At 68.8% G+C, this 47,337-nt stretch carries 49 protein-coding genes; 33 read left to right on the top strand and 16 right to left on the bottom strand.

The features are described 5' to 3' along the window. The first annotated feature begins 224 nt into the window (after positions 1 to 224). From AB0M65_RS18325 to AB0M65_RS18345, 5 genes are all read left to right on the top strand, one after another. Positions 225 to 1,061, top strand: a complete 837-nt coding sequence (locus tag AB0M65_RS18325; protein WP_364028652.1) for a DUF5336 domain-containing protein — start codon at positions 225 to 227, stop codon at positions 1,059 to 1,061. A 156-nt stretch (positions 1,062 to 1,217) separates the two neighbouring features. After that, the gene (locus AB0M65_RS18330) at positions 1,218 to 2,678 is read left to right on the top strand and encodes a DUF6350 family protein (RefSeq protein WP_364028654.1); all 1,461 of its coding nucleotides are present in this window, start codon (positions 1,218 to 1,220) and stop codon (positions 2,676 to 2,678) included. A gap of 75 nt (positions 2,679 to 2,753) precedes the next feature. Continuing rightward, positions 2,754 to 3,371, top strand: coding sequence for a phosphoribosylglycinamide formyltransferase (purN, locus tag AB0M65_RS18335; protein WP_364028656.1), 618 nt, complete (start codon positions 2,754 to 2,756; stop codon positions 3,369 to 3,371). Beyond that, complete coding sequence (purH, locus tag AB0M65_RS18340) at positions 3,368 to 4,930, top strand: bifunctional phosphoribosylaminoimidazolecarboxamide formyltransferase/IMP cyclohydrolase (RefSeq protein WP_364028658.1); 1,563 nt, start codon at positions 3,368 to 3,370, stop codon at positions 4,928 to 4,930. The genes purN and purH overlap by 4 nt, the downstream gene beginning before the upstream one ends. Before the next feature lie 382 nt (positions 4,931 to 5,312). Then, positions 5,313 to 6,182, top strand: coding sequence for a hypothetical protein (locus AB0M65_RS18345; protein ID WP_364028660.1), 870 nt, complete (start codon positions 5,313 to 5,315; stop codon positions 6,180 to 6,182). A 3-nt stretch (positions 6,183 to 6,185) separates the two neighbouring features. Here the strand turns inward: AB0M65_RS18345 and AB0M65_RS18350 are convergent, their stop codons facing one another. Next, positions 6,186 to 6,899 (bottom strand): SRPBCC domain-containing protein, encoded by a 714-nt coding sequence (locus AB0M65_RS18350; protein WP_364028662.1) that lies wholly within the window; start codon positions 6,897 to 6,899, stop codon positions 6,186 to 6,188. A 254-nt stretch (positions 6,900 to 7,153) separates the two neighbouring features. Beyond that, complete coding sequence (locus AB0M65_RS18355; protein ID WP_364028664.1) at positions 7,154 to 7,744, bottom strand: HD domain-containing protein; 591 nt, start codon at positions 7,742 to 7,744, stop codon at positions 7,154 to 7,156. A gap of 105 nt (positions 7,745 to 7,849) precedes the next feature. On the opposite strand from AB0M65_RS18355, the gene AB0M65_RS18360 reads away from it, so the two are divergent. The 10 genes from AB0M65_RS18360 (at position 7,850) to AB0M65_RS18405 (ending at position 17,863) form a co-directional block, all read left to right on the top strand. After that, positions 7,850 to 8,146, top strand: coding sequence for a hypothetical protein (locus AB0M65_RS18360; RefSeq protein ID WP_364028666.1), 297 nt, complete (start codon positions 7,850 to 7,852; stop codon positions 8,144 to 8,146). A gap of 192 nt (positions 8,147 to 8,338) precedes the next feature. Continuing rightward, positions 8,339 to 8,923, top strand: coding sequence for a TetR family transcriptional regulator (locus AB0M65_RS18365; RefSeq protein ID WP_364028668.1), 585 nt, complete (start codon positions 8,339 to 8,341; stop codon positions 8,921 to 8,923). A gap of 123 nt (positions 8,924 to 9,046) precedes the next feature. After that, positions 9,047 to 9,751: a hypothetical protein gene (locus AB0M65_RS18370; RefSeq protein ID WP_364028670.1), complete on the top strand. Its 705-nt coding sequence runs from the start codon at positions 9,047 to 9,049 to the stop codon at positions 9,749 to 9,751. A gap of 14 nt (positions 9,752 to 9,765) precedes the next feature. Then, on the top strand, positions 9,766 to 11,367 hold the full coding sequence (locus AB0M65_RS18375) for a DNA polymerase Y family protein (protein WP_364028741.1): 1,602 nt from the start codon (positions 9,766 to 9,768) through the stop codon (positions 11,365 to 11,367). Positions 11,368 to 11,369: 2 nt separating this feature from the next. Next, a complete protein-coding gene (locus tag AB0M65_RS18380) occupies positions 11,370 to 11,522 on the top strand; it encodes a hypothetical protein (protein ID WP_364028672.1) in 153 nt (50 codons plus the stop codon). Positions 11,523 to 11,525: 3 nt separating this feature from the next. Next, complete coding sequence (locus tag AB0M65_RS18385) at positions 11,526 to 14,879, top strand: error-prone DNA polymerase (RefSeq protein WP_364028674.1); 3,354 nt, start codon at positions 11,526 to 11,528, stop codon at positions 14,877 to 14,879. A gap of 106 nt (positions 14,880 to 14,985) precedes the next feature. Next, positions 14,986 to 15,495 (top strand): hemerythrin domain-containing protein, encoded by a 510-nt coding sequence (locus AB0M65_RS18390; protein WP_364028676.1) that lies wholly within the window; start codon positions 14,986 to 14,988, stop codon positions 15,493 to 15,495. 68 nt (positions 15,496 to 15,563) lie between these two features. Further along, entirely contained in the window at positions 15,564 to 16,046 is a 483-nt protein-coding gene (locus AB0M65_RS18395; protein WP_364028678.1) for a VOC family protein, read from the top strand. Between the two features lie 181 nt (positions 16,047 to 16,227). Further along, on the top strand, positions 16,228 to 17,253 hold the full coding sequence (locus AB0M65_RS18400; protein WP_364028743.1) for a reverse transcriptase family protein: 1,026 nt from the start codon (positions 16,228 to 16,230) through the stop codon (positions 17,251 to 17,253). 22 nt (positions 17,254 to 17,275) lie between these two features. Beyond that, positions 17,276 to 17,863: a pentapeptide repeat-containing protein gene (locus tag AB0M65_RS18405; protein WP_364028680.1), complete on the top strand. Its 588-nt coding sequence runs from the start codon at positions 17,276 to 17,278 to the stop codon at positions 17,861 to 17,863. Positions 17,864 to 17,935: 72 nt separating this feature from the next. Here AB0M65_RS18405 and AB0M65_RS18410 read toward each other — a convergent pair whose 3' ends face one another. After that, positions 17,936 to 20,812: a glycohydrolase toxin TNT-related protein gene (locus tag AB0M65_RS18410; RefSeq protein ID WP_364028745.1), complete on the bottom strand. Its 2,877-nt coding sequence runs from the start codon at positions 20,810 to 20,812 to the stop codon at positions 17,936 to 17,938. 117 nt (positions 20,813 to 20,929) lie between these two features. Between AB0M65_RS18410 and AB0M65_RS18415 the strand changes: the two genes are divergently transcribed. Continuing rightward, on the top strand, positions 20,930 to 21,229 hold the full coding sequence (locus tag AB0M65_RS18415) for a DUF3017 domain-containing protein (RefSeq protein ID WP_364028682.1): 300 nt from the start codon (positions 20,930 to 20,932) through the stop codon (positions 21,227 to 21,229). Positions 21,230 to 21,290: 61 nt separating this feature from the next. Here AB0M65_RS18415 and AB0M65_RS18420 read toward each other — a convergent pair whose 3' ends face one another. Both AB0M65_RS18420 and AB0M65_RS18425 read right to left on the bottom strand, forming a co-directional pair. After that, the gene (locus AB0M65_RS18420; RefSeq protein WP_364028684.1) at positions 21,291 to 22,463 is read right to left on the bottom strand and encodes an MFS transporter; all 1,173 of its coding nucleotides are present in this window, start codon (positions 22,461 to 22,463) and stop codon (positions 21,291 to 21,293) included. Between the two features lie 193 nt (positions 22,464 to 22,656). Further along, complete coding sequence (locus AB0M65_RS18425) at positions 22,657 to 22,971, bottom strand: helix-turn-helix domain-containing protein (RefSeq protein WP_364028686.1); 315 nt, start codon at positions 22,969 to 22,971, stop codon at positions 22,657 to 22,659. 280 nt (positions 22,972 to 23,251) lie between these two features. Here AB0M65_RS18425 and AB0M65_RS18430 point away from each other — a divergent pair, with 280 nt between their 5' ends. The 3 genes from AB0M65_RS18430 (at position 23,252) to AB0M65_RS18440 (ending at position 25,777) form a co-directional block, all read left to right on the top strand. Next, a complete protein-coding gene (locus AB0M65_RS18430; RefSeq protein ID WP_364028688.1) occupies positions 23,252 to 24,421 on the top strand; it encodes an MFS transporter in 1,170 nt (389 codons plus the stop codon). Positions 24,422 to 24,522: 101 nt separating this feature from the next. Further along, positions 24,523 to 25,167, top strand: a complete 645-nt coding sequence (locus tag AB0M65_RS18435; protein ID WP_364028690.1) for a spermidine synthase — start codon at positions 24,523 to 24,525, stop codon at positions 25,165 to 25,167. Positions 25,168 to 25,213: 46 nt separating this feature from the next. Further along, complete coding sequence (locus AB0M65_RS18440) at positions 25,214 to 25,777, top strand: GNAT family N-acetyltransferase (protein ID WP_364028692.1); 564 nt, start codon at positions 25,214 to 25,216, stop codon at positions 25,775 to 25,777. On the opposite strand, the gene AB0M65_RS18445 is transcribed toward AB0M65_RS18440, so the two are convergent. Then, positions 25,778 to 26,353 carry an HhH-GPD-type base excision DNA repair protein gene (locus AB0M65_RS18445; protein WP_364028694.1) on the bottom strand — a complete coding sequence of 192 codons (576 nt, stop codon included), beginning with the start codon at positions 26,351 to 26,353 and terminating at the stop codon, positions 25,778 to 25,780. It abuts the gene before it with no gap. 38 nt (positions 26,354 to 26,391) lie between these two features. After that, a complete protein-coding gene (locus AB0M65_RS18450) occupies positions 26,392 to 27,270 on the bottom strand; it encodes a LysR family transcriptional regulator ArgP (RefSeq protein ID WP_364028696.1) in 879 nt (292 codons plus the stop codon). Between the two features lie 66 nt (positions 27,271 to 27,336). On the opposite strand from AB0M65_RS18450, the gene AB0M65_RS18455 reads away from it, so the two are divergent. Further along, on the top strand, positions 27,337 to 27,951 hold the full coding sequence (locus AB0M65_RS18455) for a LysE family transporter (protein WP_364028698.1): 615 nt from the start codon (positions 27,337 to 27,339) through the stop codon (positions 27,949 to 27,951). Here the strand turns inward: AB0M65_RS18455 and AB0M65_RS18460 are convergent, their stop codons facing one another. Together AB0M65_RS18460 and AB0M65_RS18465 are read right to left on the bottom strand one after the other, a co-directional pair. Then, the gene (locus tag AB0M65_RS18460) at positions 27,952 to 28,785 is read right to left on the bottom strand and encodes an aldo/keto reductase (protein WP_364028700.1); all 834 of its coding nucleotides are present in this window, start codon (positions 28,783 to 28,785) and stop codon (positions 27,952 to 27,954) included. It abuts the gene before it with no gap. Between the two features lie 4 nt (positions 28,786 to 28,789). Beyond that, a complete protein-coding gene (locus AB0M65_RS18465) occupies positions 28,790 to 29,650 on the bottom strand; it encodes an NAD-dependent epimerase/dehydratase family protein (RefSeq protein WP_364028702.1) in 861 nt (286 codons plus the stop codon). On the opposite strand from AB0M65_RS18465, the gene AB0M65_RS18470 reads away from it, so the two are divergent. Together AB0M65_RS18470 and AB0M65_RS18475 are read left to right on the top strand one after the other, a co-directional pair. Beyond that, entirely contained in the window at positions 29,649 to 30,200 is a 552-nt protein-coding gene (locus AB0M65_RS18470; RefSeq protein ID WP_364028704.1) for an Lrp/AsnC family transcriptional regulator, read from the top strand. The genes AB0M65_RS18465 and AB0M65_RS18470 overlap by 2 nt on opposite strands. A 107-nt stretch (positions 30,201 to 30,307) precedes the next feature. Then, complete coding sequence (locus tag AB0M65_RS18475; protein ID WP_364028706.1) at positions 30,308 to 31,213, top strand: alpha/beta fold hydrolase; 906 nt, start codon at positions 30,308 to 30,310, stop codon at positions 31,211 to 31,213. 3 nt (positions 31,214 to 31,216) lie between these two features. Here the strand turns inward: AB0M65_RS18475 and AB0M65_RS18480 are convergent, their stop codons facing one another. The 3 genes from AB0M65_RS18480 to AB0M65_RS18490 all read right to left on the bottom strand — a co-directional run bounded on the left by AB0M65_RS18480 (position 31,217) and on the right by AB0M65_RS18490 (position 33,476). Further along, positions 31,217 to 32,218, bottom strand: coding sequence for a DUF2203 family protein (locus AB0M65_RS18480; protein WP_364028708.1), 1,002 nt, complete (start codon positions 32,216 to 32,218; stop codon positions 31,217 to 31,219). A gap of 21 nt (positions 32,219 to 32,239) precedes the next feature. Further along, complete coding sequence (locus tag AB0M65_RS18485) at positions 32,240 to 32,830, bottom strand: hypothetical protein (RefSeq protein WP_364028710.1); 591 nt, start codon at positions 32,828 to 32,830, stop codon at positions 32,240 to 32,242. Positions 32,831 to 32,966: 136 nt separating this feature from the next. Beyond that, positions 32,967 to 33,476 carry a hypothetical protein gene (locus tag AB0M65_RS18490; protein ID WP_364028712.1) on the bottom strand — a complete coding sequence of 170 codons (510 nt, stop codon included), beginning with the start codon at positions 33,474 to 33,476 and terminating at the stop codon, positions 32,967 to 32,969. A gap of 237 nt (positions 33,477 to 33,713) precedes the next feature. On the opposite strand from AB0M65_RS18490, the gene AB0M65_RS18495 reads away from it, so the two are divergent. The 5 genes from AB0M65_RS18495 (at position 33,714) to AB0M65_RS18515 (ending at position 37,745) form a co-directional block, all read left to right on the top strand. Further along, entirely contained in the window at positions 33,714 to 34,937 is a 1,224-nt protein-coding gene (locus AB0M65_RS18495) for an NADP-dependent isocitrate dehydrogenase (RefSeq protein WP_364028714.1), read from the top strand. A gap of 241 nt (positions 34,938 to 35,178) precedes the next feature. Further along, entirely contained in the window at positions 35,179 to 35,484 is a 306-nt protein-coding gene (locus AB0M65_RS18500) for an SH3 domain-containing protein (RefSeq protein ID WP_364028716.1), read from the top strand. A 399-nt stretch (positions 35,485 to 35,883) separates the two neighbouring features. Continuing rightward, positions 35,884 to 36,009 carry a hypothetical protein gene (locus AB0M65_RS18505; protein ID WP_364028718.1) on the top strand — a complete coding sequence of 42 codons (126 nt, stop codon included), beginning with the start codon at positions 35,884 to 35,886 and terminating at the stop codon, positions 36,007 to 36,009. A gap of 26 nt (positions 36,010 to 36,035) precedes the next feature. Beyond that, entirely contained in the window at positions 36,036 to 36,842 is an 807-nt protein-coding gene (locus tag AB0M65_RS18510) for an exodeoxyribonuclease III (protein WP_364028720.1), read from the top strand. 12 nt (positions 36,843 to 36,854) lie between these two features. Then, on the top strand, positions 36,855 to 37,745 hold the full coding sequence (locus AB0M65_RS18515; RefSeq protein ID WP_364028722.1) for a hypothetical protein: 891 nt from the start codon (positions 36,855 to 36,857) through the stop codon (positions 37,743 to 37,745). Here the strand turns inward: AB0M65_RS18515 and AB0M65_RS18520 are convergent. Continuing rightward, on the bottom strand, positions 37,739 to 38,239 hold the full coding sequence (locus AB0M65_RS18520; RefSeq protein ID WP_364028724.1) for a cupin domain-containing protein: 501 nt from the start codon (positions 38,237 to 38,239) through the stop codon (positions 37,739 to 37,741). The two genes, AB0M65_RS18515 and AB0M65_RS18520, sit on opposite strands and share 7 nt — an antisense overlap. 64 nt (positions 38,240 to 38,303) lie before the next feature. On the opposite strand from AB0M65_RS18520, the gene AB0M65_RS18525 reads away from it, so the two are divergent. Then, on the top strand, positions 38,304 to 38,807 hold the full coding sequence (locus AB0M65_RS18525; protein ID WP_364028726.1) for a MarR family transcriptional regulator: 504 nt from the start codon (positions 38,304 to 38,306) through the stop codon (positions 38,805 to 38,807). Between the two features lie 80 nt (positions 38,808 to 38,887). Here the strand turns inward: AB0M65_RS18525 and AB0M65_RS18530 are convergent, their stop codons facing one another. Continuing rightward, complete coding sequence (locus tag AB0M65_RS18530; protein WP_364028728.1) at positions 38,888 to 39,766, bottom strand: glycoside hydrolase family 19 protein; 879 nt, start codon at positions 39,764 to 39,766, stop codon at positions 38,888 to 38,890. A 397-nt stretch (positions 39,767 to 40,163) separates the two neighbouring features. Between AB0M65_RS18530 and AB0M65_RS18535 the strand changes: the two genes are divergently transcribed. Next, entirely contained in the window at positions 40,164 to 40,541 is a 378-nt protein-coding gene (locus tag AB0M65_RS18535) for a hypothetical protein (RefSeq protein ID WP_364028747.1), read from the top strand. A 631-nt stretch (positions 40,542 to 41,172) separates the two neighbouring features. Here AB0M65_RS18535 and AB0M65_RS18540 read toward each other — a convergent pair. Then, entirely contained in the window at positions 41,173 to 41,919 is a 747-nt protein-coding gene (locus tag AB0M65_RS18540) for a serine protease (protein ID WP_364028729.1), read from the bottom strand. Between the two features lie 163 nt (positions 41,920 to 42,082). Between AB0M65_RS18540 and trpS the strand changes: the two genes are divergently transcribed. Together trpS and AB0M65_RS18550 are read left to right on the top strand one after the other, a co-directional pair. After that, positions 42,083 to 43,102, top strand: coding sequence for a tryptophan--tRNA ligase (gene trpS / locus AB0M65_RS18545; RefSeq protein ID WP_364028731.1), 1,020 nt, complete (start codon positions 42,083 to 42,085; stop codon positions 43,100 to 43,102). A 52-nt stretch (positions 43,103 to 43,154) separates the two neighbouring features. Next, positions 43,155 to 44,177, top strand: coding sequence for a YhjD/YihY/BrkB family envelope integrity protein (locus AB0M65_RS18550; protein WP_364028733.1), 1,023 nt, complete (start codon positions 43,155 to 43,157; stop codon positions 44,175 to 44,177). Between the two features lie 12 nt (positions 44,178 to 44,189). On the opposite strand, the gene AB0M65_RS18555 is transcribed toward AB0M65_RS18550, so the two are convergent. Further along, positions 44,190 to 45,428, bottom strand: coding sequence for a D-alanyl-D-alanine carboxypeptidase family protein (locus tag AB0M65_RS18555; protein ID WP_364028735.1), 1,239 nt, complete (start codon positions 45,426 to 45,428; stop codon positions 44,190 to 44,192). A gap of 43 nt (positions 45,429 to 45,471) precedes the next feature. Here AB0M65_RS18555 and AB0M65_RS18560 point away from each other — a divergent pair, with 43 nt between their 5' ends. Next, a complete protein-coding gene (locus AB0M65_RS18560) occupies positions 45,472 to 45,726 on the top strand; it encodes a hypothetical protein (RefSeq protein ID WP_364028737.1) in 255 nt (84 codons plus the stop codon). A 77-nt stretch (positions 45,727 to 45,803) separates the two neighbouring features. After that, positions 45,804 to 47,219 carry a S8 family serine peptidase gene (locus AB0M65_RS18565; RefSeq protein ID WP_364028739.1) on the top strand — a complete coding sequence of 472 codons (1,416 nt, stop codon included), beginning with the start codon at positions 45,804 to 45,806 and terminating at the stop codon, positions 47,217 to 47,219. Positions 47,220 to 47,337 lie beyond the last annotated feature (118 nt).

A 47,337-nucleotide genomic window follows, 5' to 3' on the forward strand; every position in this document is an offset into this window, starting at 1 on the left:
CGCTAAACGCACTCCGGGGGCGCGTCGCGTTTAGCGGGCTAAACGCGCTCCGGCGATCGCGGAGGGGTTTCGCTCGGAACCCGAGCGGGTGTACAGACGTCTCAGAGCCCGAGGCGTGGGGTGACCGCGTGTGCGCTAGCGTTCGAGCATCACAGCCGCCTCGTTTTGTCCCGGGAGTCCCGCGTGCCCCCGGGGTGCCGGTCCAACGACAGGAGAGCATTCGGATGTCCTATCCCAGCGGTGGGCCCGGCTACCCCCAGCAGGGTGGCGGCCAGCAACACCCCAACCCAGGATCGGGAGCCTTCCCGCAGCAGCAGGCGCCGTCGTCGTCGGCGAGCCCGCTGAACCTGGCGCTGCTGCTCGCGCTCGCCGTCGCCGTCCTCGGTCTGGTGCAGTTCTTCGTCGGTTTCTCCGACGAGGCCGACGCCGCCAAGGAGGTCACGATCTTCCTGCTGGTCGGCGGTCTCCTGGCCGGTCTGCACGCGTTGCCGCGTGGTCCGAAGGTGCTGCCGTTCGCCGCGCTGTTCAGCGTGCTCGGCGCGTTCGGCGCGCTCGACCTGATCATCGGTTACCCGACCGTCGACGCGAGTGAAGGCCGGACGGCGGTCTCGGTCCCCGGCATCATCACCGTGGTGCTGATCCTCGGCATCCTGCAGATGCTGGTCGCGGTCGCGGCGCTGCTGTTCGACTACGACGTCCTCAAGCTGCCCGCCGCGAAGCCGCAGCAACAGCAGCAGGCGCCGCAGGCCCCCTACAGCCAGCAGTTCGCGCAGCAGGGCCCGCAGGGTCCGTTCGGCCAGCAGGGTCCGCAGGGCCAGCAGGGCCCGGCCGCCACCCAGGTCCAGTCATTCCCCGGCGCGGGCCAGCAGGGGCAGCCGCAGGGTGAGCCGTCCGGCCCGTTCGCGCAGCCGACCCAGTTCCAGCCGCCGGTCACGCAGCCGCCGGGCCAGCAGGCCACGACGTACGCGCCGCAGCAGGGCCAGTTCTTCCAGCAGCCGCCGTCCTCGGAATCGGGCCAGAACCCGGGTACGCCGCCGGGTGGGTTCGGCCAGCAGAGCTGACCTCTCGAACGCAAGAAGCACCCGCTGTGACTCTCCGTGTCACAGCGGGTGTTTTTCGTTTCCGGATTACCCGACCGGGTGGGTTGAGCCACGTGCGCCACCCGAAAGCGGCGTGCCTCACCCGGACGGCCCAGTCCGGATGTCATGGTGCGGATCATGAAGCTGCTCACCCGCGACGAACGCCCGCCGGGCGAAGAGCCGGTGAGCGACGTCGTCCTCGAGCCGGAGGTGTCCAAGGCGAAGCGGGTCCGGGTGTTGCTCTCCGCCGCGTGCACACCCCTGCTCTTCTCGTACACCGCTGTCGCGACCGTCCTCGCGGTGGTCTCCTTCGCCGCCGACCGGACCCGGTTCTCCGCCACCGGCGCCCTGCTCGCCGCGGGGCCCGGCTGGCTCGCCGCGTGGCAGGTCCAACTCGAACTCGGCGGGCATCCACTCGGTGTGCTGCCGTTATTGCCGACGATCGTCGTCGCGCTGCTGGCGGCGAGGGCGGCCGCGCGCGCCGTGCGCCGCATCGGCGGCCGGACCCCGGCGGACACCGTGCCGGTGGTGGCGGCGATCGCCGGCGCGCACGCGTTCTTCGGTGTGGGCATCGCCTTGGCGGCGGGCGGCTCGCCGGTCGGCGTGAACCCGCTGGCCGCCTTCTGCGTGCCGGGTCTGATCGCCGGGCTCGCCGCCGTCGCCGGAACCGCCAAACGGTGCGGGCTGCCCTCGACGCTGCGCGACCGGTTCGACCCGGTCGCGATCCACGGCCTGCGGGCGGGTGCGCTCGGCCTCGCCGCGCTGATCGCCTGCGGCGCCGTCGTGTTCACCACGGCCACCGCGTTGTCCTGGCCCACTGTGGACAGTTTGTTCGAACCCGGCCTCGGCGCGGGTTTCGGCCTGTTCGTGCTTTCCGTGGCGTACCTGCCGAACGCCGTCGTCGCCACGCTGTCCTTCACCACCGGTCCGGGTTTCTCGGTCGGGACGCTCACCGTCGGCATGTTCGGCTACAGCGAAGGCAAGCTGCCGGGAGTGCCGGTGCTGGCGGGGATCCCGTCGCAGCAAGCGGTCTGGTGGCCGGCGCTGCTGCTCCTTCCCACCCTCGTCGGCGCGCTGGTCGGCTGGAAGATCCGCCGGATCGACGAGGATCCGATGCCGCGGATGCGCGCGGTCGCCGTCGCGGGTGCCCTCGTCGCGTTCGGCTGCGTCCTCCTCGGAACTCTTTCCGGCGGCAGGCTCGGCGACGGCCCGTTCGACCCGGTCACCGTGCCGGTCGGCGTCGCGTCGGTGATCACCTTCTGCTGGATCGTCATCCCCGGCGGGTTCGTCGCGTTCTTCGCCGGTGCGCACAAGCCGCCGGAAGCGCCGGGCGAAGCCGAGGAAGCCGACGACATCGAAGCCGTCGCGGACGAGGCCGAGCCGGACGAAGAAGTCGAAGCCGAAATCGACGGTGCGCTCGACGAGCTAGACGATGATGCCGAGGCGGAACTCGCCCGCGAGCTGGGCGAGGACCCCGATCAGACCCTGCCCGAAACCGGGCCGGAAACCGAGCCCGAGCAGGACGGCGCCGTGGACGAGGCTGTGACCGAGTCCACCGACGGGTCTGGCGACGAAAGCGGGCCCGGCGGCGACCGTTAGGGTTGTCGCGACCAGGTGAAGCGCCGTACGCCGAGTGCGTACCGCCGTGGCAAGGAGCGCGTTCTGGCTAGTCGGTTGGACCTGCCCACTCCGGTGAAGCTCGTCGTCCTGGCGTCCGGTTCCGGCACGCTGTTGCAGGCCGTGCTCGACGCCGTCGAAAAGCCGAACTATCCGGCGAAGGTGGTCGCCGTCGGAGCCGACCGCACCGGGATCGAAGCGCTCACGCGGGCCGAACGCGCCGGCGTGCCGTCGTTCACCGTGCGGATGGCCGACCACGCGGACCGAGTGGCCTGGGACAAGGCCATCACCGAAGCCGTCGCCGCCTACCAGCCGGACCTGGTGGTTTCGGCGGGATTCATGAAGATCCTCGGCGCCGAATTCCTCACGCGGTTCCCCGGCCGCGTGATCAACACACATCCGGCGTTGCTGCCGTCGTTCCCCGGCGCGCACGCCGTGGCCGACGCGCTGGCGATGGCCGTCAAAGTCACCGGGTCGACGGTCCATTTCGTCGACGCCGGGGTCGACACCGGGCCGATCATCGCGCAGGAATCGGTGATCGTGGAGTCCGATGACGACGAGAACGTCCTGCACGAGCGGATCAAGGCCGTGGAACGCAGGCTCCTGGTGGAAACGATCGAGAAACTCGGCCGGAGCGGGTGCGCGGTCGAGGGACGAAAGGTGAGGTTTTCGTGAGTACTGCACTCCGGCAGCGTCCCGTCCGGCGCGCGCTGATCGGCGTCTCGGACAAGGCCGGCCTGCTCGAACTCGCCACCGGGCTGCACGCGGCGGGTGTCGAGATCGTGTCGACCGGCGGCACGGCGAAGGTCATCGCGAACGCCGGGGTGCCGGTGACGCCGGTCGAGGAGGTCACCGGGTTCCCCGAGTCCCTCGACGGCCGGGTCAAGACGCTGCACCCGCGGGTGCACGCGGGCCTGCTCGCCGATCGCGACCGCCCGGAGCACGTCGAGCAGCTCAAGCAGCTGGACATCGCGCCATTCGACCTGCTCGTGGTCAACCTGTACCCGTTCACGCAGACCGTCGCTTCGGGCGCGAGCCCGGAGGACTGCGTCGAGAACATCGACATCGGCGGCCCGGCGATGGTGCGTGCCGCGGCGAAGAACCACAACAGCGTCGCCGTCGTGGTCGATCCGTCCCGCTACGAGTGGGTACTGGAGCGCGTCGCCGGCGGCGGTTTCGAGCTGGCCGACCGCAAGAGGCTCGCCGCGCAGGCTTACGCGCACACGGCGGCGTACGACACCGCCGTCGCCGCGTGGTTCGCCAATGTCTACGCGCCCGCGGACGATTCCGGCTTCCCTGACTTCACCGGTGCTTCGTGGGAGCGCGGCGACGTGCTGCGCTACGGCGAGAACCCGCACCAGAAGGCCGCGCTGTACAAGCACTGGCGGCCGGGTCTCGCGCACGCGGAGCAGCTGCACGGCAAGGCCATGTCGTACAACAACTACGTCGACACCGACGCCGCGCGCCGCGCCGCCTACGACTTCGACGCCCCGGCCGTCGCGATCATCAAGCACGCCAACCCGTGCGGGATCGCCGTCGGCGAGGACATCGCCGAAGCGCACCGGAAGGCGCACGCGTGCGACCCGGTTTCGGCTTACGGCGGGGTGATCGCGACCAACCGGCCGGTGAGCCGCGAGGCCGCCGAGCAGATCGCCGAGGTGTTCACCGAGGTCGTCCTGGCGCCGGACTTCGATGCCGAGGCGCTGGAGATCCTGCAGCGTAAAAAGAACGTGCGGCTGCTGAAGCTGCCCGCGATCACGTCACCGGATCCGATCGAGTTCCGGCCGATTTCCGGCGGCATGCTGGTGCAGACCGTCGACACGATCGCCGCCGAGGGCGACGACCCGGCGAACTGGACACTGGCGACCGGCGCGGCCGCCGACGAGCGGACGCTGGCCGACCTCGAATTCGCGTGGCGTTCGCTGCGCGCGGTGAAGTCGAACGCGATCCTGCTGGCGAACGACGGCGCGACCGTCGGCGTCGGCATGGGCCAGGTCAACCGGGTCGACTCCTCGCGGCTCGCCGTGGCGCGGGCGGGGGACCGGGCGAAGGGCGCCGTCGCCGCTTCGGACGCCTTCTTCCCGTTCCCGGACGGCCTCGAAGTGCTTCTGGAGGCCGGTGTCCGCGCCGTCGTCCAGCCGGGCGGCTCGATCCGCGACGCCGAGGTCATCGCCGCCGCCGAGGCCGCCGGGGTCACCCTGTACCTCACCGGCACGCGCCACTTCGCCCACTAGGGCCGACGTGCGTTTAGCCCCCTAATCGCGATCCGGCGCCCGCGTTTAGTCCTCTGGTTGCGGTAGTTCGCACTACGCACTTCCGCAACCAGAGGACTGGACGCGATGGGCGCGGGCACCCCGGGCCGACGTGCGTTTAGCGGGCTAATCGCGATCCGGGTGCGATCAGCGCCGACGTGCGTTTAGCCCCCTAATCGCGATCCGGGGCACCCCGGGCCGACGTGCGTTTAGCGGGCTAATCGCGATCCGCCGGGGGTGCCCACGGACAGGACTGTGGGCGTTCCCGGTGCCCGGCCCCGGCCTCCGTGTCATGCTGGCCGCGTCTCGCCTTTAGCGGGCTAATCGCGACGCTGAGCGTACGCAAGTATCGGTAGGAGGATCGGTGCACCAGCCGCCGCAGGGGTACGGCCAGGGACCGGGTTCCGGCCCGCCACCCGGGCCGGGAGGCCAGCCGGGCTACGGACAGCAGCCGGGCTACGGCCAGCCACAGGGCGGCCCTGGATACGGCCCGCCTCAGGGTGGCCCCGGGCACGGCCCGCCTCAGGGCGGCGGCCCCGGGTACGGTCCGCCGCCCGGGTACGGGCAGGAGCCACCGCCCGGGTACGGGCAGCAGCCGATGCCCGGTTACGGCCAGCCGCCCAAGAAGAAAAAGACCGGGCTGATCATCGGTCTGATCGTGGGCGGCGTGGTCCTGCTCGGACTGGGCATCCCCGGCGGCATCTTCGCGTCGGAGTATTTCTCGTCCGTCGGCAAGGCACCGGTCTCTCAGCAGCCGCCCAACGAGTGCAGGGTCTCCGCGGAGACCCTGAACAAGACGGTCACCAACAGCTTCCAGGGTGCCCGCGAGAACGAGATCAAGGCAGGCGACATCGTCACCAAGCAGTACGGCTGCTCCTGGTCGGCGCCGGACGGCGACAACGTCCACGATCGCACCCTGCAGATCATGGTCTACCGCCACGAGGGGCCGGACGCCGAGCAGCGGGCCGCGAACTCGTCCACCGGGTCGGCCGCGCCCTCCGAGCGTCAGCAGCAGGTGCAGGGGATCGGCGACAAGGCGGTCCTCGTCTCTCTCGACACCGAGAGCGCCTTCAGTGGTGCCGAACTGCGCTTCACCCAGGGCGTGTACGTGGCCATCGTGACTTACAAGGGATGGGACAAGGGGTTCTTCGCGAACTCGCCGATCCCGCCAGGCGAATCCGCCGAAGCGGCGAAGTCGGTCGGCGCCGAGCTTGCGAAGAACCTGCCCAAGTAGCCGTCAGGCGTACAGGGCGTCCAGCCAGGACGTCCACGCCTTCTCGGCCTTGTCCGCGTCGGCGTCTTCGGCGAACAGGTGGTGCCCGATGCCGACTGGCCAGCCCCAGACGTTCCGGCCGTAGAAGCGGTACAGCGCGTCTCCGGTCCGTAGGCCGATGAAGGTCGACGTCAGATAGTCGACGACGCCTTCGACGACGCCGACGCCTGGCACTTCGAAGCGCACCTGGTCGCCCACGGCCGTCGCGCCGATCGCCGTCCGCACGGACTCGAACGCTTCCGGCGCCGTCGACGCTTCGGGCGCGTCGGCCTTGAAGTACTTCGCCTGACGCAGGTTGAAGTGCGTCAGGTATTCGCCGAGCGAGTGGTAATAGAACGCCGTGTGCCGCTTGCACGCGTCGTATTCGACGTCCCAGTCGTCGAGGACGGTGGTGTGCTCGTAGCGCAGGTAGGTGCCGCCGTCTTTCGGTTCGAGGACGTACTCGAGGGTGTTGAACCAGCCCTTCTCGTCTTCCGCGTAGGTGATGAAGTGGCGTGACGGCTTCCAGACGGTCACCATGCCGCCGTTCGGGGTGAGGCCGGATTCGGCGCCGCCGTCGCGCGGCTGGTATTCGATCGGCCAGAGCCAGCCGCCGGTGCCCGCGGTGATCGCGGCCCAGGTGTCGGCGGGTGTGGTGGGCAGGAAGCCCTCGAAGCGGACCTCGGATTCCTTCGCCATGACTGTCCCTCTCTCGTATGCCTTCATAGAGGCGACGTCCGGCCCGCGACGGATTCGACAAACGCGTTCGCGAAGTTTCCTCGTGTTTCTCAGGCCCCAGGTCACGGCCCTGCTCGGATCGCGTTTAGCCCGCTAAACGCAGGTCGGGGCGCTGGCCGTCGACGTCGCCGGAGCGGCTGAACGCCGAAGCGCGGAGTTCCACCTCCTCTGCGACTGGCTGCACAGCGCCCGTACCCGGCCCCGTTGCTGACCCGTCAGCCCTCGACGGGATGGAGGGACTGGAAGGCCAGCCGCCCGTCGGCGTCGGCCGCGATCCGGTCGAGTACGTCGTCCAGTGCCATGAAGACCTCCCACGACGGCTGTCCACTCGCGACGGTCAAGCGGTCGACCAGCAGCTGTTCCAAGTCCGTGACCCGCTTCGCCTTCCACGCCTTGTCCGCGACGCTGACGAGCAGATCCTCGACGCCGACGTCCGCGCCCCAGGACGCGTGCGTCCGCGCGAATCGTGCTCGCTCCTCCTCGATCCCTTGGGCCAGAAGGAGTTCGTATCCGGCTTGCTCGTGAGCGGAGCCGGGTCCGGACAGCTCTTCACGGTGGATCGTCTTGCCGATGTCGTGGACGGCGGCGCCGAACAGGGTCGCCTCACGGTCGAAAACGACCTCTGGATGTTGTTTCTCCAGCCAGTCGGTCAGCGTCCGGGCCACGTCGTGGACTGCCCGCAGATGCGCGGCGAGCCGTGGGGGCGCGGCCAGTTTTTCCAGCAGCCCCACCACTTCGCCCGGCAGTGCGTGGAGTGGTGGCTCCCCGGGTTCGGTCAAAGCGCGGCGCAAGGCTTCCGAAGGCATGGCATCCAGAATGACAGATATCGGCGGTCGTGCCCCTACCGAAGTCGTACCCCGTCACCGCCTTCGGTCGAAGTCGATTCGAGTCGCCGGGCCGATGTGCCGTCGGTGTCGCGCGGCCAGACTCGTCCGGTATCGGAACAGCCGGACACGGGATGGGGAATCGGGATGGGCAAGGGCGGCTATCAGGCACTTGAGACGGCCGGGCTGGTGATCACGGGTTTTTGCGCCCAGGCGGTGATCCGCGGCCTCTTCAACCGGGACACCGAACTGCTGTGGGGTGCCGTCGCCTGGGCCCCGGGCGGATTCACCGGGCAGCTGGTCCTGCTCGGATGCATCGCGCTCGTGGGACTTGTGCTCACCGGCTGGGCACACGCCCGCCGGAAGCCCGCGGAAGATCAGTGACCGGCCTGAGCCGGTAGGGCTTGTAGGCGGCCGGGTCTCGCGGGACCACGAGCTCCTTCGGTCGGAGTCCGGTCAGTGACGGCCGCCGGGCTCTCAGTGGGCACCAGTTGATGTACTCTGCGTACAGTGGTTTGAACGTAGTACTGCACTTGCAGTGGTGTCAACTGTTTTGGTGAACTCCGGGAGCTCGAGATGCGACAGAACACCGCGCGCCGCAACGCTTTGCTTGACGCCGCCATCGAGGTGCTCGCCAAGGAGGGGTCGCGGGGACTCACCTTGCGCGCGGTCGACAAAGAGGCCGGTGTCCCCATCGGCACCGCCACCAACTACTTCGCCAACCGTGCCGAGTTGCTTCGTCAGATCATGGAACGCACCCACGAGCGCTTGACGCCGGATCCGGCCGCGCTGGCCGAGACCATGAAGGCCGCGCCCACCCCCGGGCTGACCGCCATCCTGCTGCGTCAGCTGCTGGAGAGGATGCGCGCCGACCGCAGTAGTCACCTCGCCATGCTGGAGCTGCGCCTGGAGTCCACTCGCCGCCCGGAGTTGCAGGAAGATCTCACTCGCACCTTCGCCGCGATGCTCGACGCCAACATCGCCTGGCATCTGGACGCGGGCCTCCCCGGTGACCGTGACACCGTGCTGCTCCTCTACACCGCCATGCTCGGGGTGATCGTGGACGATCTGACGGTTCCCGGGCTGCTGGAACCGCACGGCATCGAGAAGATCATCGACGAACTGGTGCGACGAAGCCTGCCGCGGCCGCCCGGCGCTTGACAACCGCCCCGGCGACCGGTCTACTGGAGGTATCGAACACCTGTTCGAGATGCCGCCTTCCCCGTGGCATGCCAGCGGCCGTCCATAAAGGACGGTCTGGGTGTCATGGGGAGGTGAGGTCCGGTGACGGCGGAGGTGGTCGAGGCGCGGGCCTTGCCGTTGGCGAGGCTGGCGGCGATACCAGGGGTAAGCACGGCCAGTGGCGTGGCTTCCGCGGCCGAACACGCGAGGACGACGGGAAGGGTGCTCCCGGTGTCCCCGGCGTTGTCCGGTCTGCTGCCCGCCGCGGGGCTCCGGCGCGGGAGCACCGTTTCGGTGCTGGGGTCCACGTCACTGATGCTCACCCTGCTCGCCGCCGCGACCGCCGGCGGTGCGTGGGCGGTCGCGGTCGGCCTGCCCGCGCTCGGGGTGGTCGCCGCCGCGGAACTCGGGGTCGAGGTGGGCCGGTTGGCGCTGGTCCCCCGCCCCGGTGCCGAGTTCCCGGCGGTGACCGCGGCCCTGCTCGACGGCTTCGACCTCGTGGTCGTCGGTCCCGGGTTCGCCAGGCCCGACATCGCGAGACGGCTGTCCGCGCGCGCTCGCAACCGCGGTTCGGTGCTGCTCTCCCTGGGGCCCTGGCCGGGTGCCGAGGTCGAGCTGAGCTGCCGTCGCTCCCGCTGGACGGGCTTTCAGGACGGCGGCGCGGGTTACCTGCGCGCTCGTGAGGTCGAAGTACGGGCGGGTGGCCGGGGTGCGGCCGCCCGGGGAATGTCGGCGTTGCTGCGTTTCCCCGGCGAGGGTGAAGTCGAGAAGATCGACTTCCCCGCGACGAGGTGGGGGACGGCGTGAACTCACCCGTACGCATGCTGGTGCTGTGGTGCCCGGACTGGCCGGCGGTCGCCGCCGCGGCCGTCGCGGGCGAACCCGTCGGCCGCCCGGCCGCGGTCTTCTCGGCGAACCGTGTGGTCGCTTGCACCGCAGTGGCAAGGGGCTACGGCGTCCGCCGGAAGATGCGGCGGCGTGAGGCCCAGTCCTGCTGCCCGGAGCTGGCGGTCTTCGGCGAGGACGACGGCCGTGACGCCCGGCTCTTCGAGTCCGTCGCCCAGGCGGTGGAGGAACTGGCCGTCGGGGTCGAGGTGGTACGCCCGGGGATCGTCGCCGTCCCGGTCGACGGCGCGGCCGGCTACTTCGGTGGCGAACACGGACTCCTCGAACGGCTGGTGGACGAGGTGTCCGTGGCGGCGGGAGTGGAATGCCAGGTCGGGGTCGCGGACGGTCTGTTCGCCGCGACACTCGCCGCCCGCCGCTCGACTCTGGTCGCACCGGGGGAGACCGCGGATTTCCTCGCCCCGCTGCCCATTCGCGAACTCGACCAGCCCGAAGCCGGGCGAACCGAACTGGTCACCCTGCTCCGGCAACTCGGCCTTCGCACACTGGGCGCCTTCGCCGCACTCGACGAAAGCGACGTCTCCGCGCGCTTCGGGATGGAGGGCATACTCGCTCACCGGCTGGCGCGAGGGCGATCCGAACGTCCGCCGTTGCGACGGCGTCCACCACCGGAACTCTCCCTCGTCAAGGCGTTCGACCCGCCGATCGACCGGGTCGACGCCGCCGCGTTCGTGGCGAAAGGACTCGGCGAACGGTTCCACGCCGACCTCGCCGCGCACGGACTGGCCTGCACCCGCCTCGGTATCTACGCCACCACCGAGACCGGTGAACAACTCGGCCGGGTGTGGCGCTGTGCCGAACCGCTGACCCCGCTCGGCGTCGCGGACAGGGTGCGGTGGCAGTTCGAAGGCTGGCTGAAAGTCCGGGACACCTCGGCGCGGCCCCGGTCCGGTGTCGTGCGGTTGCGGCTGGAGCCGGAGGAAACCGTCGAAGGCCGGTCGTTGCAACTCGGCCTGTGGCAGGCGGGCGCGGCGGGCGGGCTGCGTCCGTGCACCGAGGACGACGGCCTGGCGGGCGAACGCGCGGGCCGCGCACTGGTGCGGGTGCAGGGGTTGCTCGGCCCGGAGAGCGTCTTCACCGCGGTGCTCGACGGCGGCCGTGATCCCGACGAGCGCGTCCGGCTGGTGCCGTGGGGTGACAGGCGGGAGAAGTCCTTGCTGGCGAACGCGAACTGGGCAGGGCGGCTCCCGTCACCCTCCCCGGCGACGGTGTTCACGCGTCCGGTGCCCGCCGAGGTGCTGGACGAGGACGGCCGCGCCGTCGAGATCACCGTGCGGCGCCGGGTCACCGCCGCGCCGTTCCTCGTGAGCTTCGAAGGCGGTGAGCCGCGCGAGGTCCTTTCCTGGGCGGGTCCGTGGCTGGTCGGCGTCCGGGCCGGGGCAGGGCACGCGCGGTCGGGGACCCGGATCCGGTTGCAGGTGCTGCTCGCCGACGGGAACGACGCCGAGGAAGCGGTCCTGCTCCGCTTCGAACGCCACAAGAATCCAATGTGGACACTGGAAGGGAAGTACGACTGAACATGGACGAGGACTACCCGCGGCTGGTGCGGCGATGGCTGGAAGAACCGGCCATCCCGGTGCAGCGCGCCGAGTTGGACACGGCCTGGGCGGCGTGCGTCCCGCGTGCGGAAGCGTTCGTCCCCGCGCCGAGACACTCGACCGAGAACCGGTGACCAATGGGCTGGAACAACCCGCCGCGGCCCTGGAAGGACCTCGCCCGCGAGCTCACGGGCAAGGTCACGCCCGGTGATGGCGGCGACAGCCCCGCGTGGAGCGCCAAACGGCAGGGCTATCAGCGTCCCGCCGACCTGGCGGGGCCGATCGGTGACGACGACGGCGCCACGGCACACCGGATGCCGTACGCCGAGCTGCACTGCCATTCGAACTTCAGTTTCCTCGACGGGGCGAGCCATCCCGAGGAACTGGTGGAGGAGGCCGCGCGGCTGGGCCTGGACGCGATCGCGCTCACCGATCACGACGGCATGTACGGCGTCGTGCGCTTCGCCGAAGCGGCAAGGGAACTGGGTGTGCACACGGTCTTCGGCACGGAACTCAGTTTCGGGCTGAGCGGGCCGCAGAACGGGTCCGCCGATCCCGAGGGCGAGCATCTTCTGTTGCTGGCCAAGAGGATGGACGGTTACCTGAGCCTGAACCGGGCGATCACCGCCGGGCAGTTGTACGGCTTCGACCGCGAAAAGCTTTCGCCTGAGGAAAGGGCGGAGAAGGGCAGGCCGGTCTACGACCTGCGCGCGGTCGCCGAGGAGGCCGACGGGAAATGCGTCGTGCTCACCGGCTGCCGTAAGGGCGCGGTGCGGAAGGCACTCGTCACCGAAGGCCCCTCGGCGGCCGTGGTGAAACTGAAGGAACTCATCGACTGCTTCGGCCGGGACAACGTCTACGTCGAACTGACCGATCACAGCCTTCCCTTGGACAGTACGCACAACGACCTGCTGAGCGAGATGGCCGCGGAGTTCGGCCTGCCGACGGTGGCGACCACGGCGGCGCACTACGCCCGCCCGGAACGGGCCCCGCTCGCCGACGCGGTCAGCGCCATCCGCGCCCGGCGGGGTTTGGAGGAGATGGAGGGCTGGCTGCCCGCCGCGGGGACGGCGTTCCTGCGGTCGGGGGAGGAAATGGCCGAAATCTTCGCGCGGTACCCGGGCGCGGTGCAGCGGGCGGCGTTGCTCGGCCGGGAATGCGCGTTCGAACTCCACCACATCGAGCCGGAGCTACCGCCGTTCAAGGTGCCCGAAGGCCACACCGAAGCGTCCTTCTTGAGGGAGCTTACCTACGCGGGCGCGAAGGACCACGAGAAGAACAAAACCACGGAGTACCGCCGAAAAGCCCGGAAACTGATCGAGCACGAACTGGAGATCATCGAGGAACTGGGCTTCCCCGGCTACTTCCTGATCGTCTGGGACATCGTGCGGTTCTGCCGGGAGAACAAGATCCTCTGCCAGGGCCGGGGATCGGCCGCGAACTCGGCGGTCTGCTACGCGCTCGGCATCACCAAGGTCGACGCCGTGCGCTACAACCTGCTCTTCGAACGCTTCCTCGCCCCGGATCGCGACGGCTATCCCGACATCGACCTCGACATCGAATCCGATCGCCGTGAGGAGGCGATCCAGTACGTGTACGAGAAGTACGGCCGGTTGAACACCGCGCAGGTGGCGAACGTGATCACCTACCGGGCGCGGTCCGCGGTCCGGGACGCGGCGCGGGCGCTGGGATACTCGCCCGGCCAGCAGGACGCTTGGAGCAAGCAGATCGACCGCTGGGGTGCGTTGCGGGTCACGGAAAAAGACCATGATCACGACATCCCGGACGAGGTCGTCGAGCTCGCCGCCGCGCTCGAAGACTTTCCCCGGCACCTCGGTATCCATTCCGGCGGGATGTTGATCTGCCGGCAGCCGGTGAGCGAGGTCGTGCCGATCGAATGGGCCCGGATGGAGAACCGCAGTGTCGTCCAATGGGAAAAGGACGACTGTGCCGCCGCGGGGCTGGTCAAATTCGATCTGCTCGGCCTCGGAATGCTGTCTGCCCTGCACTATATGATCGATCTGGTTCACGATCACAAAGGGGAAGAGGTCGACATCTCCGAATTGGATCTCAAGGATCAGAACATCTACGGAATGCTCTGCCGTGCCGACGCGATCGGCGTCTTCCAAGTGGAGAGCCGTGCGCAGCTGGCCACCCTGCCCCGGTTGCGCCCCAGAACTTTCTACGACCTCGCGGTCGAGGTCGCGCTCATCCGGCCGGGCCCGATCCAGGGTGGTTCGGTGCATCCCTACATCCGGCGCAAGAACGGCCAGGAGAAATGGGATTTCGACCATCCGAAACTGGAGAACGCGCTGAAGAAGACCCTAGGCGTCCCGTTGTTCCAGGAACAGATGATGCAGATCGCCCTCGACATCGCCGATTTCACCCCGGCGGAGGCCGATCAGCTGCGGCACGCCATGGGGGCCAAACGGTCCGAACAGAAGATGGAACGACTCAAACGGCGATTCCTCGAAGGCGCCGCGAAGCACGACATCGAAGGGGAACTCGCGGAGAAGATCTTCGGCAAGCTCAAGGCGTTCGCGAATTTCGGCTTCCCGGAGAGCCACGCGCTGAGTTTCGCCTTGCTGGTGTTCGCGAGCGCGTATTTCAAGTACTACCACCCGGACGCGTTCCTGGCCGGATTGCTGCGTGCCCAGCCGATGGGGTTCTACTCGCCGCAGTCGCTGGTCGCCGACGCGCGGCGGCACGGCGTGAAGGTACTCGGACCCGACATCAACGCGAGCCTCCCGCACGCGACACTGGAACCCTTGCCGGAAGGGGGAAAACTGCTCGCCGTACGGGGCGGGCTGTCCACCGTGCGGATGATCGGCGAGAACCTGGCGAAGGAGATCGTCGAGGAACGTGAACGCGGCGGTCCGTTCGCGGATCTGCCCGAGGTCGCCCGGCGTGTGCGGCTGACCAAACCGCAGGTCGAGGCGCTGGCCACGGCCGGCGCGTTCGGATGTTTCGGTGAGAGCAGGCGGAGCGCGCTCTGGGCGGCGGGCGCGGTTGCCGACGAGAGCCTGGAGAAGCTCCCGGGGCTCACCACCGGGGCCAACGCGCCGATGCTGCCCGGTATGGACGAAATCGACGTCGCGGCCGCGGACGTCTGGGCGACCGGGGTGTCGCCGGACAGCTTCCCGACCCAGTTCATCCGGGGGCATCTCGACGAACTCGGCGTCGTCACGGCGGCGGGACTGCGCGAGGTCCCGCACGGCGCCCGGGTGCTGACCGGCGGCGCGGTGACCCATCGCCAGCGGCCGGCGACCGCGGGCGGCGTCACGTTCATGAACCTCGAAGACGAGACGGGGATGATCAACGTCATCTGCACGATGGGTGTGTGGCAGCGCTACCACCGGGTCGCCCGCGGTAGTCCCGCGCTGCTGATCCGCGGCGTGGTCGAACGCACCGGAGAGGTGGTGAACGTCCTCGCCGAACAGATCCGGCACCTGCCGCTGCGGATCACCGCCAAGTCACGTGACTTCCGCTGACCGCACTTGACGGCCTGACGGTGCCCATGCTGTAGTTCGATCAACGTCGCAGTGCACCCGGCAAAGAGACCGTCGTGGGCGCGGAGGCGTCGGACCATGGGAAATCATGGAAACCCCTTCTTCATCGAACGCCCGGCTGACGGCGTTCGGAAATCAACTCGTTCAGGTTCACAACTGGCTGCGTAAAGAGCTGGCCAGACTGCACGACGACCTCGGGTCGGTCGCGGACGGGCGTGCCGAGCGGCTGCGCGATCTCCGTGCGCATTGCCTCACCTTCTGCTCGGCGCTGACCAGGCATCACACCGGGGAGGACGGCGGTGCTTTCCTTGTGCTGTCGGACAAACACCCTGAACTGCGGCCAGTGCTCGAAGAACTCGCACACGACCACCACGTCATGACCGGGATCATCGAACGGCTCGAAGAACTGGTCGGCGGCGTCGGCCCGGCGTCGAGCCCGGCCGAGACCCTGCATGTCCAACGGGAACTCGACGGGCTCACCGCGATCATGGAGACGCATTTCCGCTACGAGGAGAAGCGCATCGTCGAGGCGCTCAACTCCCTGGACATGCCGGAGTGGCGGGACGCGAAACCGTCTTTCCTGCTGAAATCGCATTAGGACAAGACCTGTCCTATACGGCCTCTAGCGTTCTTCTCAACGCACCACGACGACTGAGGAGAACTCCGATGACGAACCCGATTCCCGACGGCTACCACTCGGTGACCCCGTGGATCATCTCGCGCGACACCGCGGGAGTGATCGACTTCCTCAAGCGGGTCTTCGACGCCGAGCCGATGGGCGAACCGGTGTACGTCGAGGGCGGCAAGATCGGGCACGCCGAGGTCCGGATCGGCGACTCCGTCGTCATGCTGTTCGACGCGCCGGGCGACTGGGCCGGGTCCCCGGCGTACCTGCGGCTTTATGTCGAGGACAGCGTGGAGACGCAGCGCCGGGCCGTCGAGGCGGGCGCCGAAGAGGTCACGAAGCAGACCGAACTGTTCTTCGGCGACCGCGTCGGCCGGGTCCGTGACCCGTTCGGCAACCTGTGGTGGATCCAGACCCGGCTCGTCGACCTCGACTATCCGGAGATGGAACGCCGTATGAACGACCCGAAGTTCATCGAGGCCATGCGGTACGTGTCGGGTTCGAAAATCACCCCGGGTTCCTGAAGTCGGTAGGGTGGTGATCGCGACGCGGAGGTGAGCCGGTGGATCACCACCCACTCCGGGGCAACCCCGGGGAGTACGACGACAGCGAGACAAGGCGCCCCGCGCGAGAGCGGCATGCTTCGCGTACGGGTACGCGCGGATGACAGGAGAAAAAGTCACCTCCGTGTCGCCCATCGAACCGATGCCGGTGTGGCGCTGGCAGGTCGCCCGCTGGGCGACCTTCGACGACTGCGCCGTCGCGCTCGACCTGACGCCGGGCGAACTCTCGTGGTTCGCCGACACGAAGGGCTGGAACCGGCGTGCGGCCGACCCGGTCCGGCACTACACCTACCGCTGGATCCCGACGGCGTCCGGCGGGGTGCGGCTCATCGAGCGGCCGAAACCGCGGATCGCCGAACTGCAACGCCGGATTCTGCGGCACGTCGTCGAGGCCCTGCCGGTGCACGACGCCGCACACGGGTTCCGCCGCGGGCGTTCGCCGATGTCCTGTGCCGCACCGCACGCCGGCCGGGAGACCGTGGTCAGGATGGACCTCGAAGGGTTCTTCCCCGCGGTGTCCGCGCGCCGGATCTCCGCGTTGCTCGCGCTCGCGGGATATCCGCCCGCCGTGGCGGAAGCGCTGGCGGGTGTGCTCACCACGGCCGTCCCGCCCGACGTCCTCGCCACCGTGCCCGGCGGACGTCGTGATCCCGCCCGCTTCCGGCTGCTGAACAACCTGGCGGCCACGCATCTCCCGCAGGGCGCGCCGTCGTCGCCCGCGGTGGCGAACGCGGTCACGCACCACCTCGACCGGCGGCTTTCCGGCCTCGCGCGCTCCCTGGGCGCGGCCTACACGCGCTACGCCGATGACTTGGCGTTCTCGGGTGATTCCCTGCCGTTGCACCGGTTGCTGCCCGGCGTCCGGCGGATCGTGACCGGCGAGGGCTTCCGGCTGCGGGACGACAAGACGTCGGTCGCCGCCGCGCATCAGCGGCAACGCGTCGCGGGTCTGGTGGTCAACAGCGCTCCGGCGGCGACGCGCGCCGACTACGACGCCCTGCGCGCACTGCTCCACAACTGCGCCCGCACCGGGCCGGACGGGCAGAACCGGGCCGGGCATCCGGACTTCCGCGCCCATCTGCTCGGCCGCATCGGCTGGATCGCCGCGTCTTCGACGACGCGGGCGACGAAGCTGCGCACGTTGTTCGGCGGGATCTCGTGGCACTGAGCGGGTGTGCGATCCTGAACAGGTGATCGAGACTGCCGAGGACTACCGAGAAGCCGTACTTTCCCAGCAGTGGTGGGAAAAACGCAGTTTCGTCGGCTGCGACTTCACCGAGGCCGACCTGCGCGGGCTACGCACCCAGGGCTGCACCTTCGACCAGTGCGACTTCACCAAGGCCGATTTCGAAGGCTCGCGCCACGAGGCGTCGGCCTTCCGGTCTTGCACTTTCGACCGCAGCGTGCTCGCCGGTACCCGGTGGAGCTCCTGCTCGATGCTCGGATCGTCCTTTGTGGACTGCCGGTTCCAGAAGGTCGCTTTCACCGAATGTGATCTCTCGCTGGTCTCGTTGAGCCGCAATCGCCTGTCCAAAGTGGATTTTTCCGGCCTGCGGCTGCGTGAGGCCAACCTGACCGAAGCGGACCTCACCGGCGCAGATTTGCGTGGCGCGGACCTCACCGGCGCCCGGCTGGCAGGCGCGAAACTCGAGGGCGCGGACCTGCGCGGCGCGCGGATCGACGCCAACGGCCTGGTGCAGGCGAACCTCGCGGGTGTCCACGTGGACACCGAGACCGCGGTGGCCTACGCCGCCGCGCACGGCCTCGTCATCCACTGACCCCCGCATGTCATGAAAGGGTCTTTCCTGACGAATTTCGTCAGGAAAGACCCTTTCATGACATTTGTGGGGCTAGTCGATCGGCGGTTCGCCCGGGTCCAGTTCGATGAGGTCGCCCTCGGCGAGCAGTTCCTCGATGGACGCCGGCAGCAGGTACGCCGACCCGCCACCGGGCTGGTTGAACCACGGGATCGCGACGCCGGCGAGTGCTTCGAGCGGACGCTGCACGCGGTACACGTGGTACGGCCGGTTCACCCACTCCGGCACGAGCGAGCGCTCCTCGAACGGCGTCCCGGCCGCGTAGGTCAGGTTGCCGTTCGGGCCGCCGAAGCGGTCCAGCTCGCTGCCCGCGGGCAGCTCACGCAGTTCCTTGCCGCGGAACAGCGTCAGCGGCGGCTCGCCGTTGAGCGGCCCGATCGGCCAGTTCTGCTTGCTGTCGGGTGGTCCCGCACTCTGCGCGGCCGCCGGCGGGCGGATGGGTTCCTCGCGCCGCATCGGCGGCGGCGGAGGCGGTGCCACCGGCGGTTCGCGCCGGGGCGGAGCGGGCGGCGGGCTCGCCAGTGCCGGGGCGGGCGGCCGCACCGGGACCGGTGCCGGCGCGGGTTCGTCGTCCAGGTCGTCCCCGAGCAGCTCGTCGGCCGTGGTGAACGCCGTCTGCTCCTGCGGCGGGATCGACTCCCTCGGCGGCACCTTGTGCGAACCGGTGGCGACCTCGGGTGAAAGCGTCGCCAGCACGGACGGCGCCGGGGCCGGGGGCGGCTCCTCGATGACAGGAGGTTCTTCGGCGCCGGGCTGCTCATCGGCCGGAGGAGCACCGTTCGGGTTCAGCAGGACCTTGCCGAGCATGAACGCGGCCGCGTCCTCGGCGTCGCCGAACACCGCCGGGTTGGTCAGTTTCCCGTCGTACCAGCCGACCCGCCAGCCACCACCGTCGACCTCCTCGACGCTCCAGCCGTGGTCGACGGGGGAGCCGATGCGGTAGACGTCTTCGGGGACGTCGAGTTCGTCGAACTTCGACTGCAGCTCGTTCAGCACCGGCACCGGGTACTCGGGGCGGCGAGGCCGTTCCGGGGCCGCGCGGTGCGGAGCCTCCTCGCGGGGCGGCTCCGGCTCCGGGTGGGACGCGGGCACGGGGGCGGTAGCAAAGGTCCCTTGCTCCTGCGGTGTGCCGTCGACCTGCGTGATCTCGGAGTCCGACGGCGGAGGCACGTTCGGCTCCGCGTCGTGCGTGAGGAGAGGCAGCGCGCCCGCGTCGGCCTGTTCGACCGGCGTGTAGCCGGCGGTCGTCTCTTCCTCGGGCGGCGCGTACGGCTGGTCCTCGTCCTGCCGGGCGTAAGCGTCCTGAACTTCCTCGTGAGGAGGGGGTTCGTAGGCGTCGACCTGCGCAGGCCGTGCGTACGTGGTGGCCTCCGGGTCGGCGACCGAAGGCGCCGGCTCGGCGCGCTGGTGCGGTTCCTCGTCCTGCCGGGCTTCGTCGGTGTAGGCGTCCTGCTCGGACTCGTGGAACTGCGCCTCTTCGTGCGGGTAGTGCTCGCCGTAGCCGTCTTCGTACTGCTGCTCGGCGGCGGCTTCGTGGAAGTCCTGCGCCTGGTAGTCCTGGGTGTCGTAGTCCTCTTCGTACCGCTGGGCCTGCTCGGCCTGGTCCGGGACGGTGGTCTCGGCCGCGGGCACCGCCGCGGCAGCCGCGACCGGTGCCGCGGCGGCAGCGGCGGTCGCCGCGGCATCCGGGCCTTGCTGGTGCGGTGGCGGGACGGGCGGCCGGTCGGCCTGGTTCGGGCCGGGACCGCCCGCGAGACCGTTCGGACCGGGGCCGCCAGGGCCGCCCGCGAGACCGTTCGGGCCGGGCTGGGCGGGAGCGCCCGGGGCCTGCGGAGACGCTGGGCTGTTCTGGGCTGGACCCTGCGGAGGCGGTCCGGCAGGACCACCAGGCCCGCCGGGACCACCGGGGCCACCAGGACCACCAGGACCACCAGGACCACCAGGGCCGCTGGGGCCACCAGGGCCGCTGGGGCCACCAGGACCACCGTTGGGCCCGCCGGGACCCCCGGGGCCGCCCGGGCCGTTGGGCCGCTGTTGCGGCGGCTGATTCCCCCGTGTGAGGTACCCGGCCGCGGCCTGCCGCGTCGGCTCGTCGACCTCCGGCTGGGTGAAACCGTTCTGCCGGACATGCTCGATCAGGTCGAGTTCGGGGGAAACGCCGTACTCACGCAGGTAGAAGTTGACGGCGGCGGGCCAGATCCACAGGCCGTCGCTGTGGAAGGCGACCGGGACGGTGGCCTCGGGGGTCTGCGCGAGGCGGTCGATGTCGTAGCCGCGCTCGGGGACCACCAGCGGCGCGTGGTCGAGGTATTCGAGCAGCCTGTCCTGCTCCTCGATCTCCAGATCGGGCCGGTTGATCACCGGGCGCCCGGCCGGGCCGATGGTGTCGAAGATGCGGGCGATGCGGAAATGTGGTCCTGGCTGCTCGGGGCCGAGCCCGGACATGCGCCGGATCAGCCACTCGGGCACGTTCTCCTCGGAGCGAGGGAACATGCGCAGTTCGTCGGAGAGCGCCTGAGGAGGCGGCGCGAGGCGCCACGTCGGCTCGTCGCGGTTGTACTCGAGGTTGTAGCTGGACGGGTGGTCGAGCTGGTAACGGGCGTTGAACCAGGTGCCGCGGCCGTCGCGGTACATCCCGGCACGCAGTCTGCCGAACAGCGTCGCGATGTCGTGGGTCGCGACCCACTCGTGCACGGTGCCGTCCTCGGTGATGATCTCGCCGGTCATCTCGTGGTACCTGCCGACGGCTCGGTACTCGGCGGTCACCTTTCGCCAATCACGCGGCGCGGCCCGCAGCAGGGCGAGGCCGATCTGTTTGACCAGGGTGTCCTGCTCGGTCGCGTTCAGCTGAGTCGTCGGTTGTGCCACGGTCACATTTTGACCGTATCCGCGCCCATGTGCACCCCGCATGTGGGTTTTGCCGCTCTTCGCGGTGAGGAAGACGCCCTGACCTGGTGTCCGGTAACTCACCCGGGATACTGACAGCGTGAACCGACTTGCCCGCGAGACCGTGAAGGACGAGGACTGATGACGGTGGCCGGACAGCGGCGTGACCGTGGGGCACTGCTCCATCACCTGCCGTTCCTGCTGGTGATGCTGGTGGTGGCCGTCGCGGCCCTGCGGATCGGCCAGTACCACTGGCGGCAGGGCACCGGGCTGATCGGCGGTGCGCTGATGCTCGCGGGCCTGCTGAGGGCGGTCCTGTCGGACGCGAAGGCGGGGCTGCTGGCGATCCGGGGCAAGCCGGTCGACGTCCTGACTTATGGCGCGCTTTCTGTCTTGATCCTTTTCATCGCCTTCACGATCACCGGCGGCCCCCTGTCCTGAAGTACATGAAGGCCCCCTTCCTGTACCTAGGCGCAAGGAAGGGGGCCTTTCTGTACTTGGCTCAGGAGGCCATGGCCGGGGTGAGGCGGGCCTCGCGGCGGTCGAGGCCGCCGGACACGACGGCCAGCGAGAGCCCCAGCACCGCCAGCGACGCGCCGACCCAGTTGGGCGCGACCAGGCCGAGCCCGCCCGCGATCACCAGGCCGCCGAGGTAGGCGCCGATCGAGTTCGCGATGTTGAACGCCGACTGCACCGCGGCGGAGACCAGCGACGGCGTCCCGCCCGCCTTCTCCATGATCCGGGCCTGCATCATCGGGCCGATCATGAAGCCGGCGAGGCCGACGAAGAAGATCGTCACCGCGGCGCCGACCTTCCCGTTCGCGGTGAAGGTGAAGATCGCCAGCACCGAGGCGAGGCCGATCAGGGAGACGTACAGGCTCGGCATCAGTGCCTTGTCGGCGAGCCTGCCGCCGAGGTAGTTGCCGATCGTCATGCCGATCCCGGCCAGCGAGAGCAGCAGGGTGACGTCGGACGGCGAGTAGCCGGTGACGTCGGTCAGCATCGGCGCGATGTAGGACAGGCAGGCGAACACGCCGCCGAGGCCGAAGGTGACGATCGCGAGTGCGAGCCACACCTGCGGGCGGCGGAAGGCACCCAGTTCGCCGCGCAACGACGGCTCGACGGGTTTGCCCTGGTGGGGGACCAGTTTCGCGATCGCGGCCATGGCGATCAGGCCGATCACGGCGACGACGCCGAAGGTCGCGCGCCAGCCGACCTGCTGACCGAGCAGCGTCCCGAGTGGCACGCCGACGACGTTGGCGAGAGTCAGGCCCATGAACATCATCGAGACGGCCTTCGCACGCTCGCCCGGCTTGGCCAGGCTGGACGCGACGACCGCGCCGGCGCCGAAGAACGCGCCGTGCGGAAGGCCGGCGAGGAAGCGGAAGGCGACGCCGAACTCCTGGTTCGGCGACAGGGCGAAGAGGACGTTGCCGACCGTGAACAGCCCCATCATCGCCAGCAGCATGGTCTTGCGCGGCAGCCGGACGGCGGCCGCGGTGAGCAGCGGGGCGCCGACCACGACGCCGAGGGCGTAGCCGGAGATGAGGTAGCCGGCGGACGGGATCGACACGCCGAAATCCTTGGCGGCTTCGGGCAGCACGCCCATCATGACGAACTCGGTGGTCCCGATGCCGAAGGCACCGATGGCGAGCGCGAGCAGCGCGACGGGCACGGCTCTCCTTTCAGGGGCATCCTGGGTAAACGATTACTCGCCCACCGTCGCGGATGGGCACCTGAATCGATTTAGGTCCCGGACAGAAAAGAAGACAGCGCGTTCGGCCCCGACGTCGACGAGCTGCCTTGTGTCCAGTTCAACGGATCAAGGGCGCCTTTGTCATCCCGGTTTCGGGTGAGGCTGCCCACCCTCAGCGGCGGGCCGCGAGCACTCCCTGGAGGAGGCCCGGGAAGAGCTCGTCGAGATCGTTGCGGCGCAAAGAGTTGTAGCGCGTCGTGCCCTGCTGGCGGCCGATGATGACGCCCGCCTCGCGCAGAGTGCGCAGGTGATGGGTGAGTGTGGACTTGGTCACGGCGACGTCGAATCCGCTGCACGAGATCTCGGTGCCGGGGCCGGCCAGCTGGCGGACCATGTCGAGCCGTACCGGATCCGCGAGCGCGGCGAGGACGGCCTCGATCCGGATCTCGTCCTGCCCGGGGTAGACGTACTGCTGCGTCGCGGCCATGGGGTCATAGTACGACGCCCCTCGAACTTTTGGTGAGTTCGTAGTACGGTCACCATCGAACTACGACAACCATCGAACAACGACCCCCCACGCGCCTTTAGCGGGCTAATCGCGCTCCGGCGCCGCCCGGGCACCCGCGGCACCGACCTGCGTTTAGCGGGCTAATCGCGCTCTGTCGGCCACCTGGGCGACCAGGCCCCTGACGTGCGTTCAGCGGGCTAATCGCGCTCTGGGCCGGCTGCGGGAAGTGGCGTTAAAAGGGGTCTGGAGCTGGGGAGTAATGACTTTCGCGCCACCTAGGACATCGGTGCTGGCACTCGGCACCTTCGCGGTCGGCACCAGTGGGTACGTCGTCGCCGGGCTGCTGCCCGCGCTGACCGGCGAGCTCGGGGTCTCCGAGACGGCCGCCGCCCAGCTGGTCACCGCCTTCGCCATCGCCTACGCGATTGGCTCACCGCTGTTCGCCGCGGTCACCGGCCGCTGGGAGCGCCGCACGCTCCTGGTCGCCGCCCTCGTCGTCACCGCCCTCGGCAACGCCCTCGCCGCCCTCGCACCCGGCTACGTGACCCTGCTGCTGGCACGCGTCGTCACCGCGATCGGCGCGGCCGTGTTCACCCCGGCGGCCAGCGCCGTCGCCGCCGAACTCACCACGCCCGAACGCCGGGGCCGCGCGGTCGCGCTCGTTTTCGGCGGGCTGACCATTGCGACGATCCTTGGCGTCCCGCTCGGCAGTGTCCTTTCGCAGAGCGTCGGCTACCAGGCCGTCTTCGCGCTTGTCGCGGCCTTCTCGCTTCTGGGTGCCTTCGCCGTCCGGCTGGTCCTTCCCGCCGTTCCGGCGCCACCCCCGGTCCGCCTGGCCGAACGGTTCACCGTCGCCAAGGACCCGCGTGTCCTCGCCATGCTCGGCGCGACCGTCCTCGGCTGCCTCGCCGCCTTCTCCGTCTACACCTTCATCTCGCCGGTCCTGTCGGCCACGGCCGGCGTCCACGGCACGACGGTGAGCCTGCTGCTGTTCGTCTACGGCGCGGGCGGCGCGCTCGGCAACGTCCTCGGCGGCCGCGCGACCGACCGCTGGGGCGCCCGGGGCCCGTTGCTCGTCGTGTTCGCCGGCATCACCGTGGTGCTCGCGCTGCTGCCGCTGGTGGCGACCAGCGTCATGGGCGCGGCCGTCGTCCTCTTCCTCTGGGGACTGGCCACCTGGTCGATCAACCCGCCGATCCAGCACCGGCTGATCGAGCTGTCCCCGCGAAACGCCGGACTGGTCCTCTCGCTCAACGCGTCCGCGATCTACCTCGGCGTCGGCCTCTCCGGCCTTGTCGGGGGAGCGGTGCTCAGCGGCGGCGGGCCACTCCTGCTGCCCGAGATCGCGGCGGTGCTGACCGCGGCGGGCGCGGCCGTGGTCGTGATCGGCTGGCGTGCCCGCGTGCGGCAGCCTGCCCCGGCCGAGTGAAGAAGGAAGTCCCACTCCTGCTGGGGACATCCCGGTTTCCGTGGGTACCGGAGGCGCCACGGCGTGGAAACTGCCGCAACCATCGCCGATAGGCTGCCCGGATGACTGACGTACTCGATGTGGTGGCCGGGAAAAGCGGGGAACTGGTGCTTCGCCAGGCCGGTGACGATTTCGAGGTCATCGCGAACGGCGTCTTCCTGATGGACACCCGCAACGGCGAATCGGAGCGGCTGCTGGTTTCGGTGGCGGCGGATCTGGTGCCGGGCAAGGCACGGATGCTCATCGGCGGCCTCGGCGTCGGCTACTCGCTGCGTGCCGCGCTGGACCACCCCGGCGTCGGCGACGTCGTGGTCGTCGAGCGCGAGCCCGCGGTGATCGGCTGGAACCGGGAGGGCCCGCTCAAGGACGTCCACGGCGACGCCCTCGCCGACGAACGGGTCACCGTCGTCGAGGCCGATCTGGTGAAATGGCTGCACCGGACCGAAGAACGGTTCGACGCGCTGTGTCTCGACATCGACAACGGTCCTGAGTGGACGGTCACCGACGGCAACGCGAAGCTGTACCAGAACGACGGGCTCGACCTGCTCGCCGCGCGGCTGCGGCCGGGCGGGGTGCTCGGGTTCTGGAGCGCCGAGTCGGTGCCGTCGTTCGCGAAGCGGCTGCGTGCGCGGTTCGGTGAGGTGCGTGAGCTGAAGATCCCCGTGCCGCAAGGGGAACCGGACGTGCTGTGGTTCGCGCGGAGGTAGCGGACGCCGCACGCGTCATCGCCCGGCAGGCTGAAATGATCGCCGCATGGAGATCACGACCTGGCACCTCGAACAGACGTCGCCGGACGACCTGAGCGCGGCGAAACCGCCCGCCGTCGCGGTCAGTGTCACGCGTGCCGAGCTGGTCAGCCCGGAGCTGAACCGGTACCTCTACACCGCGGTCGGCGGCGACTGGTTCTGGATCGACCGGCTGAGCTGGACGTGGCGTCAGTGGACCGAGTGGCTGGAGAGGTCGGGCGTCGAGACCTGGGTCGCGTACGCGCAGGGGACGCCGTGCGGCTACTTCGAACTCGACGGCAGCGAAGACGGCGAAGTAGAACTGGCGTACTTCGGCCTGATGCCGTCGTTCGTCGGGAAGGGCCTCGGCGGCCACCTGCTCACCGTCGCGCTGAGGCAGGCGTGGACGCTCGCGGAGCGTTGGCCCGGCAAGACGCCGACGCGCCGCGTGACCGTCCACACCTGCACCACCGACGGCCCGGCCGCGCTCAGGAACTACCGAGCGCGCGGCTTCCGCCTGTTCCGCACTGACGTCGAGCAGGCCGAACTGCCCGCCGAGACGCCGGGACCGTGGCCGGGAGCGGCGAAGTAGCTACTTGGCCGCGGCCTTCGCCGCCTTCTTGAACGCACGGACCTCGCCGAGCGTCTTCGTGTCGACGACGTCGGCGATCGAACGCCGCGAGCCGCGGTCGCCGTACGAACCGGCGGCCGCGCGCCAGCCCTTGGGCTGTACGCCGAGCTGCTTGCCGAGCAGTGCCAGGAAGATCGCGGCCTTCTGGTCGCCGTAACCGGGCAGCGCCTTGAGCCGCTTGAGGACTTCGGGGCCGTCGGGTTTGGGCCGCCCGGCGGTCCAGATCCCGGCGGCGTCACCGTCGTAGTGGTCGACGACGTGCTCCGCGAGATCCTTCACCCGCCGGGCCATCGAACCGCCGTAACGGTGGATCGCGGGCGGGACCACGCAGAGTTCGACGAAGGTCTCGGTGTCCATCGCGTGGATCTTCTTGAGGTCGAAACCGTCCATCCGGTCCGCGATCTTCTGCGGGCCACGGAACGCGTGTTCCATCGGGAACTGCTGGTCGAGGAGCATCCCGACGAGCAGCGCGAACGGGTCTTCGGTCAGCAGCCGGTCCGCTTCCTCGTCTCCGACCAGGTGCAATGCGCGCGTCATGCGCCCAGGATCTCACGACCGGCCCGATCCGCGCGTCTTCATCCGTGTGGGTCCACGAGGAGGTCGGCGGCCGCGGCGGTGACGGCCTCCGAAACCGCCGCCAGCGCGGGCGAATCGAGTTTCCACTGCTGCCAGAACAGCGGTACGTCGATCGGGTGATCCGGGTCGAGGCAGACGAAGTGCCCGTCACGCAGCCGGTCGCCGATCTGCGCGAGCGGCACCATGCCCCAGCCCATCCCCGCCGCGACGGCGTCGAAGAACCCTTCGGACGACGGGACGTAGTGCCGCAGCGAGCTCGCGATCGTGCCGCGCTCGCGGGCGAAGCGGTCTTGAAGGTCGTCACGGCGGTCGAAGACGACGACGGGTGCTTCGGCAAGGTCGAGATCCGTACCGAGGCGAGGGTTGACGACGGCCAGGTACCGCATGTGCCCGAGCCGGTGCGCCGAACAGCCCGCGACCGGATCCGGCGACGACGTCACGGCCGCCATCACCAGGCCCTCCCGCAGCAGGGTCGTGGTGTGGTCCTGGTCCTCGCGATGCAGTTCGAAGCAGATCTTCTGCTCCGGCGGCACCCGCGTGAGCGCGGGAAGAAACCACGTCGCCAGCGAGTCGGCGTTCACCGCGATCGGCAGCCGGACCGGTTCTTCGCCGGCGGTCAGGCCGAGTTCGGCCCGGGTGTCGGCCTCCAGCAGCGCCAACTGACGGCCGAAGCGCACGACGGCCTGCCCGGACTCGGTCAGCCGCACTGGTTTCGTGCGGATCAGCAGGACCCGGCCGGTGCGTTGTTCGAGTGCCTTGACGCGCTGGCTGATCGCCGACGGCGTCACGTGCAGGGCCGAGGCGGCCGCGTCGAACGTGCCTTCGTCGGCGACGGCCAGCAGCGTGCGGACCAGATCGAGCGGCAGATCGGTCATCATGAGCGCTAATGTTACGTAAGAATCTTTAGCTGTACTGTTGATGGCCGAGTTCGTAGTGTTTTCCGTATGGAAGACGTCCTGTTCAGCGCGGCCGCCGGTTTCGGCGCCACCATGGCCCTCATCGTCGCGATCGGCGCGCAGAACGCCTTCGTCCTGCGCCAGGGCATCCGCCGGGAAGCGGTGCTCGTGGTGGTGCTGATCTGCATTGTCTCGGACGCCATCCTGGTCAGCCTCGGTGTCGGCGGAGTCGGCGCGTTGGTGGGGACATCACCCGAAGCGCTGACCATCGCCGCGTTGGTCGGCGGTGCCTTCCTGCTCTGCTACGGCGCTTTCGCCGCGCGGAGGGCCTTCAAACCGGCGGCGCTGGAAACCGGTGGCCCGGAGACCGGCGGATCACTGCGCCGCATCGTGTTGACGACCCTGGCCATCACCTGGCTCAACCCGCACGTCTACCTGGACACCCTGCTCCTGCTCGGCGCGATCGCCGCCGGGCACGGTGGCGGCCGGTGGGCGTTCGGCGCCGGTGCGATTTCGGCCAGCGTGACCTGGTTCCTGGCGCTCGGGTTCGGCGCGCGCCTGCTCAGCGGGTTCTTCCGCAAACCGTCGTCGTGGCGGGTGCTGGACGGCCTGGTCGCCGCGACGATGATCGCCCTCGGCGTGACGCTGGTGGCGAGCGCCTGATCACGGAAGCCGGGCCAGGTCTTCGGCGCTGAGCACGAGATCGGCCGCGGCCGCCGAATCGCGGATCGTCGCCGGCCTCGTCGAACCGGGGATCGCGACCACCGAAGGCGACTTCGCGAGCAGCCACGCCAGGCATACTTGCTGCGGGCTGATCCCAAGTTCTTCCGCGACAGCGTGGAACGTCGCGGCTCCAGCGATACCGCCGAGCGGGCCCCACGGAAGGTAGGCGAGCCCGAGTTCCGTGCACAACGCCAGTTCCGGTTCGTGCGCCAGGTGGGCGGGCGAATGCTCGTTCTGCACCGAAACCAGCTTCTCACCGAGGATTTCGCGTGCCTCCAATATTTGCGCACTGGACACATTGGACACTCCGGCGAGCCGGATCTTGCCTTCGTCGGCCAGCTCTTTGATGGCACCGACGGATTCCGCCCACGGCACGTTCTCGTCGGGCTTGTGCAACTGGTACAGCCCGATCGCGTCGACACCGAGCCGCTTCAGTGAGCCTTCGCAGGCGTTCTTGAGGTGCGAGGGCGTCCCGGTCACGGTCCACGAGCCGTCACCGGGCCTGCCACGGCCGCCCTTCGTCGCGACGAGCACCGCGTCGGTACCGCCGCCGTAGGTGGCCAGCGCGTCGGCGATCAAGGCTTCGTTGTGGCCGGTTTCGCCCGCGTGCCAGTGATACGAGTCGGCCGTGTCGATCAGGGTGACCCCGGCGTCCAGCGCGGCGTGGATCGTGGCGACGGCGCGGTCGTGGTCCGGACGGCCCTCGATCGACAGCGGCATCCCGCCCAGGCCGATCGCGCTGACCTCGATGTCCCCGATGCTGCGGTAACGCATGCTCTTAAGCCTTCCGGATTTCTTCGACGGCTTCGCCGAGCCAGTCGGTGGTGGTGGAGAAGGAAAAACCGAGCCCGGTCGCGCGCGAAGTGTCCAAGACGGCGTACCGATCGAAGGAGTACGGCGACGCGTCCCGTTCGACGATCCGGAACCGGGGTTCGAGCGCGACGGCGCGAGCGATGTCCATCGCGGACAGTGCGCCATGCGATCCGGCGTTGACCGGACCGGTGAAGTCCTCGGTCGTGGTCCAGGCGAGAAAGTCCGCGATCTCACGCTGATGGATGAAGGTCGTCGGCCGGGGTTCCGCGTGGACGTCGACGGCGTCACCCGCGTCCAGCCGTTCGACGTAATGCCGCAGCCGCCCGGTGAAATCGCCGCCGCCGAGGACGTGCGCGACCCGCACCGACGCGAACGGCACGTCTCCGTCAGCGAAGACGGCCTCGGCCTGGCGCTTGCCGTCGCCGTAGTGGGCTTCGAGGAAGTCCGTGTCGTGCCAAGGAAGTCCGAAGTCGACAGGGGACGCGGCGACCAGTGATTCGGTCATCGGGACGTCCGTCCGGATCTGGTCGTAGACCTCGATCGTGGATGTCATCACGTACCGGGCGGTCCGGAGCACACGTCGCGCGATCGCGGCTTGGACCGGGGTGTAGCAGACCTGGTCGAGCACGACGTCGAAGGAACGGGAACCCAGCGCGGCCGCGAGCCCGGCTTCGTCGTCACGGTCCGCGATCAGATGGGCGACCCCGGACGGCGCCGGCGTCGACCCGCGGTTGAGCACGGTGACGTCCAGCCCGGCGTCGCGCAGTCGCTCGACCACCCCGCGGCCGAAGTACCGGCTCCCGCCGAGAACGAGCACTTTCTTCATGCCGACAAGTGTTACGGTGGCGATCCGGGTGCTTGAAGGGGAGACCATGGGTGAATCGGCGGGATCGCTGAAAGAACAACGGCAAAATCGCGATTCGACTGAAAGCTCACTGGACGTGATCGACCGGCAGCTCCTTGAACTTCTCCAGGAGGAAGGCCGCATCACCCTGAGCGAACTCGGCCGCCGCGTTTCGCTGAGCCCGGCGGCCGTCGGCGAGCGCGTCAAACGACTCGAAGCCGACGGCACGATCACCGGCTACGCGGCGCTCGTCACGCCGTCGGGGGTCGGCCTCGGGCTGCGGGCGTTCGTGCGGATGGCGCCGCACAGCGGGTTCACCATCCGGCATCCGCGCACGCGGAAGATCATGGACCGCCCCGAAATCCTCGAACTGCACCATGTGGTCGGGGAGGACTGCTGGATCCTCAAGATCGCCGTCCGCGACACCACGCATCTGGAGGATCTGCTCGAAGACCTTTCCGCGCTGGGCTCCACCACGACGTCGATCGTCATGTCCAGCCCAATCGAACGGCGAGTGTTGCTGCCCTTGTGATCGTTCACAAGAAGTCGCGCGGAAGTCTGAGCTTTGTCCCGGTTCTGCCCGGTCGGTTGTGACGCATGATGACTCGATCACATACTGACGAGTAACCGGAGGCAGGGATGCGGGCTCGGGTCACCAACGGCGGTGCCACGAAGACCACGAAAACCAGGAAGACGAGAAAGATCCTCACCACGTTCGTCGCGGCCTTGACGTTCACGATCGCCGCCCCGGCGGTGGCGAGCGCGGCGCCGTCGAGCGGCTGGAACGACTGGTCATGTGCACCAGGCACGCGTCATCCCGAGCCCGTCGTGCTGGTGCACGGCCTCGGCGCCAACGCGACGACCAACTGGTTTTATCACGCGCCGAAGCTCAAGGACGCCGGTTACTGCGTGTACTCGCTGACCTATGGCGCTACCGTCCTGGATGGACAGTTGTTCGGCGGGCTCCGTTCCATGCGGAAGAGTGCCGCCGAACTCGGCGCGTTCGTCGACCGCGTACGGAAGAGCACCGGCGCGGACAAGGTCGACATCGTCGGGCACTCCGAAGGCACGACGATGCCCGCGTACTACCTCAAGTACGAGGGCGGCGCGGAGAAGGTGAAGCAGTTCGTCGGCTTCGGGTCGAACTTCAAGGGCACCTCGCTCAACGGGCTTTCCGGACTGGCCAAGGCCGTCCTGTCGATCCCCGGCCTCGACCTGCTCGCCGACGGTGTCTGCGGGGCGTGCCGCGAATACCTCGCGCCGTCGGACTTCCTCGACGACCTCGCCAGGGGCGGCGTGGCCGTGCCGGGGCCGACGTACACGAGCATCGTCAGCCGCTACGACCGCGTGGTGACGCCGTACACCAGTGGTGTCCTCGGCGAACCGGGTACGACCGACATCGTGCTGCAGGACAAGTGCGGTGCGGACGCGTCCGGGCACCTGAGCCAGGCGATCGACCCGAACGTGACGAGCCTGATCCTCAAGGCACTCGATCCGAAGCACGCGCCCGCGCCGAAGTGCGTGCCGTTCGTCGCGCCGCTGTAAGGACTACAGGCCGGGTTTGGTCGCGTGCACCACGAACACCGACCGGACCCGGCCACCGTCCTCGACGTCCAGCCGCTTCACCGTCACCTCGGTGAAGCCCGCTTCGGAGGCGAGCCCTGCCGCGTCGTCCTCGGTTTCCGGGAGCTTCAGATCAGTGGGGACGATCGCGGCGAAGGCCTCGGACGGCCGGAACGTTGCCGCCGGCGGCAGGCTGAAGCCCGCCCGGCCGCCGGGACGCAGCGCCCGCAGCCAGTCGCGGAGCGCGGCCGCGCCGAGGAAGTGCAGCGAGGACGCGCACAGCACGGCGTCGGCGCCTTCGTCCTCCATCGGCGACGGCACCGCGGAAGCGACCTGCCAGGTGATGAGGTTCGCGGGATCCTGCGTCGCGGCCTTCGCTTCCGCCCGCGCGATCATGCCCGGCGAGATGTCGATCGCGAGCACTTCGCCCGGCTTCAGCCGTAGTACCGCGAAGGCCGCGACGCCGGTTCCGGTCGCGACGTCGAGAACGTGTTCGGGCGCCGTGCAGGCGAGGCCGTCGACGAGCGCGTCGGCGACGAGGCCGTGGAAGGTGTCCTCGTCGTAGTGTGCGGCGACGCCGTCGAACAAGCTTGCCGCGATCTCCTCGCTCATGACGGCGACCCTGTCGGGCAGCCGCCGTCGCCCGGCGAAACCGAGGTCGGCGCGGTGATACCAGCCCAGTTCCGGGTCACCTTCGAGCCAGCAGAGCAGGACGTCGGCGCCGTCGAGTTCGGCGGGAAAATCGATCAGGAGCGGGGCGAACCCCTTCAGCTCCGCACCCGTCCGCTGGACGGTGGTCATCAGGTCGTCCAGCCGGGCCTGCGCGGCCTTCCACTCCGGCATCCCGCCGAGCGCGGTCTCACGGCCACCCGGGCGCAGCGACGCGGCGAGCTCGGCCGCGTCGGCACGCAGGCGGACGAGGTCGTCGAGCACGGGGCGTAGCCGGGCGAGTTCGGCGCGGGCTTCGGGAACGGTGAACAAACCCATACGCCGATGGTCCCAGCCCGGTCAGCGGCGCTTTCGGGCGAGTCTCGACGCGAGGCCCGCGCCGATCAGGAGGAAGCCCGTCCCGAGCAAGCCGCCGATGAAGAGCCAGCTCGTGACGCCGTAGGTGACGTCGTTCTTCGGGAGGTATTTCACCAGCTGGAAGCCCCATTGCGGGACCGCGACGGTGGCGACGCCGGGTACGACGCCCCAGACGAGGCCGCCGAGGATCGGGCCGGTCGCCGAGACCGCGCCGAGCAGCCCGACCGCCAGCAGCAGGATCCCGCCGCCGACGAGCAGGCCGATGCTGAAGACGTCACGCTGGGTGCTGAGCGTTGCCTGGACGAGCATCTGCTGCCGCAGGCCGCCCCAGGCCAGCAAGCCGAGGGCGACCGGGGTCAGGATCAGGCCGCCGGCGCCACTGAGCACGCGTCGCACGCCCCGGCCCGTACGGCTGTCTTCGGCGCCCACGTCGTCGTCGAAGGGCTCGTACGGTTCGTACGACTCGACGTCCTCGTAGGGCCTGCGGGGGTCCTTGTAAGGCTGCTGGTCGTACTCGCCGTACTCTTGGTAGTCCTCGTCGTCGTACTCCGCGACGTGCCGGTGCGCAGACATGGGCCGTCACCTCCCTTAACGGACTACGGCTGCCGGCCCCCTTCGGTTCACATCGATCTCGCCCGGAGCGCGTTTAGCCCGCTAAACGCAGGTCGGCGGGGGTCTGGTGCCCGGTGGCCGGAGCGCGTTTAGCGGGCTAAACGCGCTCTGAGCGGCGCCGCGCGATGGTCCCGGCCAGGCCGGCCCCGATGAGCAGGAACCCGCTCCCGATCAGGGCGCCCATGACCAGCCAGGTCACCAGGCCGACGCCGAGTTCCCGCCCGCCGACGTCGTACATGGCGCTCAGGAAATCCTGCGGGCCCAAGAAGACCGTCAGGCCCGGCAGCACACCCCAGAGCAGCCCGCCGAGCGCCGGCCCGATCCCGGAAAGCGCGCCGAGGAGCGCGACGCCGAGCAAGAGAAGGCCGCCCGCGATCAGCAGGATCAGGCCGAGGGGGTCTTCGCCGACGGTGAAGCCCTGCGAGAACAGGCGCTGCAGCCGCGTGCCGCCGTAGATCACCATGCCGAGCGCGACCGGCGTGAGCAGGACCCCGCCGAGCGCGCTGAGCACCCGGGGCACGGCCCGGCTGGGTTGCCTTGGCTGGACGTAAGGCTCCGGTGCGTGCGGCTGCTCATAGGGCGGTACCGCGTAGGGGTTGGTGGACATGGGGACCGCCCTTTCCGGTGGCGTCAGAAGCGTGCGGTTCGATGATGTCGCGGTAACCGGGTGTCCCGTGACGGCCGGATGGCCGTCGTACGACCGGGTGACGTCGGACACATCCGCCTCGTGGAGACTTGATACCGACCACTACTGGAACCATCCAGGTCCCTTAAGCAGTACGCTTGTACCGCTACCGGAGACTGAAGAAGAACGCGAAGATCCGCGGAAGGAGCACCGCCGCTCATGGCCAAGATCAAGGTCCAGGGCACCGTCGTCGAGCTCGACGGCGATGAGATGACCCGCATCATTTGGCAGTTCATCAAGGACAAGCTGGTCCACCCCTACCTGGACCTCAACCTCGAGTACTACGACCTGGGCATCGAGGAGCGGGACCGCACCGACGACCAGATCACCATCGACTCGGCCAACGCCATCAAGAAGCACGGCGTCGGCGTCAAATGCGCCACGATCACGCCGGACGAGGCGCGCGTCGAAGAGTTCGGCCTGAAGAAGATGTGGCTCTCGCCCAACGGCACGATCCGCAACATCCTCGGCGGCGTGATCTTCCGCGAGCCGATCGTCATCCAGAACATCCCGCGCCTGGTGCCCGGCTGGACCAAGCCGATCATCATCGGCCGTCACGCGCACGGTGACCAGTACAAGGCGACCAACTTCAAGGTCCCCGGCCCCGGCACGCTGACCATCAGCTACACCCCGGACGACGGCTCCGCGCCGATGGAGTTCGAGGTCGCGAAGTTCCCCGAGGGCGGCGGCGTCGCCATGGGGATGTACAACTACCGCAAGTCCATCGAGGACTTCGCGCGCGCCTCGCTCCAGTACGGCCTCGACCGTGAGTACCCGGTCTACATGTCGACCAAGAACACCATCCTCAAGGCCTACGACGGCATGTTCAAGGATGTGTTCGAGGAGATCTACCAGGCTGAGTTCAAGGCCGACTTCGACGCCAAGGGCATCTCCTACGAGCACCGCCTGATCGACGACATGGTCGCCGCGGCGATGAAGTGGGAAGGCGGCTACGTCTGGGCCTGCAAGAACTACGACGGTGACGTGCAGTCCGACACGGTCGCGCAGGGCTTCGGCTCGCTGGGCCTGATGACCTCGGTGCTGCGTACGCCGGACGGCAAGACCGTCGAGGCCGAGGCCGCGCACGGCACGGTGACCCGGCATTACCGCCAGCACCAGCAGGGCAAGCCGACCTCGACCAACCCGATCGCGTCCATCTACGCGTGGACCCGTGGCCTCGAGCACCGCGGCAAGCTGGACTCGAACCCGGAGCTGATCGGGTTCGCGAACAAGCTGGAGCAGGTCGTCGTCGAGACCGTCGAGAGCGGCAAGATGACCAAGGACCTCGCGCTGCTGATCAGCAAGGACCAGCCGTTCCAGACCACCGAGGAGTTCCTCGCGACGCTGGACGCCAACCTGGCCAAGAAGATCGCCCAGGGCTGAGCTTCGCTGTAGGTACATGAAGGCCCCCTTCCCCGCGTCAGGCGCGGGAAGGGGGCCTTTCTCGTCCCGCCGCTCGTCCCGCCGCCGGGACATACCACGAGTCCGTGACGGTGGGTAGTACGCGACCGGTGTGGGTTGGCGCCACCGGGTGGTTGGCAATCCTGGATCTGGGCGCCCGCCCCGGCTTCTGTCACTCTGGTCGGAGGAAGAAAACGATTCCCACGTTCGAGGAGCGACCGTCATGGCCATCTCGAAACCGGTTCTGTTCATCGGCGGCGGCCTCGTGCTGATCGTCATCGTCGCCATCTCGGGACAGGACAGGGCATCGAGCGCGTCGAGCCCGACCGGTTGCCAGGTCGTGGTGACCGCGGACGTGCTCAACGCGCGCGACACCCCCGGCGGGCAGAAGATCGTCGGCAAGTACGTCAAGGACGCGAAGATCGACGCGCAGCCGGTGGTCGAGAGCGGCTTCCGCAAGGTCGCCGAGGGCAAGTGGGTCTCCGTCCAGTACGCGCCCCCGGTCGAAGGCTCCAAGTGCGGCCCGTGACCCCCGGAGCGCGTTTAGCCCGCTAAACGCACGTGGGTGCGGTGGCGGGCGGAGCGCGTTTAGCCCGCTAAACGCAGGTCGGTGCGGTGGCGGGCGGATCGCGATTTGCCCGCTAAACGCACGTGGGTGCGGTGGATGGCCGGATCGCGTTTAGCCCGCTAAACGCACGTGGGAGCCCTCCTCGGCGGCCAGCCCCTCGTCCGGCCTCGGCCGCTGAGACGTCGCGGTCGGAGCGTCGACCGTGCAGCGCCGGTAACGGCCGGGTGAAGCCGCGGGGCAAGGAAATCGACAGCGAAGTCGAGCCGACAAACCCGCCGAGGGCGCGTTCCGCACGCCGGATCCCCGCCCGGTCACCGTGTCCGGCGCCTGGCATCTGAAGAGCACCGCGCCGGTACCGAGGTGATCTGCGACGTCACCATCGAGACCCACGGATTCCTGCGGTTGCTGGAGTTCACGATGGGCCCGTCGCTGCGGAAGATCTCGGATCGCTACGAACACGACCTCTCCGCGCGGCTCAACCCCTGACGGTTCTGTCGGACCCTCCGGGTAGCGTGCGAAGAGTGCTGACCGTCTCCACTGTGAATGTCAACGGCCTCCGTGCCGCCGCGAAAAAGGGCTTCGTCGAGTGGCTCGCCTCCACGAAGGCCGACGTCGTCGCCTGCCAGGAGGTCCGGGCCGAGCTGAAGGAGCTCCCGGCCGGTGCCGCCGCGCCCGAGGGCTGGCACGTGGTGCACGCGCCTTCGGTGCAGAAAGGACGCAACGGCGTCATGCTCTTCAGCCGCGCGGAGCCGGAAGAGGTCCGCATCGGCTTCGGCGAACCCGAATTCGAGGACAGCGGCCGGTACGCCGAGATCCACCTGCCGAACGTCGTGGTCGCGAGCCTGTACCTGCCCAGCGGCGACGTCGGCACGCCGCGACAGGACGAGAAGGAGCGCTTCATGGCGGCGTTCCTGCCCTACCTCGTCGACCTGCGTGCCAAGGCAGAGGCCGGCGGCCGTGAAGTGGTCGTCGTCGGCGACTGGAACATCGCCTACGAGAAGACCGATCTGAAGAACTGGCGCGGAAACCAGAAGAGCTCGGGCTTCCTCCCGGAGGAGCGGGAGTGGCTCGGCCGGGTGTTCACCGAGGCCGGATACGTCGATGTGCAGCGAAAACTCGACCCGGAAGGCCCCGGCCCGTACACCTGGTGGTCCTACCGCGGGAAGGCGTTCGACAACGATTCGGGCTGGCGCATCGACTGCCAGATCGCCACACCGGGTCTGGCCGAACGATGCACGTCGATCTTGGTCGAGCGCGCCGAGTCCTACGACCAACGGTGGTCCGACCACGCGCCGGTGACGGCGACGTATTCCGGCTAGCCTGGGCTTGTCATGGAGACGAACGAAGCCAGGCGCGTCGAGGCGACGAACGCCGAGCGCTATCAGATGTCCGGCCAGTACGGGTGGGAGTTCAGCCCGGACGCGCCGAACCTCCTGGAGCGCTGGACGGTGCTGCCATTCAACCAGCGCGGTGACAAGCGGATGGCGTTCGGCGCGCTGAACGGCGCGTACCAGGGGCTGCGCTTCAGCGTCTTCGACTATCACCGCCGTCCGACGGTCACGAGCGTCCACACGCGGTGGACCAACAAGAAGGTCAACGAGCTCGACACGATCTCCATCGACACGGTCTGGGTGGTCACGCTGCCCGCGCCGATGCCGAACTTCCAGATCGTGTCGAGTATCGAATCCGCCTGGGACGTCGAGAAGTATCCCGAGCCCGCCACCGCGGACCGGAAGTTCAACCGCTGGTACAAGCTGATCGACACCGACCCGAACGTCGCGGTCGGCGTGCTCACCCCACAGGTCGCCGGTCTGATGCGGTCGTCGAAGCTGCACACCTGGTCGCTGGTGGGCAATGAACTGGTCTACGTCGAGAACCCGACGTTCGGCCGGACCAAACCGGACGACGTGCTCGCGACACTGGGCAAGCTCGCGCAATTGGTGTCGCAGCTGCCTTTCCACCTCGGCGGCGGTCAGCCGCAAGCACCACCGCCGCCCCAGTATCCGCACCAGGCCCAGTACCCGCAGCAGCCGTACCCGCCGCAAAATCCCGGGTATCCGCAGCAGTATCCGCCCCAGCCGCCGTACGGGCAGCCGCCGCAGCACCCCGGTTACCCGCCGCAGCAGCCTTATCCACCGCAGTACCCGCCGCCCCAGTACCCGCCGCCCGGATATCCACCGCAGGGGTATCCGCCCCCGGGATACCCGCCGCGCGGCTACTGACGGGTCTTCGCCGTCTCCGTCCACACCGGACTCTCGACGAAGTGATTGTCGAACTTTTCCTGGCTGTCCAAGAGATCCTGGACGGTCGCCTTGCCATGCCCGACCTTCTCCAGCAGCCGGAAGTAGTCGAACCGTTCCACGCCGGGAATGAAGACGATCAGCACGTCGGCCGGCGCGTCCACCGCCGCGCGGAAAGCGTGCGTGGTCAGCGGGGGGACGACGAGCATGTCGCCTTCGGAAACAGTGACGATCTCTTCTCCCACCAGGACTTCCAGTTTTCCGCCGAGCATGAAGAACATCTCCGCGGAGCCGGTGTGGTAGTGCGGTGACGCGCCGTCCGCGCCGACGCCCAGTTGCGTTCTCGCGCTGCTCATGACCCCGCCTGTGGTCGAGACGTCGGCGAGCAGCGTGACGAGGGTGGGGGCCGCGCCGACGGTCTCGGCTTCGGCGGCGCGGACGAGGACGGGTTCGCGGGTTTCGATGCGCTGTGTCATGTCCTGATAGTTTCATGGCTGATAGTTCGCTGTCAAACTATCTCCTGTCGAATAGACTGCCGTCGTGAAAGAAGAGAAGAACGCCGACGCGATCGATGCGGTGGTCGGCGCATGGCGGCGGGAACGGCCGGAACTGGACTTGACCGCGATCGGGGTCGCCGGGCGACTTGGCCGCGTAGTCATGCTGACGACGCCGATGGTGGAGGCCGTGTTCGCGAAACACGGGTTGAAACAGGGGGAGTTCGACGTGCTCGCGGCGCTTCGGCGGTCCGGGAAGCCGTACACGCTGATCCCGTCCGAGCTGTCCGCGACGCTGATGATGTCCAGGGCCGGGATGACCAGCCGGATCGACCGGCTCGAGACGGCGGGGCTGGTCGAGCGCGCGCTCGATCCGGAGGACCGGCGCAGTTTCCGGGTCACGCTGACCGAGCGTGGTTTCGAGATCGTCGACGCCGCGATGAGCGAGCACACCGCGAACGTCGCGAAGCTGCTTTCGCCGCTCGGCGAGGACCTCGACGTCCTGGACGCTTCGCTGCGCCGGCTGCTCGGTGCTCTCGAAGGTGAGTGAAGGACCTCCACGTGGACGCAGCGAAAGAGCCCTTCGTCGCATCACATGCGGCGAAGGGCCCTTTCATCTCCTTGGGCGGGTCAGCAGTACAGGTTGCCTCCGGGGTCGACGCCGAGGATGCCGGTGATCTGCTGGTACTTGCTCACGCGGCTCTGCACCTGGCCGGGGTTGCCGCCGTTGCACTCGAGGCTGCCGTTGATGCTGCGGATGGTCTCGCCGAAGCCGCGGTTGTTGACCATCGCGTTGTGCGGGGTCATCGTGCCCGGGCCGTTCTGGGTCATCCAGTACCAGATCCCGGTTTTCCAGGCGACCGCCGCGTCGTTCTGCACCAGCCACGGGTTGGTCAGCAGCGGCAGGCCCAGCGCGTCACCGGCGGCCTTGTAGTTGAAGTTCCAGCTCAGCTGGATCGGGCCCCGTCCGTAGTACGCGGCGTTGCCGGCCGGGCAGCCGTAGGACTGGCTCGTGTCGCAGTAGTGCGGGTAGTTGGCCTGGTTCTGCTCGACGATGTGGACAAGGCCGCCGGTCTCGTGGTCGACGTTCGCCAGGAAGGCCGCGGCCTCCTGCTTCTTGACGGTGTCGCTGCCTGTGCCCGCGAAGGCCGGGTACGCGCTCAGGGCGGTGACCAGGCCGTTGTAGGTGTAGAAGGCGTTCCGGCCCGGGAACATCTGGTTGAACTGGGCTTCGCTGACCACGAAACCGGACGGGTTCTGCGAACCGCCGCCGCAGGTGCCTTGGTCGGCCCATACCTGCGCCGAGCCCGGGGTTTCGTTCTGCGTCCACCATTTCGCGGACCAGTTGTGTCCGTTGTAGGAGGCGGTGTTGCCGCCCCGGTAGACCGAGCCCGCGTTCCACGGTGCCACGCAATCGGCCGCGGAGGCGGACTGGGCCGGGACGACCACGGCGACCGTGGTGGCGGCGAAGGTGGCGGCGACCGCCGCGAGAATACGTCGAAGAGACATCGGTGGCTCCTTCGTACGAGGGGACCATGCAGGGATTGGTCTATACCTTTTAAGGGGTATGGGCAACAGGTATAGACCATTGCGGATAAGAATCCAACTGGTGAAAGTCCGATCGTGCCTGTTCGGCCCTGTGGTGGCATCCGAACGGCCTAAACCCTGTCCGCTTTTGCCGGAAATGAATTCAGCCGGTGCACCTTTGAGGAGAGGGGTGCTCGAAAGATCCCCCCTGTGAGGGGCTAGTCTCGTGCCCCGAGTTGATCAGAACCCACAGGTCTTGACACGCTCGGTAGTTTTTTGACCAGCAACATGGAAATGCTCACTCGTTCGGGTTAGCGTTCCGGTTCAGCAATGTCACGTCACGGGAGGCACTCCGGTGCGGAACCCAGTTCATCTCCTGATGCGGTCGGCTCTGCCTGTCGGCAGGGTCGCGGCGGTCGTCGCGATCCCGGTCGCGCTGCTCATCGCGGGCGCTGCCCCGGCCTCGGCCGCGGAGTCGACCTCGCGCTCGGAGATGGCGTTCGGACTCTTGGGCCCGGTCGGTCTGGTCGCCGTCGCGCTCGGCATCGTCGGTATGGCCTTCGGCGTCTTCCGGCAGCGTCGGAAGACGCGTGCCGCCACCCCCGGCTCGGCCGTCCCTGCCGGCTCTGCCGCTCCCGCGGTCGCCACCGCCCGTGCTGTCGCCGCCCCCGTCCGGCCGCCCGGCCCGGACGTCGCCGCCATGGCCGAAGCAGTCCTCGCCAAGGACGACGCCCTCAGCCGCCCGCGGCGCCCCTGACCTGCACCTCTCGTACGCGCCGACCTGCGTTTAGCCCCCTAATCGCGATCTGGCTCCGGTCGCCCGCAGAGCGCGTTTAGCGGGCTAAACGCGATCCGGCCTCGCGCAGGCATCCCCGCCCGGGGATCGCGTTTAGCCCGCTAAAGGCGCTCTGGCCCGGGTCCCGCCCGGAGCGCGATTAGCCCGCTAAACGCACGTCGGGCGGCGGGAGGGGGCGGGGAAGGCGGAGCGCGATTAGCCCGCTAAACGCGGGTCGTCGGGATTTCTTGGGTAGCGGCACCTAGTCCCGCCCGGATTGTTTAGCCGCCCGCTGATCGCCACGCTCAGGTCCATGACGGTGACGCGGCGTCGCAGCAGGCCAGGGGATCCCTTCCCCCGCGCCCTGGACCGGGCCATCGCGGACAGCGGTCTCGGCCTCGACCGGATCCGCCACCGGCTCGCCCAGCAGGGCGTCCGGGTCAGCATCGCGACCTTGAGCTACTGGCGCACCGGAAGAAGCCGCCCCGAGCGGTGCGACTCGCTGAAGGCGGTCGCGCTGCTGGAGCGGCTTTTCGAACTTCCACACGGTTCCTTGCTGAACCGGCTGGGACCGCGCCGCCCCAGGGGACGGTGGGGCGACGCGGGGGCCGGATCAGACTCCGGTGTTGCTGGTGATCCAGCTGCGGAAGTAGGGGACGTCCACGTAGATCGACGGCCCGGTCGCGCAGGTGCTGCTGTTGTTCCCGGCGCGGCTGGTGGCGCCGACCAGCTGCCAGACACCGTTGACCTGCTTGACCTGCGGGCCGCCCGAGTCGCCGTAGCAGGCGCCCTTGTTCCCGCCGGGGTTGTTGGTGCAGATCTCGCTCGCGCCGCTGATGCCGAGGCACTTGTTGTCGGCGACGATCGAGGTGTTCAGCTCCTGCAAGGTGACCGGGGCACCGCAACCGCCCTGCGGGGCGCAGGTCTGGCCCCAGCCGATGATCCGCGTCGCGGTCCCGACGGCCCCGGACGAAGCGGCGATCGTGACCGGCGCCTGCGACACCGCCGTCGAGAGACGCAGCAGCGCCAGGTCGGCGCTCGGGTGGGCGATCCGCTGGGCCACACGGGCCACGGTGCCGCCGCTGGTGCGGTTCGTGGTCCCGACACGCACCTGGTACGGCGTGCCACAGTGCTTCGCGGTGACCACCCAGGTCGAGCTGATCAGTGAGCCACCACATTGGTGCCCACCGCTGCTCGACTGCTGGGACACCATGAACGGGTAGACCTGGGTCGCGTTGCCGCCGCCGACGATGTTCGGCTGGACGCCGCCGGTGGGCTCGGCCGCGGTAGCGACGCCGGGGAGGGTGAAGACGGCCGCGGCCGCGATGGCCAAGCCCATCAGCAGGGATCGTGCCTTCATCTGGGTTCTCCTTCGGTGTGGCCGGATGATCCGGTGCCTTGAACGCTAGGAATCGGACACCGCGCCCAGAACCGTCGGAAGTATGTGACGTTTAACCGTTTAGACCGTTCGGTCGGGGTGAGGCCGGATGACCCGCCGCGGCGTGGCCTGACAGAATCCGGGCGTGTCCGACGAACTGAAGCGCCCGCGGGTGCTCTCCGGGATCCAGCCGACCGCCGACTCGTTCCACCTGGGCAACTACCTGGGTGCGCTGCGGCAATGGGTGCGGCTGCAGGACACTCACGACACCTTCTACATGGTCGTCGACCTGCACGCGATCACCGTCGAGCAGGACCCGAAGGTGCTGCTGGACCGCACGCGCCGCTCGGCCGCGCAGTTGCTCGCGCTCGGCGTCGACCCGGCACGCAGCGCGCTGTTCGTCCAGAGCCACGTGCCCGAGCACGCTCAGCTCGGCTGGGTACTCGAATGCCAGACCGGGTTCGGCGAAGCCAGCCGGATGACGCAGTTCAAGGACAAGGCCGCGAAGCAGGGCACGGATCGCGCCAGTGTCGGCCTGTTCACCTACCCGGTCCTGCAGGCCGCGGACATCCTGCTGTACCAGGCGAACGAGGTCCCCGTCGGCGAGGACCAGCGGCAGCACCTGGAGCTGACGCGCAACCTCGCGCAGCGGTTCAACAACCGCTACGGCAAGACGTTCACCGTGCCGGAGCCGCATATCGTCAAGGACACGGCGAAGATCTACGACCTGCAGGACCCGACCGCGAAGATGAGCAAGTCCTCGTCGACCGGCAACGGCCTCATCGAGTTGCTCGAAGACCCGAAGAAGTCGGCGAAGAAGGTCCGCTCGGCGGTCACGGACACCGGCCGCGAGATCGTCTTCGACACCGAGAACAAGCCGGGCGTCTCGAACCTGCTGACGATCCTTTCCGCGCTGACCGACCAGCCGGTCGCCGAACTCGAAACCGCCTTCGATGGCAAGGGCTACGGCGATCTGAAGAAGGGCGTCGCCGAGGCGTTCGTCGACTGGGCCACCCCCGTCCAGGCCCGCGTCCAGTCATATCTGGATGACGTCTCCGAACTCGACAAGGCACTCGCCCTCGGTGCGCAACGAGCCAGGGAAGTCGCTTCCGTGACGTTGCGGAACGTCTACGAGAACATCGGATTCCTTCCCCCGGCGGGCTAGGGCGTGTCTGGCTCGCGTTGCGGGCCGTCCGGGGCGTGGTTAGCGTTTCCTGGTGGCGAAAGATGACGGCGCGAAGCCGGAAGAGGACAAGCTGTTACCGCGTTTGAGGCGGAAGTACGGCTGGCTCGATCACCTCATCCGGGCGAACGACGCCTTTACCGAGCGCTACGGCAACCACTACGCCGCGGCCATCACCTACTTCAGTGTGCTTTCGGTGATCCCGATCCTGATGGTCGCCTTCGCGATCATCGGGCTGGTGGTCGCCGGCGATCAGACGGTGCTCAACCAGATCACCGACGGCATCAACAAGTCGGTGCCCGACGGCCTGCGCGACCTGGTCGGCGGCATCGTCGGCGCGGCACTGAAGTCCGGCAGCGGCATCGGGGTGTTCGGCCTGGCGCTCGCGCTGTACTCCGGTGTCGGCTGGATGACGAACCTGCGTGACGCCCTGACCGCCCAGTGGGGCCAGGAAAAGCAGCAGTTGCCGCTGGTTTCGACGACGATCAAGGACCTGCTCTCCCTGGTCGGGCTCGGCCTCGCGCTGGTGGTCTCGTTCGGCCTCACCGCCGCGGGCAGCGGGATCGGGCGGTTCCTGCTCGAACTCGTCGGCCTGGAAAACCAGGGCTGGGCGGTGTTCCTGCTGAAGGTCGCGACGATCCTGCTGGGCTTGTTCGCGAACACCCTGGTCTTCCTGTGGGTCATCGCGAGGCTGCCGCGTGAACATGTCGCGCTGCGCAGCGCGGTCAAGGGCGCGGTGTTCGCCTCGGTCGGGTTCATCGTGCTGCAGCAGGCGGCGACCCTCTACCTCGGCAGCGTCACGAAATCACCGGCGTTCACCTTGTTCGGCCCGGTGATCGGCCTGCTCGTGTTCGCGAACCTCGTCTCGCGATTCCTGCTGTTCGTCACCGCGTGGACGGCGACGGCGAAGGAGAACTTGTCGACCGTCATCGAGCCACCGGCCCCCGTGTCCCTCCACCCGAGGGTGACCGTGCGGCAGGGGCCGGGACTCGGTGCCGTCGGCGGGGCCTTCGCGACCGGCGCGCTTTTGGGCTGGCTCGGCCGTCGGAAGTCCTGACCGGCTTCTGGCTCAGCTCTCGGTGAGCGCCTTCTTGCGCTGATAGCCGATGACGAACGCGGCCACGATGATCAGGAAGACGGCGAGCGTGATGATCCAGCCCGTCGTCCCGAACGGGTCCTCGGCCGCGGCGGCGGCACCGCTGTTCGGCGCGACGCCGGCTTTCGGCGCGGCCTGGCCGGCACCGATGTCCGTGGTCTCCGTCGCCTTGTACTCGATGCGCCCGACCGATTCGGCCTTGGCTTCGCGCAACGCGATTCCGTAGTCCAGCAGCTTCGCGGCCTGATCGGTAACCCGTGTCGGCCGCTGCTCGGCGCGAAGCATCACGACCGCGACCCGGTGGCCGTTCTGGAGCGCACCGCCGACGTAGGTGTGGCGCGCGTCGTCGGTGAAACCGGTCTTCCCGCCGAGGAATCCGGGATAGGAACCGAGAAGTTTGTTGTCGTTATAGACCGGAACCGCCGGTTTTCCGCCGATGGCCGGGATCTCGAAGCTCTTGGTCTTGACCACCTGCGCGAATTCCGGCTGTTTCATCGCGTAGTGGAAGATCAGGCTCAGGTCGTAGGCCGAGGTCGACATGCCGGGCCCGTCGAGGCCGGACGGCGTCGCGGCCCGCGTGTCCGTGGCGCCGATACGGGCGGCCATCGCGTTCATCTTCCCGACGGTGGCGTCGACCCCGCCCAGCGCGGTGGCGAGCGCGTGCGCCACGTCGTTGCCGGAATGCATCAGCAGCCCGTGCAGCAGCTGGTCCACTGTGTACTGACCACCGGCGGCGATGCCGACGCAGGTGCATTCCTGCTCGGCGTCCTCCTTGGTCGGGGTGATGACCTTACGTGGCGGCAGTTCGGTGACCACGACCAGCGCGAGCAGCGTCTTGATCAGCGACGCCGGCCGCTGGCGGGCGTGCGGATCCTTCGCGGCGATGACGTCGCCGGTTTCGAGGTCCTGCAGCACCCACGACGTGGCCGTGGTCCCCTCTGGCGGGTTCAGCGCGCGCGCCGGGAGGACGAGGCCGCATTCGGCCATCCGGTCGCCGCCCACCGGAACGGGCGGGACGGGCAACGGCGCCGGCACGGCTTCACCGGGGCGCGGTTTCTCGGAGGTGTCGACCGGCGGGGGCGGCGTCGACTTGTTCGCGCACGGCTGTGCCTGGGCTGGTGGCTTCGGGGTGGCTGTGGCCACCGGCGTCACCGTGAAGGCGAGCACACCGGAAACGAGGACCATGAGCGACCGGGAGATAGCGCTGTGCACCCGAGCAATGTAGCGTCGCGGCCCCCGCCGCATACTCAGGGGCATGCGCATTTCGCGAGGTACTTCGATGTTCCTGCTGGGTTTCGGCGTGTGGTCGTGGATCATCTGGATCACTTTCGCCAAGAACCTCTGGGACAGTGACCGCGCCTGGGCCGCCGACGGCTCGCCCACCGCCTACTTCATCGTGCACGCGGTGCTGACGGTCGTCTCGTTCGTGCTCGGCACCATCATCGGCCTGATCGGTTTGCGCACGCTTCGTGGCGCCAAGTCACGGAATGCGGAAAAGGCTGACGCCTGATCAGGTTGTCGTCCTTTTGACGGTGGTGGACAGGCTCCGGCTCCCTTACGTTCACACCACCGAATCATGGAGGTTGAATGTCCCGGATCAGACGTCTGCTCGTCCCCGCGCTCGTCGCGGCGGCGGCGGGAAGCGTGCTCGCGGCCCCGTCGGCGAGTGCCGCGCCCGCGCCGCGGTGCGACACCGCGAGCGCGCCGTTCAGCTACGTGGTGCTGTACGACCCGCGTACCCCGGAGCGCAAGGTCGACACCGAGCTGCGCGCCAAGTGCGGCGAGAAGGTGGCGTACTACCCGGAGATCGGGGTCGCGGTCGCGACCTCGCGCAACGCCGACTTCCAGGCGAAGATCGGCGTCTACCGCGCCTACTCGGGCGGACGTGACGTGGCGTTCCCGCCCGCGGCTTCGTCCCGCGCGGCTCGTTCAGCCGTCGTCGACACCAAGGAAAGCGAAGAGACCACCAGCGTCGCCGCCGAAGAGGACCTGTCGGCCCAGCAGTGGGACATGCGGCAGATCCAGGCTCCTGAAGCGAACAAGATCTCCGGTGGCAGCCCCTCGGTGACCGTCGGCGTGCTGGACTCGGGCATCGAACCCACCCACCCCGCGCTGAAGAACGCACTGGACCCGAAGGTTTCCGCGGGCTGCAACACCGGCGCGCCGGACACCACGCCCGCCTCCTGGGCGCCGACGAACTCCGACCACGGCACGCACGTCGCCGGCACGATCGCGGGCAAGGACACCGCACGCGGCTTCACCGGCATCGCGCCCGGCGTCAAGCTGGCGTCGGTCAAGGTCGTGAACGACGACGGCCTGATCCTCCCCGAAGCCGCCGTCTGCGGGTTCATGTGGGCCGCGAAGCACCGCTTCCCGGTGACGAACAACAGCTACTACATCGACCCGGGCATGTTCTACTGCTCGAAGGAGCCGGGTGACGCGGCCGCGTACGAGGCCGTCCGCCGCGCGGTGGTCTACTCGACCGGCCGTGGCGTGCTGAACGTCGCCGCCGCCGGCAACAGCGGCTTCGACGTCACGAAGCAGACCACCGACCCGAACCGCCCGCACCCCGTCGACTCGAGCTGCGGCATCCTGCCGAAGGCGATCGAAGGCGTCGTGACGGTCTCGGCCATCGGCTACGCGGGCACGAAGTCGTCCTACAGCAACTTCGGCGCCGGCCAGGTCGAGGTGACCGCCCCCGGCGGCGACCGCGCCCAGCTGCCGCCCACCGGCCAGGGTGCCGGTTGCCCGCTGTCGACGATCTTCAACGGCGCCTACGGCACCAAGTGCGGCACCTCGATGGCGTCCCCGCACGCCGCCGGTGTCGCCGCGCTGCTGGCGTCCCGCTACCGCCACGTTCCGCCGCGGCTGCTGACCTGGCTGCTGGAGCACCAGGCCGACGCGGTCGCTTGCGGCACCGCGGCGCCGGTCTGTGAAGGCCCGGCGAAGGACAACTCGTACTACGGCCACGGCCGCGTCAACGCACTGGACGCGGTGAAGTAGTCCAGTTTCCGAGGAAGCTGAAGTACATGAAGGCCCCCTTCCTTGCGCCTAGCGCAAGGAAGGGGGCCTTCATGTACTTCAGGCGGCGGTCGTGAGGTGAAAGTCGGGTCGAGGCCTG

Source organism: Amycolatopsis sp. NPDC051071, from assembly GCF_040682875.1.
Classification (GTDB): Bacteria; Actinomycetota; Actinomycetes; order Mycobacteriales; family Pseudonocardiaceae; genus Amycolatopsis.

Bases quoted from the DNA above. Each gene is read 5' to 3' on its own strand.
- AB0M65_RS18455 (WP_364028698.1), top strand. From the start codon at position 27,337: ATGGAAGACGTCCTGTTCAGCGCGGCCGCCGGTTTCGGCGCCACCATG.
- AB0M65_RS18530 (WP_364028728.1), bottom strand. From the start codon at position 39,766: ATGTCTCTTCGACGTATTCTCGCGGCGGTCGCCGCCACCTTCGCCGCC.
- AB0M65_RS18385 (WP_364028674.1), top strand. From the start codon at position 11,526: ATGGGCTGGAACAACCCGCCGCGGCCCTGGAAGGACCTCGCCCGCGAG.
- AB0M65_RS18415 (WP_364028682.1), top strand. From the start codon at position 20,930: ATGACGGTGGCCGGACAGCGGCGTGACCGTGGGGCACTGCTCCATCAC.
- AB0M65_RS18380 (WP_364028672.1), top strand. From the start codon at position 11,370: ATGGACGAGGACTACCCGCGGCTGGTGCGGCGATGGCTGGAAGAACCG.
- AB0M65_RS18565 (WP_364028739.1), top strand. From the start codon at position 45,804: ATGTCCCGGATCAGACGTCTGCTCGTCCCCGCGCTCGTCGCGGCGGCG.
- AB0M65_RS18460 (WP_364028700.1), bottom strand. From the start codon at position 28,785: ATGCGTTACCGCAGCATCGGGGACATCGAGGTCAGCGCGATCGGCCTG.
- AB0M65_RS18325 (WP_364028652.1), top strand. From the start codon at position 225: ATGTCCTATCCCAGCGGTGGGCCCGGCTACCCCCAGCAGGGTGGCGGC.
- AB0M65_RS18430 (WP_364028688.1), top strand. From the start codon at position 23,252: ATGACTTTCGCGCCACCTAGGACATCGGTGCTGGCACTCGGCACCTTC.
- AB0M65_RS18485 (WP_364028710.1), bottom strand. From the start codon at position 32,830: ATGTCTGCGCACCGGCACGTCGCGGAGTACGACGACGAGGACTACCAA.
- AB0M65_RS18475 (WP_364028706.1), top strand. From the start codon at position 30,308: ATGCGGGCTCGGGTCACCAACGGCGGTGCCACGAAGACCACGAAAACC.
- AB0M65_RS18440 (WP_364028692.1), top strand. From the start codon at position 25,214: ATGGAGATCACGACCTGGCACCTCGAACAGACGTCGCCGGACGACCTG.
- AB0M65_RS18390 (WP_364028676.1), top strand. From the start codon at position 14,986: ATGGAAACCCCTTCTTCATCGAACGCCCGGCTGACGGCGTTCGGAAAT.
- AB0M65_RS18400 (WP_364028743.1), top strand. From the start codon at position 16,228: ATGCCGGTGTGGCGCTGGCAGGTCGCCCGCTGGGCGACCTTCGACGAC.
- AB0M65_RS18500 (WP_364028716.1), top strand. From the start codon at position 35,179: ATGGCCATCTCGAAACCGGTTCTGTTCATCGGCGGCGGCCTCGTGCTG.
- AB0M65_RS18375 (WP_364028741.1), top strand. From the start codon at position 9,766: ATGCTGGTGCTGTGGTGCCCGGACTGGCCGGCGGTCGCCGCCGCGGCC.
- AB0M65_RS18490 (WP_364028712.1), bottom strand. From the start codon at position 33,476: ATGTCCACCAACCCCTACGCGGTACCGCCCTATGAGCAGCCGCACGCA.
- AB0M65_RS18450 (WP_364028696.1), bottom strand. From the start codon at position 27,270: ATGATGACCGATCTGCCGCTCGATCTGGTCCGCACGCTGCTGGCCGTC.
- AB0M65_RS18520 (WP_364028724.1), bottom strand. From the start codon at position 38,239: ATGACACAGCGCATCGAAACCCGCGAACCCGTCCTCGTCCGCGCCGCC.
- AB0M65_RS18365 (WP_364028668.1), top strand. From the start codon at position 8,339: ATGCGACAGAACACCGCGCGCCGCAACGCTTTGCTTGACGCCGCCATC.
- AB0M65_RS18540 (WP_364028729.1), bottom strand. From the start codon at position 41,919: ATGAAGGCACGATCCCTGCTGATGGGCTTGGCCATCGCGGCCGCGGCC.
- AB0M65_RS18495 (WP_364028714.1), top strand. From the start codon at position 33,714: ATGGCCAAGATCAAGGTCCAGGGCACCGTCGTCGAGCTCGACGGCGAT.
- AB0M65_RS18435 (WP_364028690.1), top strand. From the start codon at position 24,523: ATGACTGACGTACTCGATGTGGTGGCCGGGAAAAGCGGGGAACTGGTG.
- AB0M65_RS18515 (WP_364028722.1), top strand. From the start codon at position 36,855: ATGGAGACGAACGAAGCCAGGCGCGTCGAGGCGACGAACGCCGAGCGC.
- AB0M65_RS18560 (WP_364028737.1), top strand. From the start codon at position 45,472: ATGCGCATTTCGCGAGGTACTTCGATGTTCCTGCTGGGTTTCGGCGTG.
- AB0M65_RS18330 (WP_364028654.1), top strand. From the start codon at position 1,218: ATGAAGCTGCTCACCCGCGACGAACGCCCGCCGGGCGAAGAGCCGGTG.
- AB0M65_RS18480 (WP_364028708.1), bottom strand. From the start codon at position 32,218: ATGGGTTTGTTCACCGTTCCCGAAGCCCGCGCCGAACTCGCCCGGCTA.
- AB0M65_RS18425 (WP_364028686.1), bottom strand. From the start codon at position 22,971: ATGGCCGCGACGCAGCAGTACGTCTACCCCGGGCAGGACGAGATCCGG.
- AB0M65_RS18350 (WP_364028662.1), bottom strand. From the start codon at position 6,899: ATGGCGAAGGAATCCGAGGTCCGCTTCGAGGGCTTCCTGCCCACCACA.
- AB0M65_RS18395 (WP_364028678.1), top strand. From the start codon at position 15,564: ATGACGAACCCGATTCCCGACGGCTACCACTCGGTGACCCCGTGGATC.
- AB0M65_RS18410 (WP_364028745.1), bottom strand. From the start codon at position 20,812: ATGCGGGGTGCACATGGGCGCGGATACGGTCAAAATGTGACCGTGGCA.
- AB0M65_RS18355 (WP_364028664.1), bottom strand. From the start codon at position 7,744: ATGCCTTCGGAAGCCTTGCGCCGCGCTTTGACCGAACCCGGGGAGCCA.
- AB0M65_RS18470 (WP_364028704.1), top strand. From the start codon at position 29,649: ATGCCGACAAGTGTTACGGTGGCGATCCGGGTGCTTGAAGGGGAGACC.
- AB0M65_RS18445 (WP_364028694.1), bottom strand. From the start codon at position 26,353: ATGACGCGCGCATTGCACCTGGTCGGAGACGAGGAAGCGGACCGGCTG.
- AB0M65_RS18465 (WP_364028702.1), bottom strand. From the start codon at position 29,650: ATGAAGAAAGTGCTCGTTCTCGGCGGGAGCCGGTACTTCGGCCGCGGG.
- AB0M65_RS18535 (WP_364028747.1), top strand. From the start codon at position 40,164: ATGCGGTCGGCTCTGCCTGTCGGCAGGGTCGCGGCGGTCGTCGCGATC.